A 57,671-nucleotide genomic window follows, 5' to 3' on the forward strand; every position below is an offset into this window, starting at 1 on the left:
GCAGACTAAGAAGCAGCCCCTTCAGGGCGCCACTATTGTGCTGCAGATTGGCAACCTCCGGCCAGAACACCAGGGTGATTCCAATCAGTCCGATGAGGGCACCGACCACCATCGAGGCGTCTATCGGTTTGCGGAAGAACAACGCGCTATTGAGGATATTCATCAGCACAATGGTGGAGAAGATCACAGCGATCAGACCACTGGTCAGTTCCGCCGTGGCCCAGTAGAAAATCACGTAGTTGAGGCAGAACAACATGAATCCCTGCAGCGCCATCCAGAGGTGTTCTCGCCGGTCAAAACGGAGCGGCAGCCCGCGTACCCAGCACCAGACAAAGAGGATCAGTGCCGCCAGGGCAAAGCGGTAGGCCACCGAAAGCTCTGCCGGAACCGTGCCCAGCTGAAACTTGATGGCATACCAGGTGGAGCCCCAGATGAAGACGGCGGCGAAATAGAGACTGACGGAGTGTGTGAGCATGATTGGGCGTAGCTTCGCGCGTGCTGATAAAGGTTGACTTATACGCGTCTGCGGCAGATTAATAAAATGGATTTTGCCATGGCTATTACCGCAACGCGTCCGGCCGGATCAAAGCCGTCTGCGCTGGGCTATGCTTAAAGCAGACTGACAGAGATATCCCTGTTATCAGGAACCGCCATGAAAATCGCCATCACCGGAGCCACCGGTTTTATCGGCAGCCACCTCTGCCGGGCACTCAACCGTGAAGATCATCAGCTGGTCCAACTGGGACGCGCCGACGTTCGCGCAGACAGCGCACGATTGGCCAGTCAACTCCAGAACTGCGATGCGGTAATCAATCTGGCGGGGGAAAATATCAGTCGCCGCTGGAGCGAAAAGTACATGCAGGCGCTGTATGACAGCCGTGTGCTCACCACCCGCGCACTGGTGGAAGCGATGACCCGGATGGAGCAGCGTCCGGGGCTGTTCATTTCCACCTCCGCCATGGGCGCTTTTGACAGCAAGGGACGCTACAAGGAATCCGATGCACCCAATGCCGGCGGCTTTTTCGGCCGGCTTACCCGCGACTGGGAGCAGGCCGCCCGGCAGGCGGAAGCCGTTGGTGTTCGCACCCTGATCTTCCGTTTGAGCCTGGTACTGGGTCGGGATGGCGGCATGATGAAACAGCTGCTGCTGCCATTTAGACTGGGCCTGGGCGGCCCGATCGGCGATGGCAGCCAGCCATTTTCATGGATACACATCGATGATCTGATTCGCGCCTACAGCTATGCGCTGTCGCATCCGGAGATGACCGGCATCTATCACCTCAGCGCGCCTGATTCCACCACCAATCTGCGGTTCGCCCGCGCACTCGGCCAGCAACTGCACCGTCCCGTCCTGCTCCCCGTGCCTCTGTTTGCCCTGAAGCTGCTCTTTGGCAAAGGTGCCGAAGCCCTGGCGTCGGGACAGTACCTGATCGCGGAACGTCTGCCCGAGGCGGGATTCCATTTTCAATATGATACCCTGCCCAAGGCGCTGGCGAAGATCACCAGCGCCCCATAATATAAAGTTCGCCAGTAAGATGGGGCAAAGCGCTGCGTGCCTATTAAATATTAAAGTAGAGGAGCCAATCCCCCTTCATGACAGATAAACCTTTCAGCCCGGTCACCATCGGCATCAGCAGTTGCCTGCTGGGGGAGAATGTACGCTATGACGGCGGCCACAAACGGGACCGTTTCATCACCGGTGAGCTCTCAAAATACATGCGATTTATTCCGGTCTGCCCAGAGATGGGCAGCGGCATGCCAACGCCCCGCCCTCCCATCCGACTGGTGGGCGACCCGGACAATCCCCGTGCCGTCGGCGTGGACAATCCGGACGTGGATGTGACTCGTCAGCTCCGGACATACTCGACAAAAGCGCTCGCCAACCTGGACGGCATCAGCGGCTACATACTGAAGAAGGACTCACCCAGCTGCGGCATGAAACGGGTCAAGGTGTATCCGGAACAGGGCGGTAGTGCCCAGCGTCGGGGTTCCGGCATCTTTGCCCACACGCTGATGAGCCATCTGCCTAACCTGCCGGTGGAGGATGAAGGCCGCCTCAACGACCCGGTGTTGCGGGAGAATTTCATCAACCGGGTATTCGTCTATCACCACTGGCAGCAGCTCACCGACGAAGGGCTGACGCCGGCCCGGCTGATCGACTTCCATGCCCGGCATAAATACCTGGTGATGGCCCACTCCCAGGCGGCTTACAAACGCATGGGGCGGTTGTTGTCGAATGTACCGAAAAATGCACTGAGGCGTATCAGCCAGGACTACTTCAGCGAGCTGATGAGCGCGCTACAGCGGCCGGTCAACCGCAAGGGTCACACCAATGTACTGCAACACATCATGGGTTACCTGAAGCGCAACATCGACACTCATGACAAGCAGGAACTGGGGGAGAGCATTGAGCGCTACCGGCAGGGCGAGATACCGCTGGTGGTGCCAATCACCCTGTTCCGGCACTATTTCCGGCTGCATCCCGATCCTTACATCTCCCGCCAGGTCTATCTGCAGCCTCATCCACAGAAGCTGGGGCTTCGAAATCAACTTTGAACAGATGGCAATCACAGCGCATCGTTGTGGAGATGCGCACGGAGCGCGGACCTTACACAATCGCGACTAGAGCTTTTCCTCAACTCCCGCTGGTAATTCTGTCCTGCCGGGCTGCGGCCGGTTCACCAGATAGATCCCCAGTCCGACAAACAGCAGCGCCACCAGCAACACCAGGGAGAGCGGTTCATCCAGTATCCAGTGCCCCGCCAGCACGCCGAACAGGGGGGTCAGAAAGGTGAAGGCGGAAAGGCGTCCGGCCGGATAGTGCCTGACCAACCAGAACCAGGCCAGATAGGTGACAAAGGCAACCCAGACTGCCTGGAACAGCAGGCTGCCCAGAATCAACGGAGTCATTTGTGTAATACCCGGCTCATCCACGACCCAGGCGGCACCCAACAGCAGGATGGCGGAAACACCGAGTTGATAGAGCAGAACCTTGCTCGGCGCCAGACTGCGCAGCACCGAAGCCTTGATTACCACCGTGGTTGATCCCCAGAGGATTGCGGCCGCCACCAGCATGCTGTCACCGATCAGCATCTCCCTTGATGGAAAGGTGAATGATTCACCAAAGGCCAGCAGGATTCCGGCAAAGGCCCCCATCAGGCCGATCACCTGAACCCAGCGCAGCCGCTCACCCTCGACAAAATAGTGGGCGCCAATCGCCACGACAAAGGGTGAGAGATAGAGAAAAATCACGGCCCGCGAGGCGTTGGTAAACTCCAGTCCCCAGAAGATCAGCAGAAACTCGCCACCAAACAACAGTCCGGCCAGCACACCCCACCCGGCGGAGCCGTCCCGTTGCAGGATCGGGATACGGCGCAGCCACATCCAGGCCAGCAGCAGGACCGTTGCACCCAACGAACGGATACCGGCCTGAAAAAACGGCGATACACCGACGCCAGCCAGCTTGACCGCCACTTGTTGCAGTCCCCAACTGGCGCAGAGTACCAGCAGAATGGCCATCGCCAGCAAGTCAAGATGGGTCTTGCGATCAGGCATGCATCAAGCTCCGGTTTTGAATGGAGATTGGTTGACGAAAGGGTGGATCAGTGACGCAAACCAAGATAGGTGCCGGCCGCCATCATAATGGAACCGGCCACTCGGTTGAGACCACGCATGGCCCTCTCGGAACGAAACTTTCTACGTGCCCAGGAGGCGGAGACTGCGATCAGCATCAGGCCCAGCATCAGTCCGACCAGGGCGATCAGCGACACGAGCACAATATCCTGCGCAGTTAACACGGACAGATCCATAAAGGTCGGTAGAAAAGCGATGTAGAACAGAATCACCTTCGGGTTGGAGGCGGAGATCAGAAAGCCCTGGATGAAACTCTTGAGCTGATCGCTCGATTTCAGGGTTGCGGCTTCCGTTGCCAGAGCGGGGCGGGCACGCCACATCTGCCAACCGAGATAGAGCAGATAAGCGGCACCCAGTATGCGTATCACGGTAAACAGCCCGCCCCAGTGTTCGGCGATGGCCGCCAGACCATAGCAGGCAAATACCAGGTAGATGATGTCGCTGATCGCCATCCCCAGTGACAGCGTGACGCAGGCTCCCGCACCTTCGGTCATGGCGCGTGCCAGAATGGCAAACACCCCCGGGCCCGGGGTGATGGAGAAGATGAAGATGGCCACAAAAAAAGCCAGAGCACTTTCCGCCGACATGATTTTTTTACCGCTACCCCAGCAACTTGACTTGCCGAATCATAACCCATTTGCTTGGCCAGAACAGTCGCCAAAATGACAATCTACTCAGCGCCACAGCTGCGTATTACTGACGCCTGATCCGACACTGGCATTTTCAGTTGCAGATGAAATTAACCCTCGCCGGGCTCTGTTATTTATTCCGACTGGATCATGTACTATGTCGAATCCGTCGATCCCGAAAGGCATCCACCATGCGCGATCTCACTCCAGGCCCGAATACGCACAGCTGGCGCACACCGCTACTGGTCATCGTCGCCGGCTGCCTGATCGCCATGATCGGCTTCGGCATCCGCTCGGTATTCGGTCTGTTTCTGGAGCCAATGACCCTGGCCCACGGCTGGAGCCGGGAGACCTTCGCCATCGCCATGGCGATCCAGAACCTGCTCTGGGGCATCGGTGTGCCGGTAGCCGGGGCGATGGCCGACCGCTACGGCCCGATGAGAGTGCTCTCCTTCGGCGCCCTGCTCTACGGCATCGGCGTCTGGGGCATGGCCACCACCGGCAGCACTATGGGGCTGCATCTGTTTGGTGGCGTGCTGACCGGGCTCGGTATCGCCTTCTCTGCCTTCTCCATCGCCCTGGCCGCCATGGCCAAGGTGGTGGGACCGGAACGGCGCACCCTGGTGCTGGGACTCGGCACCGCCGCCGGATCATTGGGACAGGTGGTCTTCTCCCCGCTCGGCCAGCAGTTCATTGCCGCCTTTGGCTGGCAGTCGGCCCTGCTGATCCTGGCCGCCACGGCGCTGTTGATTATTCCACTGGCCCTGGCACTGCCCGACAGCCATACCCATCAGGGTGAACCGGCGTTCGATCAGTCGCTCGGCGAGGCACTGCGGGAAGCGGCGGGACACCGCGGGTTCGTGTTGCTCACCACCGGTTTCTTCGTCTGCGGCTTTCATGTCGCCTTCATCACGGTCCACTTCCCCTCCTACGTGAAGGATCTGGGGCTGGCACCGGAGGTGGGCGCCTATGCGCTGGCCCTTATCGGCCTGTTCAATATCGCCGGCTCTTTTATCTCCGGTGCTGTCGGCACCCGTTGGAGCAAGAAAGGCGGGCTCGCGTTCATCTACTTCAGCCGGGCGATTGTCATCACCGCGATGCTGCTGGCGCCAAAAACCGCCCTGACCATCTATTTGTTCGCCGCCGCCATGGGCATACTCTGGCTCTCCACCGTCCCTCTTACCTCCGGCATCGTGGCCCAGGTGTTCGGCGTGCGCTACATGGCCACCCTGTTCGGCATTGTCTTCTTCAGCCACCAGGTGGGCAGTTTCCTCGGTGTCTGGCTCGGTGGGCGTCTGTATGACACCACGGGTACCTACAACGCGGTGTGGTGGGCCGGCGTGGTACTGGGACTGCTGGCGGCCATTATCCATCTGCCGATCAACGAACGCCCACTGGCCCGGCTGGCGCCAGAGAGTAACTGAAAATAATTCCATATTTTCATGGGGTACATTCCATACACGATTTTGATAGACTGATTATTTACCGTTATCTCCTGAACCGGCGAATTTGTTTACAAAATACAGTGTGGCCACTCCGCACTGCGGGCATGAGTGACGGCATCCGTATTGATTAACTGCAACAAGGGCATTACATGACAGCACGCACACAGATCGGCGGCCTGCAAATCGCCAACGTGATCAAAGAGTTAGTAGAGAACAAGATCGCACCGGAAAGCGGTGTCAGCAGCGCAACCTTCTGGAGTGAACTGGAGAAGATTGTTAACGACCTGACCCCGAAAAACCGTGCCCTGCTGGCCAGGCGCGAGGAACTGCAGGCCCGGATCGACCAATGGCATCGGCAGCGGGCTGGCCAACCTCTGGATGCCGCGGCCTACAAGGCGTTTCTGATCGAAATCGGCTATCTGCTCCCGGAAGTCGCCGACTTCACTATCGAGACCGAAAATGTCGATCCGGAAATCGCCCAGATGGCCGGTCCCCAGTTGGTGGTGCCCATCAACAACGCACGCTATGCCCTGAATGCCACCAACGCCCGCTGGGGCAGCCTGTACGATGCCCTCTACGGCACCGATGCTATCGATCAGAGCGGCGACCTGGCAATTACCGCCGGCTACAATCCAACCCGCGGCGCCAAGGTGATCGAAACCGCACGCAATCTGCTGGATGAGGTGGTACCACTGGTGAGTGGCAGCCACAAGGACGCCACTGAATACCAGATCATTACCGGAAAACTGTCGGTGACCCTGAGTGATGACAGCCGTACCGGGCTGGCCCAGCCGGAAAAGCTGGTGGGCTTCAACGGTGACGCCGAGGCGCCCAGCGCCATCCTGCTGAAAAACAATGGTCTGCATATCGAGATCCAGATCGATCGTCAATCCATGATCGGCATGGAGGATGCCGCAGGCATCAAGGACCTGGTCCTGGAAGCGGCCATCACCACCATCCAGGACTGTGAGGATTCGGTCACCGCCGTGGATGCGGAAGACAAGGCCGTGGTCTACCGCAACATGCTGGGCCTGTTCATGGGAGACCTGACTGCCGAAATGGAGAAGGGCGGCAAGACGATCACCCGTCACCTGAATCCGGACCGCACCTATACCACCCCGGCTGGCGGCAGTCTGACCCTGCCGGGTCGCAGCCTGCTGTTCATCCGCAATGTCGGCCACCTGATGACCAACGAGGCGATCCTCGACCGCAACGGCGACGAGATCCCCGAAGGCATCCTGGACGGCATGATGACCGCATTGATCGCACTGCATGACCTGAAGGGCAACGGCAAATACCGCAATAGTCGCAGCGGTAGTATCTACATCGTGAAGCCGAAAATGCACGGACCGGAAGAGGTCGCCTTTACCTGCGAGCTGTTCAGCCGCATTGAGGATGCCCTGGGACTGTCACGCAACACCATGAAGGTCGGCATCATGGATGAGGAGCGTCGCACCACGGTCAACCTGAAAGCCTGCATCCAGGCGGCCAAAGAACGAGTGGTGTTCATCAACACCGGCTTCCTGGATCGCACCGGTGATGAGATCCACACCAGCATGGAGGCCGGCCCGGTGGCGCGCAAGGAAGCAATGAAACAGCTCCCCTGGATCAAGGCCTACGAGGACTGGAACGTGGACAACGGTCTGCGCTGCGGCCTGCGCGGCAAGGCGCAGATCGGCAAGGGTATGTGGCCCATCCCCGACCAGATGGCCAGCATGCTGCAGGCCAAGATCGCCCATCCCATGGCCGGCGCCAACACCGCCTGGGTCCCCTCGCCTACTGCCGCCACCCTGCACGCCATCCACTATCACAAGGTGAACGTGGCGGAGCGCCAGAATGAACTGGCGAAGCGTAAAATGGCCAGCCTGGATGAGATCCTGGATATTCCGCTGATGGGGGATCAAACCTACAGCGCCGAGGAGATCCAGCAAGAGCTGGACAACAACTCCCAGGGTATCCTCGGTTACGTCGTGCGCTGGATCGACCAGGGCGTGGGCTGCTCCAAGGTGCCCGACATCAACGACGTCGGCCTGATGGAGGACCGCGCCACCCTGCGCATCTCCAGCCAGCACATCGCCAACTGGCTGCGCCACGGCATCTGCTCGAAAGAGCAGGTGATGGAGACCCTGAAACGCATGGCCGCCGTGGTGGACCGGCAGAATGCCGGTGATCCGAACTACCGCAACATGGCACCCGATTTTGACGGTGTCGCCTTTGCCGCCGCCTGTGATCTGGTGTTCAAGGGTTGCGAACAGCCCAGCGGCTACACCGAGCCGGTACTGCACGCACGGCGGCGAGAGGCCAAGACGAAGTACGGTCAGCGCTAAACGACCCGACTGACCTTCGTCAGTCGTGAGAAGGTACACCGGTGTATGTCTTGGGCTGCACCGGTGTTGTTCGTTGCTTGATCGCCCGCCAAACACTTTTCAGTAGAATTGATCTGACTTACGTTGATTTTCAACAGACCGCGCCTTCGCCTGTCTTGCTCCTGGAAAGTGTCACAAGATTTTACAGCCGAGTCGATTCACGCTTGTGCCGATTGCACAAAACACCATATAACACTTTGTTTATTAAAAAGTTAATACCAACTAAAAATAAATGGCACATTAATTGCTTAACTGCTGTGTTAGTGTAGTGGTTTAAGGAATCTTCATTAGCCGCAAGCACAATAATAACTTTCTAACTCAAGCAAGGAAGATCAAAACCATGAAAAAAACGCTCCTCTTAGCTGCGGCTACAGCACTCTCAATGACTTCGTTTGCGTCACACGCTCTCCTGATCACACAGACACAGGCCCTGACTGCCGATGGTCAGGACATGATTTTCAACTTCAACGCACTGCCGGCAACCAGCGGCCCCGGGATCATCTCTATTGCTCCCGCGCAGGGCCAGGGTACGTTGGGTCTCGATCTCAGCGGCGCCTTCCCAGCAGAGGATGAAAATTTTGAGGTCATCTTTGATGGCCTGTCACAGGGCTTCTACAGCTGCGGTGGACCTTCCAACAACGGCTCAACTCCCATTGCCGGTGCTGTGGACAATTCGGGCAACTTCAACAACTGCGATTTTTCACTGCCATTCAACCTGAGCCAAGTCGCAATGGAGACCCTTCTTATTGACAACAGCATATCCGTCGGCGTGCTGTTTGGTGATGACGTATCGACCTTCGGCGATGGGGATCTGGTCACCGTTTCGATTAGTTACGAATCAGTCCCGGTCCCGGCCACTCTGGCACTAATAGGTCTTGGCCTCGTGGGTATGGGTTACCAGAAACGGCGTCGCAGCAATCTTTCCGCATAAAGCGGGAGAACGATAGATCAACTGACAAGACAACCCACCAGGGAGAATCCTGACCGGTTGTCTTGTCAGGCGGCATCCGCACGCTAAAGGGTGAACAAATCCGTAACTCAGATACTGCCTTGTGATCAGTACCGAACACGGATAGAACTCGCCTGCCCCCTAAACCCCAGGAGCAATCGGGGAAACATCAACAGGCTGTTCGCGCAGTATCGGCGGATGGCAGGCTCCGGGCAGCGGCCCGTACTGAAGAAGTGGCTGCATATGCATTCTCCCTATCCGGCCGAGCCACAAGCGCAACCGGCCTCTTTCGGGATCGGGAAATCGGTGCAAACAGAACCCCTGGATAAAGATGCCAGCCCCCAACCGCCGTGAGGCACACATCAAAATACCCAACGATTATCCGGCGATCCCTAGCCATAGTGGCAACGAGTGCGGATAGACAATGCCCGTCTCCACCTGCGTATCCTCGAATCAGTCGATCTGCGGACCGGCAGCCACCAGGCGTTTGCCCTCGGCGGTATCGGTATAGCGGCCGAAGTTTTCGGCGAACAGGTAGGCAAGATCCTGTGCCTTGCGGTTCCACTCCTCCACATCACTGTAGGTTTTGCGGGGATCCAGAATGCCGCTATCACAGCCGGGGAGTTCGGTCGGCACTTGCAGATTGAACACAGGGATGGTTTTGCTCGCTGCATGCTCAATCGAGCCATCCAGAATCGCATCGATAATGACGCGAGTGTCCTTGATGGAGATGCGCTTGCCGGAACCGTTCCAGCCGGTATTCACCAGATAGGCGGTCGCTCCCACCGCCTGCATGCGCTTGACCAGCTCCCTGGCGTACTTGGTGGGGTGCAGTTTCAGGAAGGCCGCACCAAAACAGGCGGAGAAAGTCGGGGTCGGCTCTGTAATGCCGCGCTCGGTACCCGCCAGTTTGGCGGTGAATCCCGACAGGAAGTGATATTCGGTCTGATCCGGGGTCAACCTGGAGACCGGGGGCAGCACACCGAAGGCATCAGCGGTCAGGAAGATCACCTTCTTGGCATGGCCCGCCTTGGAGACCGGTTTGACAATATTCTCGATGTGATAGATCGGGTAACTGACCCGGGTATTCTCGGTCCTTGAGCCGTCGCTGAAATCGATCTTGCCGCTCTCATCGACAGTGACATTCTCCAGCAGGGCATCGCGCTTGATGGCATGGTAGATGTCCGGTTCGTTCTCCTCGCTCAGGTTGATGGTCTTGGCATAACAGCCACCCTCGAAGTTGAAGATGCCGTCATCATCCCAGCCGTGTTCATCGTCACCGATTAACGCCCTTTTCGGGTCGGCCGACAGGGTGGTCTTGCCGGTTCCGGAGAGACCGAAGAAGATGGCCACATCTCCCTTCTCACCCACATTGGCGGAACAGTGCATGGAGGCGATACCACGCAGCGGCAGCAGGAAGTTCATCACCGAGAACATACCCTTTTTCATCTCGCCGCCGTACCAGGTACCCCCGATCAGCTGCATCTTTTCGGTCATATTGAAGGCTACAAAGTTCTCGCTGTTGAGACCCTGACGTTCCCAATTGGGATTGGTTGTCTTGGCTCCATTCAGCACCACGAAATCAGGTTTGAAGTTCTTTAGCTCCTCCTCGCTGGGGCGGATGAACATGTTCTTCACGAAATGCGCTTGCCACGCCACCTCGGTAATAATGCGTACACCAAGTCGGGTATTCACATTGGCCCCGCAGAAGGCATCCACCACGAATAACCGCTTGTTCGAGAGTTGCTTGGTCACCAGGGTCTTCAACTCCCCCCAGGTCTCCTGCGAGAGCATCTTATTGTCATTCTTGCCCTGATGTGACCACCAGAGGACATCGCCAGTCATGGCGTCACTGACGATGTACTTGTCTTTCGGAGAACGACCGGTAAAGATTCCTGTATTGACGTTTACAGCACCCAGTTCGGTAACCACACCCCGCTCGTACCCTTCGAGGTCCGGACGCGTCTCCTCCTCGAACAACAGCTCATAGGAGGGGTTGTGCACGATCTCCGCCACGTCGGTGATGCCGTACTGACTGAGATCCACTTTGACTGAAAGGTCGCTGGTCGCCATATCCATACTATCTCCTGAAGCTATATCTTAATATTGGGAAATCGGGTACATATTCCACGTGGAGTTGCAGCACCCCACTGCACTGAAGCTCCCGCTGTCGCAAGTACCCCAATCGAGCTGCTGAAGCATCCACCCGTCAACTTGCGTTACAGTTGTTAATGTATAAATCACTGTTAATACAATCAGATAAAACTCACCACCACGCTGAACCTCAGTTACCTGGATGTTTCATTCAGTTCCGGCCCCTAATTTCGGTACCACTTAAACAAGAATAGCCGCTCCTTCCACCCTTGCCGGGTGACGGGAATGTCTCATCTGTTAGTGCAGGACTGGCTGGCCTTAATAGAAAGTAAAACTCTAATAATAAATTATGCTTATAAGGGCATTATGTTACAGGCTTGTACTCAGAACAAGACTTGAACCGTCATAACAGAATAGACTGGCGACATAGCCAACCATTCTTTTCCGTCATTTCCCGGCGGCCTATACTCGGTACACACCTTGAACGGCTTTGTGATCCAACCCAACCATGACAACTGACAGCACTATTCACCACATTATTGTTCCCGGCTATGGCAACTCCGGCGCAGAGCACTGGCAGACCTGCTGGCAACGGCGACTACCCAACAGCCGCCGCACCCAACCCGCCAGCTGGGACTTCCCCGAGCATGATGACTGGATCGCCGCGCTGGACCGGGAAATCACCGCCACCGAGGGACCGATTATCCTAATCGCCCACAGCCTGGGCACCATCACCGTGGCTGAATGGGCCAGTGAACACCCCGGTGACAGGATCATCGGCGCCCTGCTGGTCGCCATCCCCGACGTCCAGCGACCCGATCTCCCGGATGCCATCCAGGGCTTCGCCAACCCAAGACTCAGCCCGCTGCCTTTCCCTTCCATCGCAGTTTTAAGCAGCAACGACCCCTATTCCGCCCTGAAACGCGGACGATTGTTCGCCGAGCAGCTCGGCGCTCGTATAGAAACCCTCGGCGACTACGGCCACATCAATCACGAATCAGGACTGGGTGAATGGGAAGAGGGTCTGAAGTGGCTGGATGAGCTGGGTGCGACGGCAGCCCGACATCACCCTGTACAGGCGACCGCCGACTAAACCAAACCTTCGGCGACAGAGTTGTATGTCTCCTTTGTACCGGCTAGTCGGACAGCAATTTCCACACCTCATCAAGATCTATTTCAGATAACGCCTTGCAGACAACCCGACCCGCACCCGTTGCCTTTCTCAATTCCCGCCGAAACTCCCTTCACCACCCGGCGTCAATTGTTCCTATACTGATGGTTGTTGGTACTGACCTTCCATTTCCCACGATCATGGAGTGGAACCAGTTCACTAACGACCTATATATACGAACCATACAAAGGGGCCGGCAAGTTGGACGTTGGCATTCAGCCAGTTGCAGCCTGCCCCGGGTTGGCCTTCAGGTTCCGGATACCACCGCTGGGGAACCTGACGGAACAGGATGCGGTTAACCGGAGGAGCGGGAAAATGAGTAAAACCGTTAAAGAGGTGATATCAGCTAATGCTGCTTATGTCGCGAACTTTGGCGACAAGGGAGAGTTGCCCATGCCGCCCGGGCGTAAGTTTGCCATATTGACTTGTATGGATGCCCGGCTGGACCCGGCAAAATATGCCGGCCTGTCCGAGGGCGATGCCCATGTCATCCGTAACGCAGGCGGCAGGGCCAGCGATGATGCGATTCGCTCCCTGGTGATCTCCTATAAACTGCTTGGGACCCGGGAGTGGTTTGTCATCCACCACACTGACTGCGGTATGGAGACATTTACCAATGAGATCATGGGGGATCTGCTGTCACGCAGCCTGAAATCCGCCAGCATCGATGCGAGCGGCTGGCATGACAGCAATGCGGGCGGCGGAACCACCGATGGCAAGTACATCAACTGGCTGACTATCAGTGACAATGCAAAGAGCGTGGTGGAGGATGTACAGCGTATCAGGAGCAGCCCCATGGTACCCTCGGATATCCCGATCTACGGTTATATCTACGATTGCAAAACCGGAAAATTGATGGAAGTCCCTGAGGCAACCACTGCGGGCAAGGCCAGTTAAGGCCCCCTCCTTTATTATGCCCCTGCGGAAAGTTGCTCGGTTCTTCCGGCAGCTTTCCGCAACTGTTGAATCCGGTCAACCGGGCGATACCACAATGGTAATAAAACAAGGCGTCATTGCCAGGGTTTTGTTAAGGGTGGATATTCTGACCGGGATGGATACCTGCAGCGCGCGAAGCATGATCAATGATGAATGCAAGAAACGGCATTGGGACAGCTCATGGGCACGCGAATAGACCATCTCGTCATAGGTGCGTCGAATCTTGAACAGGGAGCCGCCTATGTTAAAGAACAGTTGGGCGTTGATATCCCCTACGGCGGTGCACACGATACGATGGGCACCCACAATCACCTGATGCGGCTTGGCGATGAACTGTTTCTCGAAGTCATTGCCTTAAATCCCAACAGGGAACCGCCGAACAGACCCCGCTGGTACGATCTGGATGACCCCCATGTCCGACAGTCGCTGTATAACCGCCCCGCCTTGTTGTCCTGGGTCGTCAATACGGAAAATATCAACAAGTTGCTGCAGAAAACCCGGGGTGCGTTTGGCGAGGCCACCTTAATCAGCCGAGGCAAACTGAGCTGGTATTTTGGACTGCCGGACGACGGACGTCTTCTGGCGGGTGGAATGTTACCCTACATTATTGATTGGCAGGTCGATTCACACCCGGCCAAACAGATGGCGGATGCGGGGTGCCGGTTTCAGGGCCTGGATATCTATCACCCTTATCCGGCATGGCTGGATTCTATTCTGGAGTCCATCGGCGCCGCGGATCTGGCACGAATACATCCACTCCCCAAAAACAGCCAGGCGTTTCTGGAAGCCCATATTGAAACACCCTCCGGCCCACGTGTATTGAGAAGCCACGCTGGATTCTGGAGTACGGAATAAACTCGGCGGTCACTTCGCGGAACAGACTCTGTCATGTACAAACTGATAAAGCCCTGCTGCCCCTCAACGCAGTGAACGATAGGTTGCGGGACGCTTGCGCTTGGTGAGAACCAGTTGCCACAGGTGCCCCTGACGGGAGCGGAAAAAACCGGCACAACTGTGCAGATAGTATTTCCACATGCGGTAAAAACAGGCGTCATAGCGCGCCCTCAACGACGGCCAGGCGGCATCAAATCGTTTCCACCACGCCATCAGGGTGCGATCATAGTCCCCGCCAAAATTATGCCAATCCTCCAGCACGAAGTACGGTTGGAAGGCCGTAGCAAGACGTTGCGGCGACGGAATTTTTCCATTCGGGAAAATGTACTTGTCGATCCAGGGATCGGTGACGGTGCTGTCAGCGTGCTCGCCGATGGTGTGTAGCAGAAAAATACCCTGGTCATTGAGCACGCGGTTGATGGTTTCGAAATAGGCCGTGTAATTCTTCGGTCCAACATGCTCGAACATACCAACCGATACCACCCGGTCATAGCATCCCTTGAGATCCCGGTAATCCATCAGTTCAAGACGCACCGGCAGGCCACGGCAGCGTTCCCGCGCCAGGATCAACTGCTCGCGGGAGACGGTGATGCCGTCAACCGTCACACCGTAATGTTCAGCAGCATGCCGGGCCAAACCACCCCAACCAAAGCCGACATCCAACAGGCGCAATCCGGGTCGCAGATTCAGTTTGCGACAGATGAGGTCCAGTTTGGCCCGTTGCGCCTGTTGCAGATTATCCGCCCGGGCCCAGTAACCGCAGCTATAGCTCATGGTTGGATCAAGCATGGCGGTATAAACATCATTGCCGATATCATAATGCCGCTCACCAACCTGGAATGCGCGTCGGCGTGACTGACGGTTGAACAGGATATTCTTCAGCAGGGCCGAGAGCCAGCGTAGCCGGGTGCGACGGTTGACCCGCTGCTCCACATCCCTCGAGAGCAACCGGCTGATGGTTTCATCGAGTCGTTGCGAAGTCCACAGACCTTCGACAAAGGTTTCACCGAACCCCAGTGATCCCTGCATCAAAATCCGCCGGTAGACCGATGGGTGGAACACCTGGATATCCCACGGCCGGTTACCGTTGAAGCGTACATCGGCCTCGGCAGCCAGATCACGCAGAACTCGGGGTGGTGAGGGGCGTTGTTCCGTATTCCCGCCATTATTGAACCAGTGAGCCGATGACCCGCCGGAAATAAGATCTCCTATCTCAACCATTGGCCTCCTCCCAATACGATCCACACAGGGATCGATACAGAATCGGAATAGAATTCAGCACTGCTGATTACAAATATAGCCGATTCAAGCGAGGACAATAGTCGTCTGCGGGGGCTGCCTTTCTCCCCCCGCCAGATCAGCACCGGGGCGCCGGCAACCACCGACACGAAACATGCCTTGATCCACCAATAGTGTCCGATTGCTTGGGCACCGGCTATAGTTAGAAAAATCGGCAGACCGGTCGGATTACCCAATCCCTCTCAACCCTTCCCGCAAGGAGCGGAAATGTCCCGAAATCAATCACGCATCCACAGCCTGTTGCTCAGATCCGTTCAGGTCGAACCGGCTGAAGTAACGGCGCTGTTATGGTCATTCAGCTACTTCTTTGCCCTGCTGTGCAGTTACTACATCGTCCGACCGATGCGCGATGAGATGGGCATACTGGGTGGTGTGGAGAACTTGCAGTGGTTATTTACCGGCACGCTTATCGCCATGACAGCAGCGGTCCCGCTGTTTGGTTGGGTCAGTTCCCGCTTTCCCCGTCGCCGCTTTCTACCTTACGTCTACGGCTTTTTCATTCTGGTGATGCTGCTGTTCTATCTATTGATGGATGAGCATCGGGCTACTCCCTATGTGGCACGGGCCTTTTTTATCTGGGCCAGCGTGTTCAATCTGTTCGTGGTCTCCGTTTTCTGGAGTTTCATGACAGACATCTACGCCAATAACCAAGCACGCCGTCTGTTCGGATTCATTGCCGCTGGCGGCACTCTGGGAGCACTGACCGGCCCAGCCCTGACCACACTGCTGGTACAGCCGCTGGGGGCAAGAAACCTGCTGCTGGTTTCCGCCCTTCTGCTCTCCTGGGCCATTTTCTGCATTGCCAGGCTGTCGAACTGGTCGGCGGACAACCCAACCAATCACGACACACCCGTCACAGCAGCCGAAAACCAGTCACTGGGCGGTGGCATCTGGGCCGGCATCACTTTGGTTGCGCGTTCGCCCTATCTGCTGGGGATCTGCCTGTTGATGCTGCTGTTCACCACATTGGCGACCTTCCTCTATCTGATGCAGGCACAGATTGTACGGGACGCGTTTGCCGATTCAGCGCAACGCACCGCAGTATTTGCCGCGATCGATCTGACAGTCAATGGACTGACGCTGCTACTGCAACTGTTCCTTACCAGCAGGCTGATTAAATGGTTCGGACTGGCCATGGTACTGGCCATTGTGCCACTCCTGCTCAGCGCCGGATTCACCCTCCTTGGCATCGCGCCGGTACTGACAGTCCTACTGGTGGTACAAGTGATCCGACGCGCCGGTAATTACGCCATCATGCGTCCGGCCCGGGAAATGCTCTACGTCGTATTGACCAGGGAGGAGAAGTACAAGGCGAAGAATCTGATCGACACGGTGGTTTATCGAACCGGCGACGCTGTGAGCGCCTGGATCTATGCCGGCATGCGCGGCCTCGGCATGAACCTCGCCGGAATTGCCATGATCGCGATACCGCTGGCGCTTGTCTGGGCCGGGATCGCTTTTTCCCTGGGGCGGCAACAGGTGAAGCTGGCCGAAGCCCCTTGTCCTGAAGAGGTATAGAAATGCCACAACTATCCAGCATGAATCGGCGCCGGTTTATCCAGGCCGCCACCAGCCTGACCGCTGCCCTGCTCCTGCCCGGCACAACAGCGGCACAGCCACAAACAATCCGCAAGGCCATCCCCTCAAGCGGTGAGCTGTTACCGGTAATCGGCCTGGGGACTTCGCGCACCTTCGAGGCCGGAGGCAGCAGCGCACTTCTCATGCAGTTACAGGAGGTTATGCAGGCCTTTTTTGACATGGGGGGTGGCATGATCGACTCATCGCCCATGTATGGCTCGGCCCAGCGGGTGATCGGCCAACTACTGCCCAGGATGACGGGTGACAGGAATCTGTTTGCCGCCACCAAGGTGTGGACCGATGGCCGCGACAGCGGCATCCGGCAGATGGAGGATTCCCGGCAACAGTGGGGTATTCAGCGCTTCGATCTGATGCAGATCCACAACCTGGTGGACTGGGAGACCCACCTGGAGACCCTGCAGCAGATGAAGGCGGATGGGGCCATTCGCTATCTCGGCATCACCACCTCGCACGGCCGTTATCACAGCGCACTGCAGGATATCCTGCAGCGACACAGCTTTGATTTTGTGCAACTCACCTACAATCTGGGAAACCGGGAAGCCGAGTCACGGCTGCTGCCCATTGCCCGGGAGCGGGGTATTGCAGTAATTGCCAATCGTCCATTTCAGCGCGGCAGCCTGTTTCGCCGGGTAAAGGGTAAACCGCTCCCCGCTTGGGCGGCCGAGTTCGACTGCGCCAGCTGGGGGCAATTCTTCCTGAAGTTTACTGTCTCCCATCCCACGATCACCTGCGCCATACCGGCCACCACCAAGTTGAAACACCTGCAGGACAATATGTTGGCCGGGCGGGGCCGGCTGCCCAGTGCCGAGCAGCGCAAGCAGATGATCGACTACTTTGAATCAATCTGACAGCGGCGGATAATTTAGCTAAACCGCTGGAATACCTGTACAGTGCAGGCTCCTCATACGTCGAATAGCCTTGGTTAATCGTGCGTCTTAACCGAACCCGGCGATTTCCCATGACCCCGATGCGCGTACGCTACCAGACCATAGAGTTTGGTGACCTTGATATCCACCTGCGCACCTTGCGCGACCGGCAACAGTTCCTCGATGTTGACGGGGCAGCGGAAAAGCTGGGCATCTCCTCCGCCCTGTGGCCTCTATTCGGCGTGGTCTGGGACTCCAGTGAGGTGCTCGCACACCATATGCTTGATTACCAGATTGGCGGCAAACGGATTCTTGAAGTGGGTTGCGGCATTGCATTGGCCAGCCTGGTACTGAACCACCGACAGGCGGATATCACCGCCACCGACTATCACCCGGAAGCGGAAAATTTTCTGGCGGAAAATGTCCTGTTGAACGAGGGAAACAAGATCCCTTTTGTGCGTACCGCCTGGGAAGATGCGGAGAGCGACCTGGGCGAATTTGACCTGCTCATCGGCAGTGATCTGCTGTATGAACGCACTCATGCCGAGCTGTTGTCCGGTTTCATTGATCAGCATGCCAAGACACATTGCGAAGTAGTACTGGTTGATCCGGGACGTGGCAATCACGCGCGCTTCAGCAGACAGATGGTGAGTTTGGGCTACACTCACCGCCAGGATAAACCGGAAAACTCCGACTATCTATCACGACCGTTTCGCGGTCAGATTCTGAGTTATAGCCGCTAGCTGCAGCCCCGGGCAGATCCAACCCAGCACGCGCTTCAGACACTCCACACCAACAGGATTACGGCCGTCTTGCGGCGGTACCTGGATGCGTGGGATTTATAAGTTGCATTTTATATGCACATTAAATTAGGATAACCACAACAACAACGAGCTATTAATGGAGGAGTGGTCCATGAGCATTTTCGCGCCCCTTATGTCACGTATGAGCAGACAGGTCCCGTCTCCTGCACAGCGACTGGAAGATCAACTGGAACTGCTGCGTGACGAACTGGAACTCAGCCGCAATCAGTCCCGCGAGCAACAGCAGCTGGCCGAGGAGCGGGAACTCGCCCTGTGTAAGGAGCGGGAGACCAGGGCCTACTATGAGTCGGAACTCCAGTCACTCTCCCTGCGCATGCGCAGGATGCGCAAATCCTTCGAGTGGCTGGATGAAAACCTGCTTAAAAGCAGCTCTGCCATCGGGGAAGCGGTCATTGTCTCACGCGGCGCCAAGGAGCGAATTGAACAGCTGGCCACCGAACTGACCGGTCTGACGCAGTTACAGGGACAACAGCTCTCCACCTTCGAGGGCCTGTTCGGTGAGATCCGCCAGATCTCCACTATCGTTGGTAATATCAGCAAAATAGCCGAGCAGACCAATCTGCTCTCCCTGAACGCCGCCATCGAAGCCGCCCGGGCGGGTGAGCATGGTCGGGGCTTTACCATTGTCGCGGGCGAAGTGCGCACCCTCTCCTCAACCACCGGTGCCTCGGCCAAGCAGGCCGATGGCTTCCTTAAAGGGCTGGCCGCCACCTCGACAGAACTGGGTGAGATCAACCGTACATTGTCGACCAACGTGGACGGCATCGCCCGGGGTACCGTCAACACCCTGGACGACCTGGGCGCCCAGCTGGAGCGGATCAGCGCCACCCAGGCCGACCTGGAGAGCGCCAACTGGCGCTCCAAGCTGGAGTTGGCGATGATCGACGAGACCTTCCTGCGCAACGATATCATTACCTATGTCAACCACCCCACCGGGGAGAGCCTTTCCAACATTCCCTCCTCCCGGGAGTGTGGTATCGGCAAGTGGTACTATGCGGATGAGATCCGGCAACGGTTTCGCGGAGACAGGCTGTTCATCGCCCTGGAAGAGCCGCACGACCGGGTTCATGAGCATGCGGAACACGCCGTGACACTAACCGATCAGGGCGATCATAAAGGCGCCCAGGAACAGATCAGTCTGATGGAGTCACAATATCTGACGGTCGAAAGAATCCTGCTTGAGCTGGTCTCGAACAGCTAGGTGGTGAACATGGAACGTCCACTGGTTTGTCAACACCTCACCGCCTCACTGACCGGTCCCGAACACCTGGCGGATTGGTCCCGGGTGCTGTTGCGGCATCATCGGGATATTCAGACAGAGATTGAACAGATTGTTCAATTACTGAAACATCCACGCTGTCATCTGCACCGGATAGAGGCACGCCTGAGGCGTTTAAGTCGTGCCGTACTGATGCACCTGGAGCTGGAGGCCTGTTTTCTCGATCCCGCGGTACGGGAGGTTTCCGGCTCCGATGGAGAGAAACTGCAGGGTCTGCGCGCCGGCTATGAGAGCCTGCGAAAGGCGGTCATGGCAACTGCCGATTTCCTGCAGCGGGAGAAACTGAGCCACCCCGCCCTGACACTCAGCGCTGAACAGCAGGATGCCATCACCCACTTGATGAACGAAATCCATGCCCGGCTGGAGGCCGAGGACCGGGATTACCAGCAGTTTCGCGAGGGTTGGACATGCACATGAAATTACGCCTGGGCGAACAAGACCTGGTACTCAACTGGCACCAGCAGGGGCTGGTCGCCGGCGCCCTGAACGGACTGTATGGCCGGGAAATCCTGACCCGGGCCTATTGCGCCGAGTCGGATGCGCCGGTATCACCGCAGGTACTCTTCTCCCTGCTGAAGATGCAACCGCAACGCCTGCTGGAACTGACCGTCCGGCAGATTCAGGACGTGATCGCACTGGATAGTCAGTGGCGGTTCGATGGGTCGCTCTGGTTCAATCTGGCCGGAGAGCTGTTGAAAGATGACCGCCTGTTTGGGTCACTTCTGGAATCCACCCTGCAAGCGTTGCCGCCAGCCCGGCGGCGGCGCATCGTGCTGGAGGTGGCGGAAGATGTAGTCGACAGCTCATTGATTCTGGAGCGGGTACACACCCTGCGCCGCCAGGGATTTCTCGTAGCGATGGATGATTTCGGCGCTGGCTACTCCAACCTGGGACGCTTGCACGAGGGGGGATTCGATATCATCAAGCTCGACCTCGGGTTGATACGGGACGTGCCAGAGCGGATCTGGGCAGCCAATTTCTATCGTGAAGTGGTGGATCTGGCCGCCTCCAGCGGCAGCCTGGTGGTGGCCGAGGGGATCGAGCATCAAACCCAGTCGGACTTCGTCCGCTGGGCCGGCGTGGATATCATTCAGGGCTTTCTCTACTCCCGGCCACAACCGTTGCTGAGTGAACCCAACGGTGGACTGCCCCATCCAGTCGGTTCTCCCCGGCAGCAGGAAGCGGCTGCCCTGTTGATGTGCAGTTAACGCACTAGCCTTCGGGGATTTCGGTTGTTGCAGGGCCGATCGCCGGTTGAATTGTGCCGGCCCACTGCTCGAACAGCTCCGGTGCCACCGGCCGCTGGAACAGATAGCCCTGTCCCAAGCGACACCCCTCTTGCAGGAGAAACTGGCGCTGCTGCTCAGTCTCCACCCCTTCGGCAATGACCTCCAGCTGCAGACTGATTCCCAGTGCAATAACCGCCCGGGTGATGGCCATGTCATCGGAATCATCCGGGATATCCCGGACGAAGGATTGATCGATCTTCAACTGCTCAATCGGCAGGCGTTTGAGATTGGCCAGCGAAGAGTAGCCGGTACCGAAATCATCCATCGCCAACCGCACCCCCAGGGCACGCAGCCCCTCCAGCACCGCTATCGCCTGATCAAAGTCCTCCATGATCACGCTCTCGGTCACTTCCAGTTCCAGGCAGTGCGACGGCAGGCCGGTCTCCCGCAGCACCTGCCCCACCAGGCGCACCAGATCGCCCCGCTGTATCTGGGGTGTGGCGATGTTCACCGATATGCGGCCAAACGCCAGCCCCTGTTCCAGCCATTTTTTCGCCTGGCGACAAGCCGTGTGGAGAACCCACTCGCCAATCGGCAGGATCAGTCCGTTCTCTTCCGCCAGCGGGATAAACCTGTCGGGTGGAATCAACCCCATCTCCGGTTGCTGCCAGCGTAGCAGCGCTTCAGCACCGATCAGCTTTCCACTCTCCATATCCAGTTGCGGCTGATAGTGGAGTAGCAGTTCATCGAGTTCCAGCGCCTTGCGCAGCTTGCTCTCCAGCAACACCCGCTGCACCGCCTGCGCGGTCATCTCTTCCGTATAGAAGGCAAAACCATTACGCCCGGCCTCCTTGGCGCGATACATGGCCGTGTCGGCGTTACGCAGCAGCGAACCGCAATCACTGCCATCCCGCGGATAGATGCTGATACCGATACTGGGGGAGATAAACACCTCCCGCTCATGCAATTGGAAAGGCGATGCGAAGTTTTCGAGAATCTTCTCCGCGGCCACTACCACGTGGGTTGGTTCGCCAACGCTTTCCAGCAGGACAATAAATTCATCACCGCCAATGCGTGCGACGGTATCTTCCTCACGCATGCAGGCTGTCAGGCGGCCGGCAACCTGACGCAACAGTTCATCCCCCACCACATGTCCAAAACTGTCGTTGATATGCTTGAATCTATCGAGATCGATAAACAGCAGTGCCAGCCGTTGGTTGCTGCGTCTGGACTGCTCCAGCGCATGACTGAGTCGCGCATTGAACAGCAGCCGGTTGGGTAATTCTGTCAACGGATCATGGTGCGCCAGTCGTTCCAGTTGCTCCTCCGACTGCTTGAGATTGGTGATATCCGAGAACAGGGCCACGTAGTGGGTCACGCTGCCTTGGTCGTCACTGATACTGCTGATGGTCAATTGGGCCGGATAGATATTACCGTCCTTGCGCCGATTCCAGATCTCGCCGCGCCACTGACCCCGTCTGGTGATTGAACTCCACATGGCCCGATAAAAATCCGCATCGTGCCGTTCGGATTTCCACAGCCGTGGATTGGCTCCCAGCACCTCCTCTCGGGTGTATCCGGTAATCTCGCTGAAGGCTTTATTGACATCAAGAATCCGTCCTTTAATATCGGTAATGAACATCCCTTCCGAGATATTTTCAAAAACAGCCGCCGATTGCCTTAACCGCTGCTCCGCCCGTTTTTTCTCCGTGATATCGGTGGAGATGCCGCAGACGCCATAAATCTGACCATTTCCGTCCCGAACTGGAAACTTGATGGAGATGTAGGTGTGCATGCCATCATCCTGGGGAACCTGCTCCTCCACCTGCAATGGATGCCCGTGCTCCTGCACCTGCAGATCATTGGCCCGAAGCGCCTCGGCCTGCGCGCTGGGGAACAGATCAGAATCAAGTTTGCCAACCACTTCTTGCCCATCGAGATGAAACAGCGTCTCATACAGGTTGTTAATCATCAGATAGCGGCCATCCAGGTCTTTCAGATAGACTACCGCCGGCGCATTCGCCAGAATCGCCTGCAAACGCTGCTCGCTCAGGGTGAGTGCCTGCTGGGCTTCCATTTGGCTGGTGACGTCCTGAATCATACCCAGCGAACGCAACGGCCTGCCGTCCTCAGCGTAGACCGTGTCGCAGTGTTCCTGGACATACTTGATGCGTCCATCCGACAGTAACAGTCGGTGCACGATGTCGTAGGGTTCGCGCCGCTTTACCGACTGACGATAAGCCTCCCCGACCGCCTCCCGATCTTCGGGGTGAATGGCGGCTTCAAAGCTTGCGTAGCTGGGCTGAAAGGTCGCCGCATCAACTTCAAAAATACGATACACTTCATCGGACCACCAAAGCGTGTCACTGGTCAGGTCCAGTTCCCAGTTGCCGCTGTTGGATAGGCGCTGTACCTCGGTAAGGCGTTTTTTAAACTGGCGAAGCTCGGTTTCATCTCTTTTTCTATCCGTGATATCCCGGCCTATGCCTAGTACACCAACCAGGCTGCCCTCGTTGTCATACATCGGCGTTTTGATGGTTTCCAGCAACTCCTGGTGGCCGTCATTGGCATAGGTGACCCACTCTTCATATACCCAGGGACCACCCGACTCGATGGCCAACCTATCCTGCTGAGAAAAAAAATCAGCCTGGTCCGGTGCGACCAGCTCATGATCAGTCTTGCCAACAATCTCCGATTCATCTGCCCCAATCAGGCTTTCAAACCGGGGATTGCAGGCCAGATAGATCCCCTGGGGGCTCTTCAGCCATACCAGGTCCGGTATGGTTTCAATCAGGGTACGCATCAAGGCACGACTCTCATCCAGTCGGGCACGGGATTGCTGTTGTACAGTCACGCTGTTCCCCTTGACTTCACCGACAGGTCACGCCCGTATCCTCGGCGCGGACACGGGTACGCCTTAGACTGCTCTCCTGGTGATGCCGGATTCAGTGGATAAAAATGCCAAAACATTTCAAACGATACCAATCTGCTTTTAACCTTAGTATAACGATAGCGGACAGGTCTCATGTTACCTTAATGATGCGCAGCAGCAAAAAATACTCGACAGAGTCCGGGTCAGGCTCTACATTCAACCCCTGGCAATCAGCAGAGTGTTCCAAAAGCGATGATGAATCCAGGCAAAGCAAGTGACCAGAAACATGCGGTCGCCAATCTGAGTAATCTGTATCGGATTTTCACCATACCTGAATCACCCGACTCCACACTGGGCAAGATCGACCAGGAGATATCCCAGAACCTGACCGGATTTCTGCGCAACCGGATCGTGGCAACCGAACAGGATCTGGCGATCATCGAACAGGACTTCTCTTCTCCCCGGATTCCTGAACAGCCCACTTTCGTCTCTGACTATACCGATTTCCTGCTGGACACACTGGTAGCCCAGTCGGTGCATACCGCCGCTCCCGGGTTCGTCGGCCACATGACCTCCGCGCTGCCGAGCTTCATGCTGCCGCTGTCACGAATCATGACGGCGCTGAACCAGAATCTGGTCAAAATAGAGACCTCAAAGGCCTTTACACCGATGGAAAGGCAGGTGCTGGGCATGCTTCACGCCATGATCTACGGCAACGACGACGCCTATTACCAGCACTGGATGCACGATCGGGACTGCGCCTTGGGGGCCTTCTGCTCTGGCGGCACCCTGGCCAATATCACCGCGCTCTGGGTGGCGCGCAATAACCTGTTCCCTGCCACTGAAGGTTTTCGCGGGATCGCCCGTGAGGGCTTCTACCGGGCGCTCAAACACTACCAGTGCGAAGGGGTCGCGGTACTGATTTCGCAACGCGGACACTACTCCTTCGGCAAGGCGGCCGACCTCCTGGGGATCGGCCGGGATGCGATCGTCGCCATTCCGACTGACCGGGATAACCGCATCGATATCGGGCAGCTACTGGCGACCTGCGCACGCCTCAGGGAACAACGCATCAAAATACTCAGTCTGGTGGGCATCGCCGGTACCACCGAGACCGGCAATGTGGACCCGCTGGACCGGCTGGCGGATATCGCCGAACAGCAAGGGTGTCATTTCCATGTCGATGCCGCCTGGGGAGGGCCCACTCTGTTCTCTGAAACCCACAAGCCACTTCTTAAGGGGATTGAGCGGGCCGACTCGGTAACCATCGACGCCCACAAACAGCTCTATGTGCCGATGGGTGCGGGCATGGTGCTGTTCAAGAACCCCGCTTCTCTGGCCAGTATTGAACACCATGCCGAGTATATTCTGCGCAAGGGCTCCAAGGATCTCGGCAGCCACACCCTGGAGGGTTCACGCCCGGGCACAGCCATGCTGGTTCACTCGGCACTGAACATTATCGGCCGCAAGGGTTATGAACTGCTGATAGACAAGGGAATCGATATCGCCAGGGCATTTGCCGAAATGATCGCGGCCGACCCCAATTTTGAGCTGATCACCCGCCCGGAACTGAATCTGCTTACTTACCGCTATGTTCCGGCCGACGTGCAGGCGGCACTCTCCTATGCCTCCACGGAGCAGCGCGCCACAATCAACCGCCAACTCAACACCCTGACCAAACAGATCCAGAAAAGTCAGCGCGCGGCCGGTCAAAGCTTTGTCTCCCGTACCCGGCTCTCTCGGCCAAAATACGACAATGACATCATCACGGTATTTCGGGTGGTACTGGCCAATCCCCTGACCACCCTGGAGATCCTGCGCGAAATGCTGACCGAGCAAAAGCGGATCGCGATGGAGGACGAACAGGCAGCTGTTGTTAAAACGATCGAAGAGCTGATCTCCAACTAACACTCCGGCAACCCATTGGATGTTCCGGATGTAGTAGCCTTGGTCGGGTTAGCCCATCAGGGCGTAACCCGACAACATTTCCGGCACATCTGGCATGGATTAATTGTCGGATGACGCTGCCGCTAATTCGAGCTACACCTGAGCCGGGCAATCCGACCGTCATGTATTCACCGCACACACCGCCGGCGGGCATAGGCAACGGCGCCATCCAGGCCGGCCGTGCCGGACATGATCAGGGTCACCGACAGCTTCTGCAGATGGGTCCGCATGGGACCTTTGCGGGTCAATGCATGAAGAAATCGGTGGTCTTGCAGCAGAGGCGCTATCCCGGCCACCACACCACCGGCCAGATAGACGGCATTGAGCGGGAAATAGTGCAGGGCGATATCCCCCACCGCCGCCCCGAGGATTTCAACAAAACAGGCCAGGGCGCGGGTGCAGAGTTCATCATCAGCGGCCAGGGCTCGCCGACTGATCAGCGCTGCCGGATCATCGGCTTGCGCTATCTGAACCGCTACCCGGCTGGATTCGGTTACTCCCAGGACATCCCTGAAAAACCTGTAGAGTTTGTGAATGCCGTTACCGGAGAGCAGCATCTCGACGCTGACGCGGTCATGCCGTTGATGCAGCCAGGCCAGCAGTTGCTCCTGCTCAACCGTGGCCGGGGCAAACCCTGCATGCCCCGCCTCGCTGCTGAACGCGGTGTAATGCCCCTCGCTCCAGACCAGTTCAGCTGCCCCCAGTCCGGTACCGACACCCACCACCGCCGCCCTGCGCGGGGTTGCAGGTTGATCGAGCCCCGCCTGCAACAGCACAATCCGGTCCGGCTGAAGTCCCTGCACGGCCCAGGCCACGGCAACCAGATCATTGATCAGAAACATGTTTCTGGTGCCCAACTGTGCCGCGAGCCTGTCGGCGGAAATCTCCCAGGGCAGATTGGTGATTACGGCCTCGCCTGCAAACACCGGCCCGGCCACCGCGAGACAGACGGCGTCAAACGATTTATCGATAGCATAGTGGGACAGAAATGACTCGATCACGGGCATCAGTCCCGGGTAGCCTGCGCAGGCATAACTGCCGCTATGCCTGACCGGACAATCCGAGTTGTCGTCCACATAGATCAGACGTGCGTGGGTGCCACCGATATCACCGGCCAGAATTCGCATAGCAACCCCGCTACGTCTGCTGCCTGTTTACCGGCCGCTGGCGTTTGTAATAGTTGATCAGGCCATTGGTGGAACAGTCATGACCGGAAACCGTCCGTCCATCATCCAGCTCCTGCCGAATGGTTGATGCCAGCTGTTTGCCCAGTTCCACCCCCCACTGATCGAAGGAGTTGATATTCCAGATAACACCCTGGACAAATATCTTGTGCTCATACAGGGCGATGAGCGAACCCAGGGTTTTGGGATCCAGCGTATTGAACAACAGGGTGCTGGTTGGCCGATTGCCGGGAAATACCCGATACGGCAACAGCCGCTCGATCTCCGCAGACTCCATCCCAGTCGCCAGCATCTCCTGACGCGCCTCCTCGGCGGTCTTGCCGCGCATCAGCGCCTCGGCCTGGGCGAACACATTGGACATCAACGCCCGGTGATGACGCTGGATGCAGCGAACGGTGTAGATCGGCGCCAGGATATCCGCAGGAACCAGCTTGGTGCCCTGATGCAACAACTGGAAAAACGCATGTTGCGCGGCAATACCAATCTCGCCGAACAGCACTGGGCCGGTGGAGTAATCCACCGCCCTGCCGCTGCGGTCCACGCACTTGCCATTGCTCTCCATGTCCGCCTGTTGCAGATAGCCGGGAAAACAGTGCAGGTGCTGATCATAGGGCAGGATCGCCATGGTCTGGGCGTTAAAAAAGTTGTTATACCAGATCCCGAGCATGGCCATGATAACCGGGATATTCCGTTCCAACGGTGTTTGTCTGAAGTGCACATCCACATCATGCGCCCCTTCCAGCAACTGATCGAACTGCCTGGATCCGATGGCTACCACGATCGCCAGACCGATGGCGGACCAGAGTGAATAACGCCCGCCGACCCAATCCCAGATCTTGAATATATTATCCTCGGCGATGCCAAACTCCCGGGCCAGACGCGCGTTGGAGGTGACGGCCGCAAAGTGGCGCTGGATCTGTTCGGCGGAGCCGACCTTGTGTATGTACCATTGCCGTGCCGTTTCGGCATTGACCATGGTGTCCTGGGTGGTGAAGGTCTTGGACGAGATAATGAAAAATGTCGTCTCGGGGTTGAGAAACTCCAGCGTATCGTTGATGTGATTTTCATCCACGTTAGATACAAAGTGCACATCCAGGTCATGCAGCGTAAAAGGCCTGAGTGCCTCGGTAACCATCAACGGTCCAAGATGCGAGCCACCGATACCGATATTGACCACATCGGTTATCGGCTGATTAGTCACGCCGCGCCACTCCCGGGTCCGTATCGCTTCCCCCAGCCGGTTGACCCGCAGCCGCTCGTGACTGATTTCACTGACCACATTGACTCCGTCCAGGATGATCTCATCCCCCGCCCTGGCTCTCAGGGCAGTGTGCAGAACTGCACGGCGCTCGGTGTTGTTAATGAGATCACCATTAAATAACCGCTCAATCCAGCGCGGCAGTTGCGCCTGCTCCGCCAGTTGCACCAGCAGCCCGAGGGTTTCAGACGTTATATGGTTCTTGGAATAGTCATAGAGAATATCGTTGATCCGCAGGGAGAACCGGTCAAACCGCTGCTGATCCTCGTTAAACATATCGCGCATGTGTTGGTGACGAATCTCGGCATAGTGATGTTTGAGCGCCGACCACACGGCCAGCTCGGTTAAATCTGACATATGCACCTCTTCCCTTTCGGCCCAGTTACGTCTCCTTTATTGCTGTTCTTGAGCGAGACTGTTCATCCCGGGGCCTGGCCTGGAGTTTCCAGATCCCCTCATTGTATTCACTGATAGTTCTGTCTGTTGAGAAATGGCCGCTACAGGCGGTATTGGCGATACTCATTTTCAGCCAGCAACTTCGATCCTGGTAGGCCAGCGACACCCGCTTCTGGGCATCTATGTAACTTCTGAAGTCGGCCAGGGTCAGCCATGGATCGCCGGGGCTCTGCAGAGAGTCGATCAGCTCTTCAAAGATAGCGGACTCGAAGGTGCTGAAGTGGCCGCAACGTAGCAGATGCATCACCCGCCGCAGATCCTCATCCTGCTCGATCAGCAGGCCGGGATTGTATTGGGCATGCTCCCTGTCAACCTCCTCGGCACGCAGACCAAACAGGAAAAAGTTGTCTTCTCCCACCGCATCCATGATCTCGATATTGGCGCCGTCATAAGTGCCGATGGTAACGGCGCCATTCATCATGAATTTCATATTGCCGGTACCCGAAGCCTCCTTGCCGGCGGTTGATATCTGTTCCGAGAGATCCGTACCGGGACAGATCACCTCCATTTTTGAAACACCGTAATTGGGTATAAAGGCCAGTTTGAGCAGACCATTCACCTGCGGGTCGTTGTTCACCACCTCTGCCACATTATTCACCAGCTTGATAATGTTCTTGGCCATCCGGTAACCGGGCGCCGCCTTACCGCCGATAAGGACGCAGCGATTGGTCCAATGTTCGATATCACCCCGCTTTATCCGGTCATACAGGTGAATCACGTGCAGCATATTCAGCAGCTGGCGCTTGTATTCGTGTATCCGTTTAACCTGCACATCAAACAGCGCGTCCGTGTCGAACTCAACCTGACAATAGTGCATCACCATATCCGCCAGCCGCTGCTTGTTCGCCTGCTTCACCGCATGCCAGCGCTGCCTGAATCCTTCATCATCGGCATAGGCACCAAGAGCGGCGATCTTCCCATAATCCTGTACCCAGTCATGACCGATCTTCTCTGTGATCAGGGCACTCATGCCGGGATTGGCATAAGCCACCCAGCGCCGTGGCGTCACCCCGTTGGTTTTATTGTTGAACCGCTCCGGCCACAGCTCATAAAAGTCCCTGAACAGTCCACAGCTCAACAACCGGGAATGCAGGGCGGCCACACCATTTACTGAAAAACTGCCGACAATAGCCAGGTAGGCCATGCGAATCTGTCTGACCTCGCCCTCTTCAATAATGGACATCCGGCGTTGCCGCTGCGTATCTCCAGGCCATTTCATCGCGACCATCCTGAGAAACCGGGCATTGATCTCATAGATGATCTGCAACAGCCGCGGCAGCAGATATTCAAACAGGGCCACGGGCCACTTCTCCAGCGCCTCGGGGAGCAGGGTATGATTGGTATAGGCCATGCAATGGCTGGTGATCTCCCACGCATCATCCCAGGCCAGGCCCTTTTCATCCATCAGCAACCGCATCAGTTCGGCGACCGCAATCGTTGGATGGGTGTCATTGAGGTGGAATACATTCCGTGACTTGAAACTTGCGTAATCGCGGCCCTGGTTGTTCTCCCACATTCTCAGGACATCCTGCAGGCTTGCCGAGGCGAGGAAATATTGTTGTTTCAGGCGCAGCTCCCTGCCGTTTTCACTCACATCATTCGGATACAGCACCATGGTGATATGCTCGGCATCGTTCTTGGCCTCCACCGCTTCCGAGTAACTGCCCGCATTGAACTCCTCGAGATTGAAGTCGCTGGTCGCACTGGCGGACCACAGGCGCAAGGTATTGATGGTGTGGTTTCTGTAACCGGAGATCGGCACATCATAGGGTATCGCCAGCACATTGGCGGTATCCACCCAGACGCTGCGGCTTTTCCCCTGGCTGTCGGTGACAGTCTCGACCCGCCCCCCGAAACGGATCAGGTTTTTAAACTCGGGGCGTTCCAGCTCCCAGGGGTTGCCGTCACGTAGCCAGTGATCCGGTTCCTCTACCTGGAAACCGTTCTCGATTTCCTGCCTGAACATGCCGTACTGGTAGCGTATGCCATAACCGATTACCGGTAATTGCAGGCAGGCGCAACTGTCCATGAAACAGGCGGCCAGTCGGCCGAGCCCCCCATTGCCCAGCCCGGCATCCACCTCTTCAGACATGATCCCTTCAAGGTCCAGGGCAAACCGGTTCATCGCCTCTTCGGTTTCACGGTCAAGCCCAAGATTGAGTATATGATTGCCCAGCGAACGACCGATCAGAAACTCCAGTGACAGATAATAGGCCCGGCGTACGCCCTGCTCATCATAACGCCGCCAGGTATCCCGCCAGTCGGTCATTATTCTGTCCCGGATGGTGAGGGCCAGCGCCTCGTATTGATAGAGCGGCATGCAGCCGATAAACCGCCCGAGATGCTGCGTCAGATAGCGCTGAAAATCACTGGCAATGGCATCACTGTCGGAGGCCGGAGTCTCGATATCAAACAGCTCATCGTTACACTCCTTGTTCAAGTTGGACATGCTTTCACCTCTGGTACAAGGCTATTAAACGGGTAATTTGTTCAGTTCGCTCGGGATTTACCTGGTGCCAGGAAAAGCGCCAGGCCCAGTTGCCGCAGACAGTTCCCGGTGTATTCATGCGCGCACTGGAATCGAGCAACAGAATATCCTGCATGGGCAACACGCAGAGAAACGACACCGATGACAATGCCATGCGCAGCATGGCCAGCATCTGCTCTTCCGCCGAATCACTGCGACAGCCGCTATAGGCTAAAAAGAAATCCTTATTGTATTTTTCTTCATCCTTGATCCAGCCGAGGGTTGTGTCATTGTCGTGCGTACCCGTATACACCACGTCACAATGTCTGTGCCGATGCGGCAGATGAGGATTGGCGCTATTCCCGTCGAAGGCAAACTGCAGCACCTTCATTCCCGGCAGGCCGAAACGCTCCTTAAGTGCGTGGACCCGATCAGTGATGACGCCAAGATCTTCAGCAATCAGGGGCAGGGACGGATAGCAGTCGTGCAGTGCCTTCAACAGGGTCTCACCGGGGACATCACGCCAGTGTCCGTTGATGGCCGTTTCGTCCTCTGCCGGTATTTCCCAGCAGGCATCGAGCCCGCGAAAATGGTCCACGCGAATCAGGTCGAATAACTGCAGCAGGGTCGCCAGCCGATCTTTCCACCACTTGAACCCGTCACGCTGCATGTACTCCCAGTCATAGAGTGGGTTGCCCCACTTCTGTCCCGTAGGAGAAAACGCATCGGGTGGCACGCCGGACACATAAGTCATACTACCGTCTTCATTTACCTGGAAGTTTTCACGATTGGCCCAGACATCTGCACTGTCATGGGAAACGAAAATTGGCATGTCACCAAAAATACGCACGTTGTACCGGGCGGCGTATTCACGAATCTCGCGCCACTGGGTGAAAAACACAAACTGCTCAAAAACCGCTTGATCGATCTCTTGCGACAGTTCACTTGCCGCCTGCAACAGCGCCGACTTGTTGCGCTGGCGTAACCCCGGCGGCCACAGATACCAGGGTTTCATTCCGTATCTTTTTTTTAGCCCGACAAACAGGCAAAAGTCGTCGAGCCAGGACTTGCTACTCAGTCTGAACTCTTGCAAACGGCCCTTCCACTCACTATCCGGCGGCACCTGATTGAAATGGTCATGCGCCTGCTCTAGACAGATGGACCGGTACCGGCCGTTCACTTGAGGTTGACGGATAGCTTCGAGATCCAGCCAGCCTCTATCAACCAGCCAGTCAAGGCTGATCAGTGCCGGATTCCCCGCATGCGCCGAGAAACACTGGTAGGGAGAGAGATCCTCATGCGGCGGACAGAGCGGCAACATTTGCCAGACCTTGATGCCACAGGCGTGCAGAAATTCGACAAAGCGATAGGCCTCATGCCCGATATCACCGCCGGAGAGTGGGCCCGGCAGGGAGGTCGGATGCAACAGAATGCCTGCACAACGTGATTTGTCCATGGATTGCCGCTCACTGCTGATTTGATCAATCACTCCTGCCTGCCTGGTCGCATCGCGCCTCCCATGGCCGGCGCCCCGGTACCCACGGAGAAGACCCGGGTGAGATAGTCCGGTGATTCCACTTCAAGCAATTGATAAAGGTTGCTAAGGTGCAAGCGGAAGAGCTCATCAAACATCGCCACGGACTCTGCCGAATTGTACTCACCCAGCCACCAGAACCAGTCGGAACTTTCACAGGTAGCCAACTGCAACGTGGCATTGCGGTAACTCTCGTCATCCAGAGTCCCACTACTCACTACCTTGTCATAGGTATTTTTTGCTTCAACGAGCATATCCCATGCCCGGTTTTTCCCTTTCTCACCAATCCAGGTGGAAAAATTCCCATAGACCCAGCTACCGGCCACAATCTGCTCCAGCCTCGGCCTGTCGCTCGTCGCCCGCTGGAGATAATCACTATAGGTGGTGAGTCTGATGCCTTCGTGACTGCTCAGTTTTTCATACAGCCCGGATAAAAAATAATAGCCGTTCTCCGGGTAGTGTTCCCAGGCATTCTCGCCATCCATGATGATGGAGACCACCGGTTCGCTCTCATCGGCGCAAGTCTGCGCAATGGTTTCCAGATGATGCACCAGGTTGGCCACGGCATCATCCGCATGCCAATTGGAATACTTGAAGCCGATCAGATCGGAAAGACCATCATCGCGAAAAAAACAGGCGATCTCTCTGTTCCTGTAATTATAGGCATCGTGTATGCAGGGAGGTTGTTCCAGGTGTGATCTGTTCAGGGAGTTTCTCAACACCGTCTCCCCGCTGGCCAGCCACTTAAGCCCCATCCCGGCAATCAACTCCACGCACTCGCCACTGATCCCCCCTTCGGATGGCCAGCAACCGGCCGGCAGGAATCCGAAATGTTTTTCAAACACCGCCAGTCCCTGCTCCATGTGCCAGCGACAGCGCGCTTCACCCCCGGGATAAACCGGTGATAACGGAAGCTGCGTATCCGGCAGGGACTCCTCGGCACACTTGAAATCCATCAGCAGGGGCAGCATCGGGTGGGCATAGGGCGTCAAGGACAATTCGATTCGTCCCGACTCGGCAAGGCGCCGGTATCGGCCAATCACGCCATCGATCAATTCATGGATCAGTTCGATTATCAGATGGCGGTCATGTATGGTGTAGTTGCAGCACCTGTTCATTAACGATTTAACACGGGCATCACTCCTGCGCACGGTCTCTCCCAGCCAGGCCAGGTGATACCAGACCAGCAGATCGACAAAATACTGATCGGAGTAATAGGCAAGTTTTTCCGGAGCCTTCATGGCATTCTGCGCCATATCCGCGAGGATATTGAACTGCGGGTAACGCTCGATCAATCGAAGTTTATTGGCCCTTAGACAGGACTTGATCAATTTAAGCCGTCTATGGATATCCAGGTACAGAACCGGATCTATCAGAGCCGCCAGCAGCGGATCGCGAAGCGCCTTTCCGTGATGCAGATAGTTATCCAGCTGGCTTGTATAATCTTCTATCTGCTCCAGCAGTATCGGCGCGAAATTGACAACCGCCCTGGCCTGCTGGTTGTTTTCCAGATGCGCCACCATATCCACATAATCCTTGATAGTGTGCAGATAGGTCCAGGGCTGCTGGTACTCGCCATTTCGCTGATCACGATAGTCCGGCTGGTGCATATGCCAGTAAAGAACAACGTTGATCACCTTGTGCCGGGAATTTTTATCGGACATGGTGAAGCGACTGCCCGAGCATTTCCGGGGTGACCAGGACAACACCATTCGGTGTCACATAATATTTTTCGCGGTCCTCCTCGGGGTTCTCTCCTATCACCATGTCATTGGCAATATCACACCCCTTGTCGATTACCGCACGACTGATGCGACACCGTTTCCCGATGGTGACCTCCGGCAGTACCACAGATGATTCCACCCGTGAGTAATCATTGACACTGACATGGGAGAACAATAGTGAGCGCCTGACCATTGCACCGGAGATGATACAGCCACCGGAAACCATCGAATCAATAGCCATGCCCCGGCGCTTTTCATCATCAAAAATGAACTTGGCTGGCGGCAGTTGTTCCTGCAGGGTCCATATCGGCCACTCATCGTCATACAGGTTCAACTCCGGAGTGACTGCAGTCAATTCCAGGTTCGCTTCCCAGAACGCATCAACCGTTCCCACATCGCGCCAGTAGGCCTGTACACGATTGTCGGAATCGGTAAATGGATAGGCACAGACCCGGTATCTATCGATGATTCGGGGAAGCACATCCTTGCCAAAATCATGACTGGACTTTGGATCATCGGCATCACGGATCAACTGCTCGTACAAAAACTTCGTATTGAAAATATAGATTCCCATCGAACATAAGGCGTACCGGTTATTGCCGGGCATGGACTCAGGTGTCTCCGGTTTTTCCACGAACTTGTTGATGCGCATCTCCTCATCAACGCTCATGACGCCGAAGGCCGATGCCTTTTCCAGGGGGACTTCAATACAACCCACGGTTACATCGGCGTTATAATCAACATGTCTCGCCAACATGGTGCCGTAATCCATTTTATAGATATGATCGCCGGCGAGGATCAGCACATGATCAGGCGAGTGGGTGCGGATAATATCCAGATTTTGGTAAACCGAGTCCGCCGTACCGGAGTACCAGGATGCCTCAATACGTTGTTGCGCCGGCAGCAGCTCCACGAACTCCCGCAGCTCTCCACGAAAATGCCCCCATCCCCGTTGTATGTGCAAATTCAAAGAGTGAGATTTATATTGCGTCAGCACCCCGATACGGCGAATACCCGAGTTGACGCAATTTGACAGGGAGAAATCTATAATTCGAAACTTTCCGCCAAACGGCACCGCCGGTTTGGCGCGCCATTTTGTCAACTGCTTCAAGCGTACTCCCCGCCCACCTGCCAATATCAGGGCCAGCGCGTTGCGGGTCAGATAACTGATAAAGCGGGGTGAGTTTTTATACTTCATCGACGTACTTTCCCTGTGTTATCCATCACTTCATGATCTGTAATAATTTTCTACCATCGGCAGCGCGCCCACGCCTCGCGAGACTTCGCTCCCGAAGCAGGGGCTATCCAGGTCAAATTGATCACAGCCACTGAACTCTCAGCCAGCGGATTCACGAAAAAACTCCTGGCGTTCCGGTACACATCCGCTACACGCCTAGTAAAGCGTAGTTAGAAAATATGAATTATCCAGTCTATTTTGGCTACCATGTTGTTCTACCGACAAAGCATCGACTTATACAGTAAAATTGTTCCACATAGATATTATTTATACTTTCGGGATTAACCGTGAATAACGCCCGCTACAGGAAGGCTGCGTAATGACCGCTCTCACCAATGAATTGGACCGTCAGACATTGAGCTATCTCTCTACCGTCAGACAGGATCTTGACCGGATTGCCAATGCGGCACATTACAACCCCTGTGCCGTACTGGGCAGGCAACAATGCCAGAGTGACGGCCCCTTGTTGTGCTACTCACCAGACACGCTTGAACTCTCCCTGGAACAGCCGGATCAATCACTCGCGCGCATTGGGGATAGTGACTTTTTTGTCTATACCGGAGATCCCCAGGCAATCCCCCGGTATTACCGATTGCGGCGACTGGATACACATCAGCGGGTGAGCCTATTCCATGACCCTTACAGCTTTCCCCTGCAGATTTCAGACGAAGACCTGCAGCTTTTTTCCGCGGGCAGACACTTTCATATCTACAACATCCTCGGCGCACAGTTTAAGTGCATTGATGGCATAGACGGCATACGGTTCGCCACCTGGGCGCCCAATGCCGAACGGGTCAGTGTTATCGGCGACTTCAACAACTGGGATGGACGCCGTCATCCCATGTGCTCGCGCGGGATTAGCGGCGTCTGGGAACTGTTCATCCCCGATCTGCCAAGCGGCAGTCTGTATAAATACGAAATCCGTAACCGTGATTCTGGAGCCATCCTGACCAAAACCGATCCCTACTCGCAACAGATGGAACTGCGTCCGCGCACAGCTTCAGTGGCCAAACAGGCACTGCCTTTCCCCTGGCAGGACAACGGATGGATGGCGGCAAGAGCCGGCCAGGCGTGGCTGCATGAGCCGCTCTCCATCTATGAATGCCATCTCGGTTCATGGCAACGCGACCGGGATAACCACTTTCTCAACTACCGGGAGCTGGCTCATCAACTGGTGGTCTATCTCAAGGAGACCGGCTTTACCCATATCCAGCTGCTACCGATCACCGAGCACCCGCTGGATGCCTCCTGGGGTTATCAGACAACAGGATATTTCGCACCGACCAGCCGCTTCGGCGATGCCGCGGATTTCCGCTACTTTGTCGATTACTGCCATACCCATGAGATCGGCGTCCTGCTGGACTGGGTTCCGGCACACTTTCCCAAGGATGAGCATGGCCTCGCCCGCTTTGACGGCTCCGCGCTCTATGAACACGAGGATCCACGGCGGGGAGAACACCGGGACTGGGGAACCCTGATCTACAATTACGGCCGCAACGAAGTGAAAAACTTCCTGCTCGCCAGCGCGCTTTACTGGCTTGAGGAGTACCACATAGACGGTCTGCGGGTAGATGCCGTCGCCTCCATGCTCTATCTCGACTATTCACGCGAGGCAGGCGACTGGATACCGAACCAGTATGGCGGTAATGAGAACCTGGAAGCCATCGCCTTTCTACGGGAACTGAACAGTGTGGTTCACGACTGCTATCCGGGCGCCCTCATGATCGCGGAGGAATCGACCTCTTGGCCACAAGTCACCCGCCCGGTCCACCTCGGCGGGTTGGGTTTCAGTATGAAATGGAACATGGGCTGGATGCACGACACCCTGAACTATATGCAGCAGGACCCGGTGTACCGCCGCTATAACCATGACCAGCTGACCTTTGGACTGCTGTACATTTTCAATGAAAACTTTATCCTGCCGTTTTCCCATGACGAGGTGGTGCACGAGAAAAGCTCCCTGCTCAACAAAATGCCGGGGGATGAGTGGCAGCGGTTCGCCAATCTGCGCCTGCTCTATACCTATCAATTTACCTATCCCGGCAAAAAACTGCTGTTCATGGGCAGTGAATTCGGCCAGGGCGATGAATGGAACAGCGACCAGGCGCTGGACTGGTATGTGGTGCAATATCCCCTGCACCAGGGAGTCAGGCGACTGGTTACCGATCTGAACCGGCTCTACACCACACAACCGGCGTTATACCGGTACGATTTCGATTACGCGGGATTCGAATGGATCGACTGCCACGATTCGGATCAGTCGGTCCTCTCCTATCTGCGCACAGCGGACGGTGAGCATCTGCTGGTGGTGCTGAATTATACTCCGGTCATCAGGAAGGGTTACCGGATCGGCACGCCCACGAGCGGCAGCTACCGGGTGATTCTCAATTCTGATTCGGTCTATTATGCCGGCAGTAATGCCGGGAGCGGTGAAGTACTGATGACCGACGATACACCCTGGATGGGCCGACCGGCTTCCTTGTGCCTTGACCTGCCGCCCCTAGCCGGACTGATACTCGCAAAAATAACATGAATAACGTTCTGTACCTGACCAGCGAACTGTTTCCACTGATAAAAACCGGGGGCCTCGCCGATGTCGCCGGCAGCCTGCCGCCTGCCCTGACGAAATTGGGTCAGGAGATGCGGATACTTCTGCCTGCTTATCCGGAGGTCATGCGCTGGATAAAACAGCCGACCCTGCTGGCCAGCGGCAGCTACTACAACCAGGAGGTGAGACTGTTCGAAACCCACTTGCCGGAAAGCGGCGTCATTACCTGGCTGGTACACTGTCCGGCGGCATTCGATCGCCCCGGTGGCCCCTATATCGACGGCAATGGCGAGCCCTGGCATGACAATGCCTTGCGCTTCGCCATCTTCTGCCTGGTGGCTGTCGATATTGCACTGAACAGACTGAACCTCAACTGGCAACCCGACATCGTGCATGGCAACGACTGGCAATCCGGCCTGGTGCCGGCGCTGCTGCAACTGCACCAAAGCCGGCCGGCCACCCTGTTCACCATACACAATCTCGCCTACCAGGGGCTGTTTGATTATCAAACCTTTCTGGATCTGAATCTGCCGGCCAGGCTCTGGCACCCCGACGGGCTTGAGTTCTATGGCCAGCTCTCATTCATCAAGGGTGGACTGGCCTTTGCCGATCGTATCAATACCGTCAGCCCGACCTATGCACGTGAAATCCTGCAACCCGAATTCGGCTACGGACTGGAGGGACTGCTGCGGCATCGCCGGGACAGGCTTTCCGGCATACTCAATGGAATCGACAGCAAGGTATGGAATCCGCAGAACGATAAATATCTCCAGGCTCCCTACGGCATACAAAATCTGCAGCAAAAAAGCATCAACAAGACCCGCCTGCAGCAACAGTTGGGACTCCCGGTGGATGCCGGGGTTCCGCTGATCGGCATGATCAGCCGGCTGGTCGAGCAAAAAGGTCTTGAGATCATCCTGCAGGGCATGGCCGATCTACTGGCGATGCCCGCCCAGCTGATCATTGTCGGAACCGGAGACATTCATTACGAGTTGCAGCTCACGGAGTGGGCAAGCCGACACCCCGAACAATTGAAAGTGATCATCGGCTATAACGAACCGCTGTCACACCGGCTGGAGGCTGCCAGCGACCTGTTCCTGATGCCATCATCATTTGAACCTTGTGGACTGAACCAGATCTACAGCCTGCGCTACGGCACCCTGCCGGTGGTAAGGAATGTCGGCGGCCTGGCGGATACCGTGGTGGACGCCAATACCCGGACCATAAAAAACGGAACGGCCAACGGCTTTGTCATCCCAACACAGACATCCGCCGATCTGCTGGCCACTCTTCAGCGCGCGCTTGAACTATACCTGCAAACCGATACATGGCAGCAGTTGCAGATCACCGCGATGGGCAGCGACTACTCCTGGAACGCCAGCGCCGAGCATTACCGCGCCCTTTACCACCAGGCAATGGCCGACCGGGACAACACGGCTCGCCAGTCAGGCCGATTTTTGTGACGACGACACCGTCCTCGCAGTGCCTGGATTACATTCATCCGTCGTTGTTGAATTGCGCGACGCTAATACGATAACAGAATCGTCGAGTTAGCCCGCAAGCGTAACTCCACCCCCGACTCAATCACCCGGCTGCATGGCCAACGCAGGGTAGTCCGTATACCCGGCGGCACCACCACCATAAAGGGTCTGCTTGTCCAGGCGCTGCAACGGTGCATTGAGCTTAAGTCGCCGCACCAGATCAGGATTGGCGATGAATGACCGACCAAAGGCCACCAGCGCGTTGGGGTCTTTAGCGGTCAACGCGTGCGCCAGCTCAGAGGTATATCCATTATTGGCGATATAGGTACCACTGAAGCGCGCTCGCAGCCGTTGAAAATCAAACTCGGGATCATGGTCCCGGGATGACATGGTGGCACCTTCGATTACATGAACATAGACTGGCGCAAGCTGCTCCAGTTGATCAAACACCGATTCAAACAGGGCCCAATTATCCGCATTGCTTACCCCATTGGCCGGACTGACCGGGGATAGCCTCACCCCTACCCGTCCAACACCTGCCTCTTCAATCACCGCCGCCATCACCTCCCTGAGAAAACGGCTGCGATTCTCGATCGAACCGCCATACCGGTCATTCCGATGGTTCGACCCGTCGCGCAGGAACTGGTCGATCAGGTAGCCGTTGGCGGCATGGATCTCCACCCCGTCGAAACCGGCCTCCAGGGCATTGCGGGTTGCCTGCCGATAGGCCTGCACGATCCCGGAAATTTCATCCAGAGCCAGCGCCCGGGGTTGGCTGGCGGTGACAAACGCCCCATCGACAAAGGTCAGGGCGTCCGCCTGGATGGCCGAGGGACCGACCGGCTGGCCGCCATCGGGTTGCAGGCTGCTATGAGACACCCGTCCCACATGCCAGAGCTGCAGGAAGATATGGCCACCGACGGCGTGCACCGCATCGGTCACCAGACGCCAGCCGTCGGTCTGTTCCTGGCTGTAGATACCCGGGGTATCCTGATAGCCCTGCCCCTGCTGGGAAATCTGCGAAGCCTCGGCGATAATCAACCCCGCCGATGCGCGCTGGGCATAATATTCGGCCATCAGTGGAGTCGGCACAAAACCGGCACCCGCCCGGCTGCGGGTCAGGGGGGCCATTACGACTCGATTATCTAGCTGGAGATTACCCAGACTGTACGGGTCAAAGAGTGGTGCTGGTTGACTGATCACGCCGGTAAGCGCTCCTGTGCCTTGAATAAATAGCCGGGGATCATACCAATAACGGGCAGGAGGTCCAGCCAGGAAAAATCCCGGGGACGCACCGGGCCGGCACAGGCCGGCCCGGCACACGATCACCGAGTAATGCGACTATTTCTTGCTGCGGTATTTTTTATGGCAACTACCACAGGTTTCACCGGTTTTTCCAAACTGCGCTTTTATTGCCGCTTCGTCACCCGTCGCCGCCACCTGCTGCAACTTGACCGCCTCATCTTGCATGTTCTGGTATTTGCTCAAAAAATCATCCCAGTTATCCCAGATTTCCGGCTTGGCTTCACTCTCACCCACTGATCCTTTCGGAAAGCCTTCAGAGACATCCAGACGGGAGGCATTGGCCAGACCCTCGGCGCGGCTTTTAAAAAATGCGGCATCAAACGGGATCTTGCCTTTTACCATCGCCCCCATCGGGTCCATGTACCATTTATAAGTGGTCATGACCGACTCCCTGAAATCAATCGCCCCCTGGATACCCTCCTCGGCCAGAGCGGCCGACGAGGCAGTACCGAGCAGTGAAATCATCATCACAGATTGAAGCAGACCCTTTTTCATTATTTTCCCTCTCCTGATAACCACACCAAAAAAATGGTGAATAAAGTACAGCCGATCAAGCCGGCAGCCCATTAATAGTATTCCAATAAAATGGCTTATGCAGCATGGAGCCCCGTGATTCCTGAGTCAAGAACAGGAGATCATGTCGAGCGATTATCGGCCCGGTGCTTTGCCGTGATGAAGACCGAGTGAGGTACATAGAGCAGTTCTGACAGCCGGCGTATGACATGCTCCTCGTAGCGGTGCAGTGACTGGTCGGCAAAGGCGATCTGCCACAGTGTCTCGATCAGTTGGTTCTTCTGTTCGGCGGTATAGTGCTGATTGATCAGACGGGTAAACTCGTAATAGTCAGTGGAGTCGGCGTGCTCCGACTCGGCCATGGACAGCAACGCCTCGGCTTGCTCCTGGCCCAGACCGAAATAGCGCTGTACCGCCTGCAACAGCGCTTCCTTCTCCTCTGGCTGCTGCTGGAAATCTGACTCTGCCACTTCAAACAGCAACACGGTAACCGCCAGCCGGAGAGCGTGTTCCGGATCCCTTGCCATGGTGTCAGAATCGGGAGACAGGTGGGCCTCGAAGAACTGCTTTATCTTTTCAATCATTCCAATCCGACTCCTTTTTCGTTCTCCACCGGTGGTTCATTGGTAAAAGGCAGCGTAAGGCAGAACCGGGTACCGCTGCCGACTTCACTTTCGACACTGATCCGCCCACGATGTTTCGCTGCCACCACTTTAACAAAGGCAAGCCCAAGTCCGGTGCCTTTTTGCTCCTTGCCATTCCCTTTCCTGACCTGCTGAAAGGGAGCAAATATCCGCATCTGATCCGCCTCGGCGATGCCCGGTCCCTGATCCTTGACTCGACAGTGGATTTCATCCGCTGCGGCGTCCATCTGCAATTCAACAACTGCGCCGGCCGGACTGTGGCGTATGGCGTTCTCCAGCAGATTGATCAGCGCACGCTCCAGTAGCGCACCGTCCGCTTTAATCCAGGCCTGCTCCAGACGCATATCACGCACCAGACGGATTGTTTTCTTCTGCGCCTCGGCGAAAACGGCATCGACTGCGTTGTGCCCAACCGATACCAGATCAATCTCCTGAAAATCATCATAATCCGCATTTTCCGCCTTGGCCAAACGTAGAAAATCATCCGCCAGTTTCAGTGCCTTGTGAGCATACCCTTCGATACGTTCGACCATCTCGGCCTGGCCCACCTGTCCGACATCCGCGCGTTGTATCTCCAGCATGGAGATCATCGAAGTCAGCGGTGAACGCAGATCGTGGGAGAGAAAATTCAGCGTCTGTGTCCGTCTACGCTCACTCTCTTTTAATCGGGTGATATCGGAAAGGTTGACAATCGCCCCATTAAAATGCCCTCCGGCAACGGTCAGCGGCGAGATCTGTATCAGCAGTTCACTGCCCTGAAGAATCCGCCCCTCCAATGACATGGTTTCGCCTTTTACTAATACCTGTCGTAGTGCACCCGCCAGTCCCTCACTGCTCTTGATCTCCATCCGCTCGGCCAGAGTCAGCATCTCCATCATCGACAGGTCAGATTCATTCGGCAAGCCAAGCAGACGCACCGCCTGGGTATTGTTCATCACCACTTCGCCACCCAGATTGATCACCAGCATGCCGTCCACCATCTGGCGCAGGATATCGGACAACAGTCTGCGCACCGCCCTCAGGTCGGCAATAGCCGATTGCACCCGCCGCACCTGCCGCTCCACCAATTCAATATTGCCCCTGCGCTCAGGCAGATAGGTGATGGCAAACTGTTGGGTGTAATCGCTCAGCAGTTGCAGCAACATATCATCCACCCTGCGCTCTCCATTCATCTCGATTCCAAGTTTCCAGTGGCCGTCGCCCCGTGGTATGCGAATCCAAACCCGCTGCTGCTGGATCAGCGGCTCCAGTGGAATTGACAGCACAGGCGCGGTGGGCGGAGCTCGCCAACTATTGCGCTCAAGAACAGCGTCGTCGGCATCCAGCAATATCCAGCCATCGAGTGACAGGAGCATTTGCAGGAACCGGAGTCCGCGGGAGATCTGCATCGGAGATTGATGAAATCCGATGCCGCGCGGCTCCGCGCGCAACCGGGTTAACTCCTGCTCAAAATAGTGCACCGTCCGCACCATGCGCCGCCAGCTCCAGAGTGGAAAACCGAGCAGCAGACCGATTAAAACCGCCGTCGGAGGAAACCAGAGATGCAACATGTGCAGCAGCAGACCGCTCATACCCAACGTCAATAACGCCAAAACGGTTACAACTGGCAGCACCACGTTGGGCTTTAACAGCGGAAAAGATAGAAACACCAGCATCAGGATGATCCCACTCAGTTGTAGCTGCCGGTTCGGAGCCAGCGACTCAATGGTGATGCCACGTCTCAGGGCGTCAATCAGATTGGCGTTGATCTCTACTCCCGACATCGGCCGGCTGTAACCGGACACCGGCGTCGGCAGCAGATCCCCCAGCCCCGGCGCGGTGGCACCGACCAGCACAAATTTGTTCTCAAACGCCTCCGCGCTGAACCGACCCGTTAGCACATCCTGGTAGGAGATCCTGGGGAAATGACCGGGCGAACCGGCAAAGGGCAGTAAAATGTGGTTATCCCGAACAATGGTCTGCGCGTCGGCCGGCACATCCGACGGATTACGGCCACCCGGTAACGGATCAACCGCGGCAGGCTCCAGTTCCTGCAGAAGCGCCACGCCAATGCTCGGCCAACGCGCGCTGCCCAGACCCTCGCGGAGAAACACGCGTCGGGCAATCCCGTCCGGATCCAGGTCGATATCCACATGCCCCAGGCCCTTGACATGCGCCCGCAGGGCCGGCATCGGTAGCGTCTCGCTCAGCTCCCCATACTGCTGTTGTTCGATAATGACCGGCAAAAACACCCGACCACTTTCGGCCACGGCCTGTGCCAGCCGTGCATCCCCCTGCGAGTCCCGCACATCCGGCTCGACAAACAGAATATCCAGGAAGATGGCACGCGCACCCGCCTGAGTTAACCGGTCGATCAGATCGGCATGCAGGCTGCGCTGCCAGGGCCAGCGCCCGTAGGTCGCCAGGCTGGCACTGTCAATGGCGACAATGACCAAGTCACCGGGCGCCGGGCGTGACCAGGCGTCGAGCTGTACATCATAGAGCAATTGATCCAGCCGCCACAGCCACTGGGAATGCACGGTGAACAGTAACCCGCCTGTCAGCAATAACGACAGCAGCAGCCATTCGGGTGAAAGCCGCAGCGGTCCCCGGCCGACCCGCCGAATGGTTGAAGCCGCGCTATTCAGCATCCTCACCGGTCCATCGACGGCAACCTTTCAATCCACAGGAGCGGCTCATCTGAACAGGTCACTCCCCTGCTGGTCGATCAGCACACGCGCCTTGCGCAGGGTCTCCTCCACACACAGGTCATGGTTTGGCAGCAGATCGGCGCGGATAAAATGGTGCGTTTGCCCATCACGGGTAATCCAGCCCTGCACCCGGAACTGGCCGTTATCGGCCATTGGCTCCGGCTGAATATCGAATCCCTTATAGGCTACCGCGGCCACCGGCTGCGTCGTCTTTTCGCCAGCGTCGGCAAACAGTGCCTTCATATAATCGGTGAATCCCATGCGCTTCCCTCCAATCCTGTGGGGCATTTATCCCATATCGTCCCGCTGACATAAAGCCCGGCAGGCCATCAACCGCTTTGCGTCAGGGGCATTATCCTTGCCATGCATTGGTTGTCTGAAGCCCAGCAACTACACTCTAATTCATCAACATGAGGTCTGGATAATGAAACAGATCAGAGCAGCAAGTGACCGTGGCTATCAGCATCACGACTGGCTGGAGACGCATTACAGCTTCTCCTTTGCCGATTATTATGATCCGGCCCACATGGGGATCTCCATCCTGCGCGTGATCAATGACGACCGGATCGCTCCGGCAGGCGGATTTCCCACCCACCCGCATCAGGATATGGAGATTGTCACCTATGTACTCGATGGGGTACTGGAACATAAGGACAGCATGGGCAACGGCTCACTCATCCGGCCGGGAGACATTCAGCGCATGAGCGCCGGCACCGGGGTGCGGCACAGCGAATTCAACCACTCGGACCAGCAGCCGGTACATCTGCTGCAGATCTGGCTGCTGCCCAACCGTAAGGGTGTGACACCCGGCTATGCCCAGAAACACTTCCCCCCCTCGGAGCGCCGCAACCTTCTCCAGTTGCTGGTCTCGCCAGACGGCAGCGCCGGCTCCATCAGCGCCCACCAGGACGGCCTGATCTACGGCACCCTGCTGGAACCGGGCAAATCGGTGTGCCACGAACTGGCGGCGGAACGCATCGTCTATGTCCATATCGCCAGGGGCAAGGCGGTAATCAACAACGAAACCCTGGGTGATGGCGACGCCATCACCTTGTCTGAAGAGCCGCAGGTGAAGTTGACCGGTGTTGAGGAGTCGGAGATCCTGCTGTTTGATCTGCCCCAGGGGCCTGGCGGTCGTCAGCATAGGTGAAGTGATGAAAAACAGTGAAACAGGTGAATTTGTACGCTGGGAATCCCAATTCAGAAACTGGGTGACCCCCACGGGCGCGGCAGGCCCGCGTGGAGAAGGCGGCTTTACGGCCGAGCCGGAGCGCTACCATCTCTATGTCTCACTGGCCTGCCCGTGGGCCCACCGCACCCTGATTTTTCGCAAACTGAAACGCCTGGAAGATGTTATCTCGGTGTCTGTGGTGCATCCGGTCATGCCCGAAGAGAGCTGGCTGTTCGGCAGCTATCCCGGGGCCACGGTGGATCATGTGCATGGCTACCGAAAACTGGCCCAGCTTTATGAGCAGGTCAAACCAGGCTATGACGGCGTGGTCACCGTGCCGGTACTGTATGACAAGCAGCGCCACCAGATCGTAAACAACGAGTCATCGGAGATTATACGTATGTTCAACAGCGCCTTTGATGCCTGGGGCGATGGAGAGCTGGATCTCTATCCCGAGCCAATGCGCAACCGGATCGACGAACTCAATGAATTTGTCTACGATCGGGTGAACAACGGCGTCTACAAGGCCGGGTTTGCCAAAACCCAGCCAGCCTATGAAAAAGCCTTCGACCAGTTGTTTGACGCACTGGATCAGCTTGAAGCGCGGCTGGAGCAGAACCCCTGGCTAATAGGCGATAGGCCCAGCGAGGCCGACTGGCGGCTGTTCCCCACCCTGGTGCGTTTTGATGCGGTCTACTACGGACACTTCAAGTGCAACCGGCAACGCATCGTCGACTACCCCAATCTCTGGGCCTGGCTGCGTGCGCTCTACCGGATACCGGGGATCGCAGAGACGGTAAGCATGGATCACATCAAGACTCACTACTACGCCAGTCATCCCTCCATCAACCCGAACGGCATAATCCCCAAGGGACCGCAGATCGACTTCCAGTCACCGGGGGGTATGGGGCGTTATGACTGACAGGGACCGGCGTCGCGGCAGGCAACGCCGGGTCCCGGGATACCCGATCAGAGCTTGAACTCCGCCAGTTTCAGCTGCATGGTCTCTTCCTTTGACTCCTGTTCCTGGATACGGCTACTGATTTCCGATATGGCATCCAGATTGGCCTGTGAAATCTGATTCACCTGGGCCACGCAATCCACGATATGCGCATTCTTCTCTTGCGACAGCGAAGACATCTTGACCGTGTGTTCCATCTGAGCGGAGGCATTGGCGGCGTCTGTGGTGGCGGCGTTAATGACTTCGATAGTCTCCTCCATGGTATGCATCACACCCTCCAGGAGGGTGGTCTGACTCTCCATCTTTTTGGTCGATGTACTGACCGACTGGGTGATATCGGCGATAATCCGGTGAATCTCCTCCAGGCTCTGCTGGGTGCGCACCGCCAGGCCCCGCACCTCGTCCGCCACCACGGCAAACCCCCGGCCCTGTTCACCGGCACGAGCCGCCTCGATAGCCGCGTTCAGCGCCAGAAGATTGGTCTGCTCGGCTATCCCGTTGACCACCGTCAGCACCCCTTTGACCTGATCGGTGTTGTTGGATAGCTGGGCGATCTCCGTGGCCATTTCACGATTGCTGACCGAATAGCGGCGCAACTTCTCACCAAAATCGCTGATTCCCTGCTGGGATTTGTTGAGATGTTCACTGACATTGCGGATCAGGGTCTGGCTCTGTTCCGCATCCACAACAAGGCTGTCGGTGATCTGGTCCAGTTCCGCCAGTTCCTGGTGAGCCTCCTGTATCAACTTGGCAATACCGTTGATGCGCTGATTGATCTCGCCGGTCATCTGGTTGATGTCATGCACCGCGTTCTTATTCGAGCTGGCAAACTGTTTCGTCTCCAGCAGCGCCGAACGGATGTTGTGCCTGAAGCTGTCAATGACGGACAGCACCTGTCCCAGTTCAGTATTGAAGTTGGCGTTGACCTTGCACTCCTGGGATAGATCCCTTCTGGCAAAGTTTTCCATGTAGTGGGACATCTGTTTCAGGGCGTCCACACCCCAGCGTTTTTCATCCAGGTCATGTACCAGGACAACCGCAGCCACCACCAGCTGGATCACCATGGACCAGAAATTTTCGGTAAGGACCAGGGCATTGGCCACCAGAATAATAATACCGACCCAGTGTATGCTGCGCATGCGCAAGAAGAGTGATTTGATCATATGTAGGTTTCGCTATAGAGGTAGTCCATTATCGGGATAACAACCTGAAAAAGCTGACGTGGAAGTCACGTGGCGGCCGACTGATACCACGCATAATGGCACTGTTTCAGCACAGCTTGTTATAACTCCCCTTATCGGATACCTGCTGGAGGACTTTAATAAAACCGGTAGAGACCTACGGTAATTTGCGGATTTAATTGACAGGGATCAGCAAAATGCCGACGTGTGCGACCTCGCAACCCCGGTTTCTTCCCCGGATAGTTGACATTGATCGCACGGAACAGGCGTGCACAAAACAGCCGAGCTAAGGCGTATCATAGGTCCCGCAAGCGACTATACGATCTGACATCATCGACCGCATCCACTGATCAACCGGGAAAATAATGCGATATTCACCCTGCTCGCCCCGCGGATTATCCGGGCAATGAGTGAACTGGAAACCTATCAATACCTGCTGATCGCGCTGATCTTTGTCTGGAGTGGCTTCGTGCGCTCGGGACTGGGCTTTGGCGGGGCGGCCCTGTCACTGCCGTTTCTGCTGCTGATTGAAAACCAGCCATTGATCTTCCTGCCCATCATCGCCATTCACCTGCTGGTGTTCTCCTCCTCCACCGTGCTGGTGAACGCGCGGCGGTCAAGCTTGGCGAAGGCGAGCGGCGGGGCCTTCAGGCAGGGTATCGACTGGGCCTATCTGCGGTATGCACTGGCGGTGATGATCATACCCAAGCTGCTCGGGGTATTCGGCCTGATCACCCTGCCACCGGCGGTGATGAGCGGCATCATCTTCTCCATCGTGGCCGTATATGCCATCGGCTATATCCTGAACCGCCCCTTCAAGAGCAACAGCAAGGCGGTGGATGCCCTGTTCCTGATGCTGGGTGGCTACATCAGCGGCTCCTCACTGATCGGCGCGCCCTTGATCATCGCCGTATTCGCCAATCATGTGGATAAACACCAGTTGCGCGATACCCTGTTTGTCCTCTGGTTCATCCTGGTGACCATCAAGATGGCTGCCTTTATTGCCGTCGGCATCGACCTGCAGCTAATCCACCAGCTCTGGTTGCTGCCCTGCGCCACGGTCGGCCATCTGCTGGGATTGCGGCTGCACCGGCGGATGCTCGACCGGGAATCGCCGCTGTTCTTCCGCCTGCTCGGCTCTGCCCTGCTGTTGATCAGTACTATCGGACTGCTGAAAGGGTTGGTATGAGCCCGCCAGGGGCATTATCCCTGCCACAGATTCAGCCGGGGTCGGGTTCCTGAGGCCTGGGAATAGAAAATCTACTCACCATTGGTGGCGCTGAACCAGCAGCGGGGGCGCACGCCGTGGGTCTGCAACGGGTGATGGGTGCAGAGCCAGGATGGAGCATCAGCCGCTGACCGACGGTTCTCCGGATCGCATAGGGCGGCGGCAAAATAGGTATCCAGACGGCATTGCGGACTGGGCAGCCCCATATTGGTCCGCTGCGAAATCGACAGTTCCGGCATCTCGAACATCGGGTAGCCGATATGCCGTTTATGGGCGAAGTAACGGGTCAGGCGCGCCCCGGCCATGGCCGAGCGCATGCATAGCGCCCGCGCCTCGCGGTCATCAAATACCCCCCGACAGCGGTCAATCACGATCTCCGGCGTGGTCTCTTCTCGCAGCACGCTGTATTCCGGCAGTTTCGGGAACACGCGTCGCAGGCAATCGGAGACCCCAAAGTAATCCGCCTGCCCCTCCACCGAGTATTTCCAGACCGCCGGCGGTCCCGCCAGGTGATGGCCGATTTCATGGCAGATTATCAGGGTGAAAGCATCGGCATTGATAATCGGCTGGCGGGCGATCCCGCCGGGAATGCGCAGCACCGCGATCTCTCCGCGCCGGTCCTCCTCGCGCCAGGCTGAAGCCTGATTGGTATCGTCCTGCCAGAGCCGGTCGATTCGCAACCGTTCGTTACGCTCACTGAACGCCGCAACATAGGTCCGGCCGACCACGTCAAGAATGGTGTGATAGGTATTTCTGGAGATCTCCGCGGTCGCCGCCGACCAGCCGTACAGCGACAAGAGCCATAAAACAACCATGGGGAGACGTACCATACAGAGTTTCCACCCGTGTCCGGCTCCCCTTACCTGTAACTAATAGCGCAAACCCCGGTGACTTCAAGGTGCAGGGCATTACGGATACCGGCTGATCAATTCTCCGGCTCCAGGACATGGGTCGCCTTGCCGTCCAGACTGTGCCGGTTTTTTTCCCGCCAGTAGTCACGAATCCCCGCCTCACCCTTCTTTTCCGCCCAGGCCGTCAACTGTTCACGCTCACCCGCATAATCATAAAACGGTACCCCCATGCCGCAGGAGGTCTGCACCAGTTCCACCGTCAGATCGAATATCTGGCGAGCACCCGAGAGTGGCTTGAACAGCGGGTAGAGGGTTTCCCATTCAGTATCGTAGGGATGAATCACGCGGGGTGTGCCATACAGTCGCAGGATCATTGGACTGCCCTCAAAGGCACAGAACATGAGGGTCATCCTGGGAAACTCCCGGACGTGGGCCGCCGTTTCGTTGCCGCTGCCGGTAACATTGAGCCAGACCAGGCGCCGCTCATCCAGCACCCGCAGTGAGTCCATCCCCTTGGGAGAGAGGTTGACCCGGCCATCGGCGGCCGCCGTGGCCACGAAAAACAGCTTCTGGTCACGAATAAAATCGATCATCTTTTGCGGAATCTCTCTGTACTTCCGGCCCATCCGGGTTGCTCCTGAATCTGTTGTGACATTAGGGCATTCGAGCGATCCGGCGAATGTTTGCCCCCGCGCGGATCTCCTGCGATGATTCGAGCATAGCACGCCGAAAACACGAGGAAGTCCAATGGAACGCATCACCATCTCCCTGGATGAGGAGCTGATCAGCCAGTTTGAAGAGTACCTGAAACGGCGTAACTACAAGAACCGCTCAGAGGCGATCCGGGATATGATCCGCGACACCCTGGAAGCGGATCGCATGGAGCATGCCGACACAGGCCACTGCGTCGGCACCCTCACCTATGTGTTCAACCACGAGGAACGGGAGCTGGCCAGGCGACTGACTCACGCCCACCATCACCATCACGATGTTTCGATCTCCACCCTGCATGTCCACCTGGATCATGAAAACTGCCTGGAGGCAGTGGTGGTCAACGGCCCCACCAAACAGGTCGAAGAGTTTGCCAATGCCGTCATCACCCAGCCGGGTGTGCGCCATGGCAAGCTCAACCTAATTCCGGTGGAGGTACAGCAGGAGCATCACCACCATGGCAGCGGCGCCCACAAACACAGCCATACCCACCCCCAGACCTGAATCTTCGGACAGGGACAACAACCGAGGAATCGTCAGCGGCGGGACCCGCCTGCAAGCACCGTAGCAGGCATGAAGCCACCGCCACAGCCATAACCCTGCCCTTTCCCTGCAGTTGTATTACGAATTATTTTTTTGTAATATTTCATAACTCACCCGGGTACTGCGGCACAGTCGTGCCGGCGAGTTTCTTCACCGGAGTCTGCGAATGTATAAACGGCTTACCCGATTTCTGACGGCAGTACTGACCCTGTTTCCAACACTCGCCACGGCACACTTCCAAACGCTGATCCCCTCCCATGACCTGGTCCATGAGACAACCCCACGCATCATCCGGCTGGACATGGCCTTCACCCACCCGATGCAGCGGGGCCCCGCCATGGCGATGGGTAAGCCGGTGCAATTTGGTGTGCTGGGCCCCGGTGGACACCAGAATCTGCACGACTCCCTCTCCCCGTACCAGATAAATGGTGAAACAGCCTATCGGGCCGACTACCGTTTCACCCGGCCCGGCGATTATCTTTTTTATCTGCAGCCCGCCCCGTACTGGGAACCGGCCGAGGGGGTGATGATTGAGCACTACACCAAGGTGGTGGTGGACGCCTTCTCCGCGGAGACCGGCTGGGACAGGCTGGTGGGTTTTCCGGTCGAGATCGAACCACTCACCCGCCCCTTCGGGCTCTGGACCGGCAATCTGTTCCAGGGAGTGGTCAGGCGGAACGGCCAGCCGGTGCCCTTCGCCGAGGTGGAGGTCGAGTGGCTGAATGACGGCAGCGTCACACCACCGGCAGACGCCTATGTCACCCAAGTGATCAGGGCGGACGCCAACGGCACCTTCAGCTATGTGATGCCCCGTGCCGGTTGGTGGGGTTTCGCCGCGCTGCTGGAGGGTCCGGAAAAGCTGAACAATCCCGCCGGGGAGGCCGTGCCGGTGGAACAGGGGGCACTGATCTGGGTCTTTGCCCGTGATATGCCATAACTGAGGAGCCACGACCATGGCCCATATCCCTGACGGTGTGCTCTCCACGCCCGTACTGATCACCGGCGCTGTCGTCACCACCGGCCTGTTGGCGGCGGCGATCCGGCGCCTCGACTTCGACCGCATACCCCAGGCGGCGGTGCTCTCGGCGGCCTTTTTTATCGCCTCCCTGCTCTCGGTGCCGGTCGGCCCCAGCAGCGTCCATCTAATACTAAACGGTCTGATGGGGGTGATCCTGGGCTGGGCAGCGGTGCCCGCCATTTTTGTTGCGCTGATCATGCAGGCGGTATTTTTCGGTTATGGCGGTCTGCTGGTGCTGGGGGTGAATACCATGAATATCGCCCTCCCAGCGCTGCTATGCGCTGCCCTTCTGGGTCCGGCGCTGAGGCGTTCCGACGGCAGATTCAGCCTGATCTGGGGAGCTGTAAGCGGTGCAGTGGGCGTTCTCTTGACCGGCACACTGGTCAGTCTCTGCCTCGGCCTGAGTAGTGCCGATTTCCTGCCGGCCGCCAAAGTCGTGCTTGCCACCTACACACCACTGATGATCGCCGAGGCGGCTGTCACCGGCTTTACCCTGGGGTTCATCCTCAAGGTGGCGCCAGAACTGATCACCATTCCAGAGTGAACTGATGTCACGCCTGCACTTGATTCTCCCACTCCTGCTGCTGTTGAACGGCACCGCAGAGGCGCACCTGCTGAAACTGTTTGCCTATGTCGAGGGAGCCAGCGTTCACGGCTCTGCCTACTTTGCCGGAGGCACCAATGCCGCCGGCCTGGCGATCACCATCAGCGACCGCAACAATCAACAGCTTGTCAGTCTGAAAACCGATTCACAGGGCGGTTTCAGCTACACCCCGGCCACCCCGGGTGAATACCATATTCGGGCAGATACCGGCGAGGGCCACCGCGCAGAGTGGCTAATCCGGGCGGACGAGTTCAGCCAGGCGTTCCCTGCCGGTGCCGCCACGGCCGGCGGTGGTCAGGAGGCGGTTAAGCCGGTCAACACCCTCCCTGCTCTGCCCGCCCCACAACTGGCAGCATTGATCGAGCGGGCCGTGGCACGGCAGATCGGCCCCCTGCGTGAGGCGCTGCAACGTAGCGAAGACCGGGCGCGCCTGAGCGATATACTCGGCGGCGTCGGCTTTATTTTCGGTCTCGCCGGTATTGCCCTCTGGTGGCGCGGCAGGCAGCGCGAACGGAAAAATAATGCAACTGACCCTCATTGAAAAAGAATCTCGAAATGACAGGTTGAGGCAGTTCGATCCGCGCCTGCGCCTGATTACCGCTCTGCTGTTCGCAATGACCGTGGTTTCCCTACACCTGATCCCGCTGTTGCTGCTCACCCTGCTGCTGGCGTTGGGCATGGCATGGTGGATCGGCCTGAGTGGATCGCTGCTGCTGAAACGGCTCCTGGTTATGGAGGGGTTCATGATCGTACTGCTGGTCATGCTGCCTTTTTCCGTGCCCGGCGAAAGCTTATTCACCCTGGGGCCGTTCAACGCCAGCATCGAGGGAGTGCAGCGGGCCCTGCAGATCGTGCTCAGGGCCAATGCCATTGTGATTCTGCTGATGGCCCTGATCGGTACCCTGGAGCCGGTGGTTTTGGGTCACGCCCTGGGACAGCTGCGACTGCCCGATAAACTGATCCATCTGTTTCTATTTACCGTGCGCTACATCGGCGTCCTGTTTGACGAATATCGGCGCCTGCGTCTGGCGATGCGCGCACGCGCCTTCGTCGCCGGCAGCAATCGGCATACCTGGCGAACCTTCGGCTGGCTGGTGGGTATGCTGCTGGTGCGCAGCCTGGAGCGCTCCGAGCGGATTCTGGCCGCCATGAAATGCCGTGGTTTCAATGGACGGCTCTATCTGGTGAAGCAAAATATCTGGAGCCGGTATGACACACTGGCTCTGCTCCTCTCGCTCAGCCTTTCGGGCACACTGCTACTGCTGGAGCAAACTTTATGAATGAAGCGCTGATCACGTTGCAGGATATCAATTTTGGCTATCCGAACCATCCGGTGCTGTCCGGCGTAAGTTTTCATCTCCACCCCGGTGAGCGGGTTGCCCTGCTGGGCGAGAACGGCGCCGGTAAAACCACCCTGTTGCAACTGATGGTGGGACTGCACAATCCCACCCGCGGGCGCATCCACGCCTTTGGCCGCGAGCGCCGCAGCGAGCAGGACTTCCGGGAGGTGCGGGCCAAGGCGGGACTGCTGTTTCAGGATGCCGATGACCAGCTGTTTTGCCCCACAGTGTTGGAGGATGTCATCTTCGGCCCGCGTAACCTGGGCAAGCCGGAGAGCGAGGCAAAGGCGATCGCCGAACAGGTGCTGAGCTCTCTCGGGCTCTCACGCTACGCTGATCGCATCACCCACAAACTCTCAGGCGGTGAGAAACGGATGATTTCACTGGCCACGGTGCTGGCCATGCAGCCACAGGCGCTGTTGATGGATGAACCGACCAACGGACTCGATGAAAAAGCCGAGCAGCGACTGCTGGAGCATCTGGAGTCACTGCCCCAGGCGATGGTATTTGTCTCCCACGACCGCAAACTGGTGGAACGGCTGGCCACCCGCGCCGTGATGATCCAGGACGGCACCCTGATCGAAGGGCTGATGCACAGCCATCCGCACGTTCATACCCATTCCCATCTGCATATCCATGCCGCCGGCATTGATGCCGGACACGACCACGACGGTAGCATTCCCGAACATCAGCATGCCCACGGGGAAGGCTGATCCTCACAAAACAGCTACCGGGCCAAATCGTATTGGGGCAACCCTTTTCAGCCAACCAGCCGGCTCTGTCTCTCTCTGGCGACATGATTGGATTGCACTTCATATAGCGCGACAGTTTCTGTTGACAGCAAACCCGGGGGATGGGATTTTGAACTAACCGACCCGGGACGGGTCGGTATCTGCCAACATGAGCCACAAAGAAGAGAACCTCCGGGGAGATCTGTGCTGAACCACTTGATCCACTTTCGGCCGCTGACCAGGATGCTGCCGATGATCCTGTTCTGCCTGGCCGTGACGCTGCCCGCTATTGCGGCGAATGAAACCAACCAGACCGGGCCACTGGGATCAACCACCCCAAGCATCGAGAGTACCCGGGCAAAAATCACCGAACTGGAAGCCGTCGCCGGGCAAGAGGGCGCCGACACTAAGGAACTGGAAAGTTACCGCCGGATCCTGGAACAGCTACAACAGGCGGAGGGTGAGCAGAGGCAGGCCGACCTTTACAGGCAGACCGTCGACAACGCCGAACAACAGCTCAAGGAACTGAGAAATTCCCTCGCCCGGTTTGTCAATGAGAGCAAGCCGTTCGTCTTGCCGGTCAATCTGACGGTTGAGGAGCTGACCCGGCGCTATAACCAGGCTCAGTCGGATCGCCAGTTGGCCCAGACTCAACTGCAGGATCTGGAAGAACAGCGCGCCATACAGCGTGTCCGGCCCGAGCAGTCCGGGAAAGAGCTGGCTGATGCCAAAAGGCAATTGGAGGAGATCGAACAACGGCTGAGTGGAGACAGTGCGAATCGGCTCCAATCACCCCAAAAACAGCTCCTGCTGGCCACTCAGTCAAAGTTAAAGAACAAGATCAACCGGCTGCAGATGGAACGTCTCAGCCACACCCATCGTATGGACCAGCTGGCCGTGCAAATTGAATTGGCTCAGACCAGGCTCAAGCAGGCTGATGCGCGGATGCAGCAGTTTCAGGAACGGGTCTCCTCACTGCAAGCGCAAGAGGCACAGCAGGCACAGCAGCAAGCCGAGATCGCGCAACAGGAGGCGGCCGGTAAACACCCGCTGATCCAGCAATACGCCAACAATAATACCGCACTCAGCCAGAAACTGACTCAGCTGGCCACACAGACCGAAGCGGTGACGCTGGAACTGGAGAAGACCGTAGCCCGTAAAGAAGCTATCCGGCAGAGCCAGGAGCGGGTTCAGCAACAGATTAATATCGGTGGCCTGGATGAGCAACCGGGACGCGTGCTGCAGAAACAGCGCAGTAATCTGCCCAGGTTGGCGGATATCCAGAATAGCGTGGAAAAGAGACGCGCCGAGATCGCCACCGTACGATTAGAATCCTTTCAGATCGAGGATCGGCAGCAACAGCTACAGGCAGAGCTCGGGTATGACCTGATTAACGAAACCCAGCCCGATGATCTGACCGCCGAGGAGTGGAAACAGATCCGCAGTGAACTGAAACAACTGCTGTACGACCGCCTGGTGCTCCTGGACAAACTCAAAACCGCCTACGGGCGCTACGAGAAGGCACAGGCCGACCTCAGCGCCGAGCAGTTGCAACTCTATGACCGGGTGGCCCAATATGGCGAGCTGCTTGACCGACATCTGCTCTGGATCCCCTCCACCGACCGCATGACGGCGGCTACTTTGAACAATGCAATAGAGGGCATCGGCTGGTTCTTCTCCGCCCCAAACTGGAGCAATGCGGCTGAAGGCATCGTCAACGGTCTAAAGCTTTACCCCTACCGGGTAATCATACTGATAATTGTCCTCGGTCTGCTGCTGGCCAACCGCAGGAAAATGCGTCAGCGGCTGGCCCAGATCGCACCGGCCGTTGGCAACGTCGCCAAAGACAGTTTTCAGAATACGGTCAATGCATTTGTTATCACCCTGCTGCTGGCCCTGCCCTGGCCGTTGCTGATGGCCGCGCTGGGGTGGTGGCTCACCAAAGGCTCCGACCACGCATTTATCGTGGCTGTATCCATCGGTCTGCGACGTGTGGCGGTGTTCTTTTTCATTATTCAAATCGTGCGTTACCTGTTCATAAAAAACGGTCTGGCAGAGGTGCACTTCCGCTGGAACCCTGCGCACGGAAAGATGTTCCGTCGCCATATGCGCTGGCTGGTGGCGGCGCTGGTTCCGCTCGCTTTTACAGTCGGCGTATTCGAGTGGGTAGAGAATGACGCCTATATCAACTCACTGGGGCGACTGGCATTTATCGCCGGTCTGTTGGTTACCGCGCTGTTTTTCCACCGCATGCTCAAT

The 57,671-nt window shown here is 57.0% G+C and carries 47 protein-coding genes (2 of these 47 cut by a window edge); 27 read left to right on the top strand and 20 right to left on the bottom strand.

Features of this window, described 5'->3' with window-relative positions; all coding sequences use genetic code 11:
• On the bottom strand, positions 1-475 hold the 5' portion of the coding sequence (locus A3GO_RS0106855) for a DMT family transporter (RefSeq protein ID WP_029132774.1). Its footprint begins 458 nt before the window's first position; the window shows 475 of its 933 coding nt (coding positions 1-475); the start codon lies at positions 473-475; its stop codon lies beyond the left edge, outside the window.
• Between the two features lie 177 nt (positions 476-652).
• Between A3GO_RS0106855 and A3GO_RS0106860 the strand changes: the two genes are divergently transcribed.
• Positions 653-1,516 carry a TIGR01777 family oxidoreductase gene (locus A3GO_RS0106860; protein WP_029132775.1) on the top strand — a complete coding sequence of 288 codons (864 nt, stop codon included), beginning with the start codon at positions 653-655 and terminating at the stop codon, positions 1,514-1,516.
• Between the two features lie 77 nt (positions 1,517-1,593).
• Complete coding sequence (locus A3GO_RS0106865; RefSeq protein ID WP_029132776.1) at positions 1,594-2,556, top strand: YbgA family protein; 963 nt, start codon at positions 1,594-1,596, stop codon at positions 2,554-2,556.
• A 66-nt stretch (positions 2,557-2,622) separates the two neighbouring features.
• Here A3GO_RS0106865 and A3GO_RS0106870 read toward each other — a convergent pair whose 3' ends face one another.
• A complete protein-coding gene (locus A3GO_RS0106870; RefSeq protein ID WP_029132777.1) occupies positions 2,623-3,555 on the bottom strand; it encodes a DMT family transporter in 933 nt (310 codons plus the stop codon).
• A 47-nt stretch (positions 3,556-3,602) separates the two neighbouring features.
• Positions 3,603-4,220 (bottom strand): LysE family translocator, encoded by a 618-nt coding sequence (locus A3GO_RS0106875; RefSeq protein WP_029132778.1) that lies wholly within the window; start codon positions 4,218-4,220, stop codon positions 3,603-3,605.
• 233 nt (positions 4,221-4,453) lie between these two features.
• Between A3GO_RS0106875 and A3GO_RS0106880 the strand changes: the two genes are divergently transcribed.
• From A3GO_RS0106880 to A3GO_RS0106890, 3 genes are all read left to right on the top strand, one after another.
• Positions 4,454-5,686, top strand: coding sequence for an MFS transporter (locus A3GO_RS0106880; protein ID WP_029132779.1), 1,233 nt, complete (start codon positions 4,454-4,456; stop codon positions 5,684-5,686).
• 170 nt (positions 5,687-5,856) lie between these two features.
• Positions 5,857-8,034, top strand: a complete 2,178-nt coding sequence (locus A3GO_RS0106885) for a malate synthase G (protein WP_029132780.1) — start codon at positions 5,857-5,859, stop codon at positions 8,032-8,034.
• Between the two features lie 379 nt (positions 8,035-8,413).
• Positions 8,414-9,004 (top strand): PEP-CTERM sorting domain-containing protein, encoded by a 591-nt coding sequence (locus tag A3GO_RS0106890; protein WP_084609870.1) that lies wholly within the window; start codon positions 8,414-8,416, stop codon positions 9,002-9,004.
• A 471-nt stretch (positions 9,005-9,475) separates the two neighbouring features.
• On the opposite strand, the gene pckA is transcribed toward A3GO_RS0106890, so the two are convergent.
• Complete coding sequence (gene pckA / locus A3GO_RS0106900) at positions 9,476-11,101, bottom strand: phosphoenolpyruvate carboxykinase (ATP) (protein WP_029132782.1); 1,626 nt, start codon at positions 11,099-11,101, stop codon at positions 9,476-9,478.
• A gap of 523 nt (positions 11,102-11,624) precedes the next feature.
• Here pckA and A3GO_RS22890 point away from each other — a divergent pair.
• The 3 genes from A3GO_RS22890 (at position 11,625) to A3GO_RS22895 (ending at position 14,078) form a co-directional block, all read left to right on the top strand.
• Positions 11,625-12,209, top strand: a complete 585-nt coding sequence (locus tag A3GO_RS22890; protein WP_037374837.1) for an RBBP9/YdeN family alpha/beta hydrolase — start codon at positions 11,625-11,627, stop codon at positions 12,207-12,209.
• 393 nt (positions 12,210-12,602) lie between these two features.
• Entirely contained in the window at positions 12,603-13,184 is a 582-nt protein-coding gene (locus A3GO_RS0106910) for a beta-class carbonic anhydrase (RefSeq protein WP_029132783.1), read from the top strand.
• A 219-nt stretch (positions 13,185-13,403) separates the two neighbouring features.
• On the top strand, positions 13,404-14,078 hold the full coding sequence (locus tag A3GO_RS22895; RefSeq protein ID WP_037374866.1) for a VOC family protein: 675 nt from the start codon (positions 13,404-13,406) through the stop codon (positions 14,076-14,078).
• Positions 14,079-14,141: 63 nt separating this feature from the next.
• Here the strand turns inward: A3GO_RS22895 and cfa are convergent, their stop codons facing one another.
• Positions 14,142-15,338: a cyclopropane fatty acyl phospholipid synthase gene (gene cfa / locus A3GO_RS0106920; protein ID WP_051301914.1), complete on the bottom strand. Its 1,197-nt coding sequence runs from the start codon at positions 15,336-15,338 to the stop codon at positions 14,142-14,144.
• Between the two features lie 285 nt (positions 15,339-15,623).
• On the opposite strand from cfa, the gene A3GO_RS0106925 reads away from it, so the two are divergent.
• From A3GO_RS0106925 to A3GO_RS25245, 6 genes are all read left to right on the top strand, one after another.
• Positions 15,624-16,934, top strand: a complete 1,311-nt coding sequence (locus A3GO_RS0106925) for an NTP/NDP exchange transporter (protein WP_029132785.1) — start codon at positions 15,624-15,626, stop codon at positions 16,932-16,934.
• Positions 16,935-16,954: 20 nt separating this feature from the next.
• The gene (locus A3GO_RS0106930; RefSeq protein ID WP_394707544.1) at positions 16,955-17,863 is read left to right on the top strand and encodes an aldo/keto reductase; all 909 of its coding nucleotides are present in this window, start codon (positions 16,955-16,957) and stop codon (positions 17,861-17,863) included.
• 110 nt (positions 17,864-17,973) lie between these two features.
• Positions 17,974-18,624: a class I SAM-dependent methyltransferase gene (locus tag A3GO_RS0106935; RefSeq protein ID WP_029132787.1), complete on the top strand. Its 651-nt coding sequence runs from the start codon at positions 17,974-17,976 to the stop codon at positions 18,622-18,624.
• Between the two features lie 172 nt (positions 18,625-18,796).
• Positions 18,797-19,906 carry a methyl-accepting chemotaxis protein gene (locus A3GO_RS26685; protein ID WP_029132788.1) on the top strand — a complete coding sequence of 370 codons (1,110 nt, stop codon included), beginning with the start codon at positions 18,797-18,799 and terminating at the stop codon, positions 19,904-19,906.
• Between the two features lie 9 nt (positions 19,907-19,915).
• Positions 19,916-20,401: a hypothetical protein gene (locus tag A3GO_RS0106945; protein ID WP_029132789.1), complete on the top strand. Its 486-nt coding sequence runs from the start codon at positions 19,916-19,918 to the stop codon at positions 20,399-20,401.
• Positions 20,398-21,192 carry an EAL domain-containing protein gene (locus tag A3GO_RS25245; protein ID WP_051301915.1) on the top strand — a complete coding sequence of 265 codons (795 nt, stop codon included), beginning with the start codon at positions 20,398-20,400 and terminating at the stop codon, positions 21,190-21,192. Before A3GO_RS0106945 ends, A3GO_RS25245 begins: the two co-directional genes overlap by 4 nt.
• Before the next feature lie 4 nt (positions 21,193-21,196).
• Here A3GO_RS25245 and A3GO_RS22905 read toward each other — a convergent pair whose 3' ends face one another.
• The gene (locus tag A3GO_RS22905; RefSeq protein ID WP_157606747.1) at positions 21,197-24,067 is read right to left on the bottom strand and encodes a sensor domain-containing protein; all 2,871 of its coding nucleotides are present in this window, start codon (positions 24,065-24,067) and stop codon (positions 21,197-21,199) included.
• A gap of 270 nt (positions 24,068-24,337) precedes the next feature.
• Between A3GO_RS22905 and panP the strand changes: the two genes are divergently transcribed.
• Positions 24,338-25,993: a pyridoxal-dependent aspartate 1-decarboxylase PanP gene (gene panP, locus A3GO_RS0106960; RefSeq protein WP_245621684.1), complete on the top strand. Its 1,656-nt coding sequence runs from the start codon at positions 24,338-24,340 to the stop codon at positions 25,991-25,993.
• 167 nt (positions 25,994-26,160) lie between these two features.
• On the opposite strand, the gene glk is transcribed toward panP, so the two are convergent.
• From glk to glgC, 6 genes are read right to left on the bottom strand one after another with little or no spacing between them, the layout of a single operon-like run.
• On the bottom strand, positions 26,161-27,159 hold the full coding sequence (gene glk, locus A3GO_RS0106965) for a glucokinase (protein WP_029132791.1): 999 nt from the start codon (positions 27,157-27,159) through the stop codon (positions 26,161-26,163).
• Between the two features lie 10 nt (positions 27,160-27,169).
• Positions 27,170-28,831, bottom strand: a complete 1,662-nt coding sequence (pgi, locus tag A3GO_RS0106970; protein WP_029132792.1) for a glucose-6-phosphate isomerase — start codon at positions 28,829-28,831, stop codon at positions 27,170-27,172.
• 25 nt (positions 28,832-28,856) lie between these two features.
• A complete protein-coding gene (locus tag A3GO_RS22910) occupies positions 28,857-31,379 on the bottom strand; it encodes a glycogen/starch/alpha-glucan phosphorylase (protein ID WP_051301917.1) in 2,523 nt (840 codons plus the stop codon).
• 4 nt (positions 31,380-31,383) lie between these two features.
• The gene (gene malQ, locus A3GO_RS0106980; protein WP_335340014.1) at positions 31,384-32,886 is read right to left on the bottom strand and encodes a 4-alpha-glucanotransferase; all 1,503 of its coding nucleotides are present in this window, start codon (positions 32,884-32,886) and stop codon (positions 31,384-31,386) included.
• Positions 32,883-34,595 carry a glycoside hydrolase family 57 protein gene (locus A3GO_RS0106985; RefSeq protein ID WP_029132794.1) on the bottom strand — a complete coding sequence of 571 codons (1,713 nt, stop codon included), beginning with the start codon at positions 34,593-34,595 and terminating at the stop codon, positions 32,883-32,885. Before A3GO_RS0106985 ends, malQ begins: the two co-directional genes overlap by 4 nt.
• Positions 34,585-35,853, bottom strand: coding sequence for a glucose-1-phosphate adenylyltransferase (gene glgC, locus A3GO_RS0106990; protein WP_029132795.1), 1,269 nt, complete (start codon positions 35,851-35,853; stop codon positions 34,585-34,587). Before glgC ends, A3GO_RS0106985 begins: the two co-directional genes overlap by 11 nt.
• A gap of 358 nt (positions 35,854-36,211) precedes the next feature.
• Here glgC and glgB point away from each other — a divergent pair, with 358 nt between their 5' ends.
• Both glgB and glgA read left to right on the top strand, forming a co-directional pair.
• Positions 36,212-38,425, top strand: a complete 2,214-nt coding sequence (gene glgB / locus A3GO_RS0106995) for a 1,4-alpha-glucan branching protein GlgB (RefSeq protein ID WP_051301918.1) — start codon at positions 36,212-36,214, stop codon at positions 38,423-38,425.
• Positions 38,422-39,903: a glycogen synthase GlgA gene (gene glgA, locus A3GO_RS22915; RefSeq protein ID WP_051301919.1), complete on the top strand. Its 1,482-nt coding sequence runs from the start codon at positions 38,422-38,424 to the stop codon at positions 39,901-39,903. Before glgB ends, glgA begins: the two co-directional genes overlap by 4 nt.
• Positions 39,904-40,020: 117 nt before the next feature.
• Here the strand turns inward: glgA and A3GO_RS0107005 are convergent, their stop codons facing one another.
• From A3GO_RS0107005 to A3GO_RS0107025, 5 genes are all read right to left on the bottom strand, one after another.
• Positions 40,021-41,124, bottom strand: coding sequence for an alkene reductase (locus A3GO_RS0107005; protein ID WP_335340015.1), 1,104 nt, complete (start codon positions 41,122-41,124; stop codon positions 40,021-40,023).
• Positions 41,125-41,262: 138 nt separating this feature from the next.
• Positions 41,263-41,721, bottom strand: a complete 459-nt coding sequence (locus A3GO_RS0107010) for a c-type cytochrome (protein ID WP_029132798.1) — start codon at positions 41,719-41,721, stop codon at positions 41,263-41,265.
• 140 nt (positions 41,722-41,861) lie between these two features.
• Positions 41,862-42,323, bottom strand: a complete 462-nt coding sequence (locus tag A3GO_RS0107015; protein WP_029132799.1) for a tellurite resistance TerB family protein — start codon at positions 42,321-42,323, stop codon at positions 41,862-41,864.
• Positions 42,320-45,013 carry a CHASE2 domain-containing protein gene (locus A3GO_RS26690; protein ID WP_051301920.1) on the bottom strand — a complete coding sequence of 898 codons (2,694 nt, stop codon included), beginning with the start codon at positions 45,011-45,013 and terminating at the stop codon, positions 42,320-42,322. The genes A3GO_RS0107015 and A3GO_RS26690 overlap by 4 nt, the downstream gene beginning before the upstream one ends.
• Before the next feature lie 45 nt (positions 45,014-45,058).
• The gene (locus A3GO_RS0107025) at positions 45,059-45,334 is read right to left on the bottom strand and encodes an HlyU family transcriptional regulator (RefSeq protein WP_029132800.1); all 276 of its coding nucleotides are present in this window, start codon (positions 45,332-45,334) and stop codon (positions 45,059-45,061) included.
• 163 nt (positions 45,335-45,497) lie between these two features.
• On the opposite strand from A3GO_RS0107025, the gene A3GO_RS0107030 reads away from it, so the two are divergent.
• Both A3GO_RS0107030 and A3GO_RS0107035 read left to right on the top strand, forming a co-directional pair.
• Entirely contained in the window at positions 45,498-46,223 is a 726-nt protein-coding gene (locus A3GO_RS0107030; RefSeq protein WP_029132801.1) for a pirin family protein, read from the top strand.
• A gap of 4 nt (positions 46,224-46,227) precedes the next feature.
• Complete coding sequence (locus tag A3GO_RS0107035; RefSeq protein ID WP_051301921.1) at positions 46,228-47,166, top strand: glutathione S-transferase family protein; 939 nt, start codon at positions 46,228-46,230, stop codon at positions 47,164-47,166.
• A gap of 47 nt (positions 47,167-47,213) precedes the next feature.
• Here the strand turns inward: A3GO_RS0107035 and A3GO_RS22925 are convergent, their stop codons facing one another.
• Complete coding sequence (locus tag A3GO_RS22925; RefSeq protein ID WP_051301922.1) at positions 47,214-48,368, bottom strand: methyl-accepting chemotaxis protein; 1,155 nt, start codon at positions 48,366-48,368, stop codon at positions 47,214-47,216.
• A gap of 424 nt (positions 48,369-48,792) precedes the next feature.
• Here A3GO_RS22925 and A3GO_RS0107045 point away from each other — a divergent pair, with 424 nt between their 5' ends.
• The gene (locus A3GO_RS0107045) at positions 48,793-49,575 is read left to right on the top strand and encodes a sulfite exporter TauE/SafE family protein (protein ID WP_029132803.1); all 783 of its coding nucleotides are present in this window, start codon (positions 48,793-48,795) and stop codon (positions 49,573-49,575) included.
• Positions 49,576-49,646: 71 nt separating this feature from the next.
• On the opposite strand, the gene A3GO_RS0107050 is transcribed toward A3GO_RS0107045, so the two are convergent.
• Both A3GO_RS0107050 and A3GO_RS0107055 read right to left on the bottom strand, forming a co-directional pair.
• Positions 49,647-50,444, bottom strand: a complete 798-nt coding sequence (locus tag A3GO_RS0107050; RefSeq protein WP_029132804.1) for a hypothetical protein — start codon at positions 50,442-50,444, stop codon at positions 49,647-49,649.
• Positions 50,445-50,539: 95 nt separating this feature from the next.
• Entirely contained in the window at positions 50,540-51,091 is a 552-nt protein-coding gene (locus tag A3GO_RS0107055; RefSeq protein WP_029132805.1) for a pyridoxamine 5'-phosphate oxidase family protein, read from the bottom strand.
• A gap of 121 nt (positions 51,092-51,212) precedes the next feature.
• Here A3GO_RS0107055 and nikR point away from each other — a divergent pair, with 121 nt between their 5' ends.
• The 7 genes from nikR to A3GO_RS0107090 all read left to right on the top strand — a co-directional run.
• On the top strand, positions 51,213-51,680 hold the full coding sequence (gene nikR / locus A3GO_RS0107060) for a nickel-responsive transcriptional regulator NikR (RefSeq protein ID WP_029132806.1): 468 nt from the start codon (positions 51,213-51,215) through the stop codon (positions 51,678-51,680).
• Between the two features lie 205 nt (positions 51,681-51,885).
• Positions 51,886-52,656, top strand: a complete 771-nt coding sequence (locus A3GO_RS0107065; RefSeq protein ID WP_029132807.1) for a DUF4198 domain-containing protein — start codon at positions 51,886-51,888, stop codon at positions 52,654-52,656.
• A gap of 16 nt (positions 52,657-52,672) precedes the next feature.
• On the top strand, positions 52,673-53,281 hold the full coding sequence (gene cbiM, locus A3GO_RS0107070; protein WP_029132808.1) for a cobalt transporter CbiM: 609 nt from the start codon (positions 52,673-52,675) through the stop codon (positions 53,279-53,281).
• A 4-nt stretch (positions 53,282-53,285) separates the two neighbouring features.
• The gene (locus A3GO_RS0107075) at positions 53,286-53,882 is read left to right on the top strand and encodes a carboxypeptidase-like regulatory domain-containing protein (RefSeq protein ID WP_051301923.1); all 597 of its coding nucleotides are present in this window, start codon (positions 53,286-53,288) and stop codon (positions 53,880-53,882) included.
• Positions 53,863-54,621, top strand: a complete 759-nt coding sequence (gene cbiQ, locus A3GO_RS0107080; RefSeq protein WP_029132810.1) for a cobalt ECF transporter T component CbiQ — start codon at positions 53,863-53,865, stop codon at positions 54,619-54,621. The genes A3GO_RS0107075 and cbiQ overlap by 20 nt, the downstream gene beginning before the upstream one ends.
• Complete coding sequence (locus tag A3GO_RS0107085; RefSeq protein ID WP_029132811.1) at positions 54,618-55,394, top strand: energy-coupling factor ABC transporter ATP-binding protein; 777 nt, start codon at positions 54,618-54,620, stop codon at positions 55,392-55,394. The genes cbiQ and A3GO_RS0107085 overlap by 4 nt, the downstream gene beginning before the upstream one ends.
• Before the next feature lie 270 nt (positions 55,395-55,664).
• Positions 55,665-57,671, top strand: the 5' portion of a protein-coding gene (locus tag A3GO_RS0107090; RefSeq protein WP_029132812.1) for a mechanosensitive ion channel domain-containing protein. The gene runs 1,329 nt beyond the window's last position; 2,007 of the gene's 3,336 nt are visible here — the first part of the coding sequence; it begins with the start codon at positions 55,665-55,667; the stop codon falls past the right edge of the window.

Origin of the sequence: Sedimenticola selenatireducens DSM 17993, from assembly GCF_000428045.1 — a bacterium.
GTDB classification, from domain to species: Bacteria; Pseudomonadota; Gammaproteobacteria; order Chromatiales; family Chromatiaceae; genus Sedimenticola; species Sedimenticola selenatireducens.

What these genes read in the sequence shown, in the direction of transcription:
- A3GO_RS0106860 (WP_029132775.1), top strand. Translation starts at nt 653, where the DNA reads ATGAAAATCGCCATCACCGGAGCCACCGGTTTTATCGGCAGCCACCTC.
- A3GO_RS0106865 (WP_029132776.1), top strand. Translation starts at nt 1,594, where the DNA reads ATGACAGATAAACCTTTCAGCCCGGTCACCATCGGCATCAGCAGTTGC.
- A3GO_RS0106870 (WP_029132777.1), bottom strand. Translation starts at nt 3,555, where the DNA reads ATGCCTGATCGCAAGACCCATCTTGACTTGCTGGCGATGGCCATTCTG.
- A3GO_RS0106875 (WP_029132778.1), bottom strand. Translation starts at nt 4,220, where the DNA reads ATGTCGGCGGAAAGTGCTCTGGCTTTTTTTGTGGCCATCTTCATCTTC.
- A3GO_RS0106880 (WP_029132779.1), top strand. Translation starts at nt 4,454, where the DNA reads ATGCGCGATCTCACTCCAGGCCCGAATACGCACAGCTGGCGCACACCG.
- A3GO_RS0106885 (WP_029132780.1), top strand. Translation starts at nt 5,857, where the DNA reads ATGACAGCACGCACACAGATCGGCGGCCTGCAAATCGCCAACGTGATC.
- A3GO_RS0106890 (WP_084609870.1), top strand. Translation starts at nt 8,414, where the DNA reads ATGAAAAAAACGCTCCTCTTAGCTGCGGCTACAGCACTCTCAATGACT.
- pckA (WP_029132782.1), bottom strand. Translation starts at nt 11,101, where the DNA reads ATGGATATGGCGACCAGCGACCTTTCAGTCAAAGTGGATCTCAGTCAG.
- A3GO_RS22890 (WP_037374837.1), top strand. Translation starts at nt 11,625, where the DNA reads ATGACAACTGACAGCACTATTCACCACATTATTGTTCCCGGCTATGGC.
- A3GO_RS0106910 (WP_029132783.1), top strand. Translation starts at nt 12,603, where the DNA reads ATGAGTAAAACCGTTAAAGAGGTGATATCAGCTAATGCTGCTTATGTC.
- A3GO_RS22895 (WP_037374866.1), top strand. Translation starts at nt 13,404, where the DNA reads ATGGGCACGCGAATAGACCATCTCGTCATAGGTGCGTCGAATCTTGAA.
- cfa (WP_051301914.1), bottom strand. Translation starts at nt 15,338, where the DNA reads ATGGTTGAGATAGGAGATCTTATTTCCGGCGGGTCATCGGCTCACTGG.
- A3GO_RS0106925 (WP_029132785.1), top strand. Translation starts at nt 15,624, where the DNA reads ATGTCCCGAAATCAATCACGCATCCACAGCCTGTTGCTCAGATCCGTT.
- A3GO_RS0106930 (WP_394707544.1), top strand. Translation starts at nt 16,955, where the DNA reads ATGAATCGGCGCCGGTTTATCCAGGCCGCCACCAGCCTGACCGCTGCC.
- A3GO_RS0106935 (WP_029132787.1), top strand. Translation starts at nt 17,974, where the DNA reads ATGACCCCGATGCGCGTACGCTACCAGACCATAGAGTTTGGTGACCTT.
- A3GO_RS26685 (WP_029132788.1), top strand. Translation starts at nt 18,797, where the DNA reads ATGAGCATTTTCGCGCCCCTTATGTCACGTATGAGCAGACAGGTCCCG.
- A3GO_RS0106945 (WP_029132789.1), top strand. Translation starts at nt 19,916, where the DNA reads ATGGAACGTCCACTGGTTTGTCAACACCTCACCGCCTCACTGACCGGT.
- A3GO_RS25245 (WP_051301915.1), top strand. Translation starts at nt 20,398, where the DNA reads ATGAAATTACGCCTGGGCGAACAAGACCTGGTACTCAACTGGCACCAG.
- panP (WP_245621684.1), top strand. Translation starts at nt 24,338, where the DNA reads ATGATGAATCCAGGCAAAGCAAGTGACCAGAAACATGCGGTCGCCAAT.
- glk (WP_029132791.1), bottom strand. Translation starts at nt 27,159, where the DNA reads ATGCGAATTCTGGCCGGTGATATCGGTGGCACCCACGCACGTCTGATC.
- pgi (WP_029132792.1), bottom strand. Translation starts at nt 28,831, where the DNA reads ATGTCAGATTTAACCGAGCTGGCCGTGTGGTCGGCGCTCAAACATCAC.
- A3GO_RS22910 (WP_051301917.1), bottom strand. Translation starts at nt 31,379, where the DNA reads ATGTCCAACTTGAACAAGGAGTGTAACGATGAGCTGTTTGATATCGAG.
- A3GO_RS0106985 (WP_029132794.1), bottom strand. Translation starts at nt 34,595, where the DNA reads ATGTCCGATAAAAATTCCCGGCACAAGGTGATCAACGTTGTTCTTTAC.
- glgC (WP_029132795.1), bottom strand. Translation starts at nt 35,853, where the DNA reads ATGAAGTATAAAAACTCACCCCGCTTTATCAGTTATCTGACCCGCAAC.
- glgB (WP_051301918.1), top strand. Translation starts at nt 36,212, where the DNA reads ATGACCGCTCTCACCAATGAATTGGACCGTCAGACATTGAGCTATCTC.
- glgA (WP_051301919.1), top strand. Translation starts at nt 38,422, where the DNA reads ATGAATAACGTTCTGTACCTGACCAGCGAACTGTTTCCACTGATAAAA.
- A3GO_RS0107010 (WP_029132798.1), bottom strand. Translation starts at nt 41,721, where the DNA reads ATGAAAAAGGGTCTGCTTCAATCTGTGATGATGATTTCACTGCTCGGT.
- A3GO_RS0107015 (WP_029132799.1), bottom strand. Translation starts at nt 42,323, where the DNA reads ATGATTGAAAAGATAAAGCAGTTCTTCGAGGCCCACCTGTCTCCCGAT.
- A3GO_RS26690 (WP_051301920.1), bottom strand. Translation starts at nt 45,013, where the DNA reads ATGCTGAATAGCGCGGCTTCAACCATTCGGCGGGTCGGCCGGGGACCG.
- A3GO_RS0107025 (WP_029132800.1), bottom strand. Translation starts at nt 45,334, where the DNA reads ATGGGATTCACCGATTATATGAAGGCACTGTTTGCCGACGCTGGCGAA.
- A3GO_RS0107030 (WP_029132801.1), top strand. Translation starts at nt 45,498, where the DNA reads ATGAAACAGATCAGAGCAGCAAGTGACCGTGGCTATCAGCATCACGAC.
- A3GO_RS0107035 (WP_051301921.1), top strand. Translation starts at nt 46,228, where the DNA reads ATGAAAAACAGTGAAACAGGTGAATTTGTACGCTGGGAATCCCAATTC.
- A3GO_RS22925 (WP_051301922.1), bottom strand. Translation starts at nt 48,368, where the DNA reads ATGATCAAATCACTCTTCTTGCGCATGCGCAGCATACACTGGGTCGGT.
- A3GO_RS0107045 (WP_029132803.1), top strand. Translation starts at nt 48,793, where the DNA reads ATGAGTGAACTGGAAACCTATCAATACCTGCTGATCGCGCTGATCTTT.
- A3GO_RS0107050 (WP_029132804.1), bottom strand. Translation starts at nt 50,444, where the DNA reads ATGGTACGTCTCCCCATGGTTGTTTTATGGCTCTTGTCGCTGTACGGC.
- A3GO_RS0107055 (WP_029132805.1), bottom strand. Translation starts at nt 51,091, where the DNA reads ATGGGCCGGAAGTACAGAGAGATTCCGCAAAAGATGATCGATTTTATT.
- nikR (WP_029132806.1), top strand. Translation starts at nt 51,213, where the DNA reads ATGGAACGCATCACCATCTCCCTGGATGAGGAGCTGATCAGCCAGTTT.
- A3GO_RS0107065 (WP_029132807.1), top strand. Translation starts at nt 51,886, where the DNA reads ATGTATAAACGGCTTACCCGATTTCTGACGGCAGTACTGACCCTGTTT.
- cbiM (WP_029132808.1), top strand. Translation starts at nt 52,673, where the DNA reads ATGGCCCATATCCCTGACGGTGTGCTCTCCACGCCCGTACTGATCACC.
- A3GO_RS0107075 (WP_051301923.1), top strand. Translation starts at nt 53,286, where the DNA reads ATGTCACGCCTGCACTTGATTCTCCCACTCCTGCTGCTGTTGAACGGC.
- cbiQ (WP_029132810.1), top strand. Translation starts at nt 53,863, where the DNA reads ATGCAACTGACCCTCATTGAAAAAGAATCTCGAAATGACAGGTTGAGG.
- A3GO_RS0107085 (WP_029132811.1), top strand. Translation starts at nt 54,618, where the DNA reads ATGAATGAAGCGCTGATCACGTTGCAGGATATCAATTTTGGCTATCCG.